Below are 41,774 nucleotides of genomic sequence, written 5' to 3'. Positions count from 1 at the left end.
ACCCCCCCCCGCCGCCCCGGCCCCCGCACCGGCCCCCCCCCCGCCCGCAACCCCCCCGGGCCCGTCTCGTGCTGAGCCTGTCACCGTCACTTCGGACAGGGGCCCTCCGACCCGGTCTTCCCGAGCCCGTCCAGGACGTGGCCCCTCCGGTGCTCCCGCTGCCACCGCCCTTCTCCGCAAGCCGCGCCGCGGCCGCATTGTCACCCGCCCCTGACGGTGCCGCAGCCTGCCCACGACGGCACCGACAACCAACATCTGTCACAGTTCCCGCCGCCGTGCTCCACGGGGCGGCCATGTCGTGCCCCGGAGCCTGCTCCCGATGCCGTCCTGATCGTGACACGCGTACCTGCCGGACGCGTCGGAGCGGGTTCGACGGAAAGGGTCGCACGGCATCGATGACATCCGGGGACCGCCGGGACGCGGCGGGCGCACTCGCGGCCGGTCTTCGGACGACCGGTGGCGGTGCCGGACGGTGCCGGGACCGCCACCGGGGGAGGGCTGTGACAGAGGCCTGGGCGCCGCGGCCTCGGGCGCGGCAGGTCAGATCCGGTCCCGTCCCAGATCCGTGACCGAGGTTCCCCCGCTGTGCGGGAGTGGCTGACCAACTGGTCGGAGCGGGTTGACGTGGTTTCAGGTTCACGTGTTCGGTCGCTGCCTGATCTGCTGTCACCCTTCCCCGCGTCTCGGGGGAACCCCAATGGGAGACGCGCGCGACGGCCGCGAAGCGGCTGACCATGGCGTGGGCCCGCGGGCTGGTCACCGCCCTGGTCGGTCACCCTTGGGAGGTGTTTCGACCCGCGCCTTTCGACTTCGTTCTTCCTTATGAGCGCTGGGGGAAGTCCGCGCTGCGCGAGGCCGCTTCGAAGGCGCGCAGTTCTGCCGCCATGTCCGTCAGCTTCTCCTGGACGGCCGCGTAGCCGTCGGCGCCCAGGACGATACGGCGGGGCGGGGTGGTGCTGTTCATGGCGTCCACGACAGCGCGCACTCCTCGGTGGGGGTCACCGGGCTGCTCACCGTTCTGTTTGATCATGGAGGAGCGGACGGAACGGATCAAGGGCAGGTAGGCGTCGACCGTCTCGCTCACGGCTTCGTCGGCGAACGACGCGTAGGCGTGTGTGCGAAAGGCACCTGGCTCCACGGCCAGGACCTTGATGCCGAACGGGGCTACTTCGTGACGTAGTGCGTCGGTGAGCCCTTCGACGGCGTATTTGGCGGCGCTGTAGTAGCCGAAGCCCGGCACGCTGCGCAGTCCGGCGACGGAGGACATGTTGACGATCCATCCGTTACCGCGCTTCCGCATGCCAGGCAGGACGGCGCGGAGCATCTGCGTGACGGAGAAGAAATTCAGCTCGAAGGAGGCCCTGGCCTCGCTGTCGGGCGTGCCCTCGACGGAGCCGTACCACCCCCGGCCGGCGTTGTTGACCAGGACGTCGATACGGCCGAAACGCTCTTCGGCGGCCCGGACGGCGTCGTGGACCTGCCGTGTGTCGGTGACGTCCAGGGCGTGGATGAGCACCCGGTCGCCGTGGCGGGGGGCCCAGTCGTCGAGCAGGTGGGGGCGGCGGGCGGTGAGGACGACGTTGTCGCCCAGCTCCAGGGCGGCGTCGGCGTAGGCCATGCCGAATCCGCCGGGGGTGCCGCCGGTGATGAACCAGGTCTTCATGCTGTTCGTGCTCCTGCCGGGAATCGGATGTGCAAGGGGTGGCGGGCGGCCGGTCAGGGGGTGATGCTGAGTTCGCCGATCAGTCCGTGGGTCAGGACGAAGTGGCAGCACAGGTCGACTTTCCCGCCGGGGAAGTTCCCTTCGAGGTGCTGGTGGACGGTGTACCGGTTGGGTGCGTCGCGTTCCGCACCGGTGAGCGTGGTCGTGTAGGTGTACTCGGTGTCGGTCTGCCCGAGCCATCGGGCGATGGCCTCGGCTCCCTCGTAGGTGTGTCCGTCGTCCGTAACAGTGGCGTGCGGTGCGAAGGCCGGTGCGGCAGCGGAGGCGTCCTTGGCGACGCGCCCCGTCAGGTAGCGCGTGATCGCTTCGGGCAGGTCGGTGGGGTCGATCGACGTCGGGTTCTGATTCACGGGTTCTTCCTCTGCGCCAGGGCAAGCAGTCACGGGATGCAGCTCTTGCACTGCCCGGCGTGCACACAACACCGCAGAACCCCTCCGACTGCTAAAATAGAAGGTACTGACTTCTATATTAGCAGTAACTTTTGGAGGGTGACATGTCGAGCCGCATACGGCTGGAGGACCGGGAGTGCCCGCTGTCGACGACGGTGCAGCACGTCGGCGAGTGGTGGACTCTGCTGATCCTGCATGACGCCTTCGATGGCTATACACGCTTCGACCAGTTCCAGCAGAATCTGAATATCTCCACCAGCATGCTCACCGCGCGGCTGAAGATGCTGGTCGCGGATGACCTGCTGGAACGGCGGCTCTACCAGGACAAGCCGGCCCGTTACGAGTACGTGCTCACCGAGCGGGGCCGATCCCTTCGGCCAGTGATCGTGGCCCTGGCCGCCTGGGGTAACCGGCACCTGACGCCGCAGGAGCGTTCCATGATCTTGGTGGACGCCGCCAGCGGCGAGGAGGTCGAGCCGGTCCTGGTCGACGCCCGTACAGGAAGGAACCTCGACGACAGTGAGGCGTTCGTCTTCGCCGCCGGTCCGGCCGCGAGCACCGCAATGCGCTCACGGTACACGGAACTGCGGAGCCAGCGGCCGGGCAGGGCCGACGCGCAGTAGGCGTGCCTGCTTTCGCCGCCACCGTCACGCGCAGCGACCCGGCTTCCCCTGGAAGGCTGCTGAAAATCTTGGTTGAGGGGCTGCTCGGCTCTGGGCCGGGCGGCCCCTTCGTGTGCGGTGGCCGGGGTGAGGTGCCGGCTGTCGTCGGCCCGGGCGAGTCCGAGGCCGGTCAGTCGGCGGAGGTTGAGTGCGGCGGCGCGGTGATGGAGCCAGATGTTGTTGGCGATGACGCCTCGGTGCGGAACCCGGCGGTTGCCTTTGGCAGCCGGCCGGGCGATGGCGCGTTCGACGGGTGGCCGCCATCTGCGGTATTCGTCCTGCCAGGCCGTATCGGTGGCCGCCTGGTGACGGGCGGCGGCCAGCAACTCGTGCCGGGGGTGGATGTTGAGGGTGCGTCCGGTCTTGGAGGTGGTGCAGCGTCCGCGCAGGGGGCAGTCGGCGCAGACGCGTTCGAACTGGGCGGTGCGGGCGCCGTCGGCTCTGACCTGTCCGAGGTCGGCGGCATGTCCGGCCGGGCAGGTCGCGGTGCCGGCGGCCGTGTCGGCCGGTGCGGCCCGTGCGGGAGCCGGTGACGAAGCGTCCGGGACCTCGACGCTCCCGCACGGGTGCGTCATGCCCGGTGTGCGATCCGCCGGACCTCGATCAGCGCGAGGCTTTCCGGATGAAGGGTCGGCGCCTGGACGCCGAGCACGGACAGGACGCGGCCCGGCAGTTCGACACCCTCCGGCGTCCACCAGGGAAGCGGGCTGGTGACCGGGCCCCGGAACTCGTTCCCCGGCGGCAGCGGGGTGACGGCGTAGTGCGCGTCCGGCGCCAGGCCGGGCAGGCGCACGCGGCCCGCCGGTACCTGCACGCTCGTCGCCGTCTGCACCACGGCGTAGACGGCACGGGACCGGTCGGGGGCCACGACGCCGTGCACCAGCAACGCGGGGTCGTGATGGTCGGCGTGGACGACCGTCCCGCCGTGCAGCAGCGGGCGGAGGCGCTTGTGGGCCTCGATCCAGTCGGCGAGCCGGCGGCGTTCCCCGGGTGTCGCCCGGGTGAGGTCCCACTCGATGCCCATGTGACCGAAGAACGCGGTGCCGGCGCGGAAGTCGAGACCGTGCGTGCGGCCCGTGGTGTGCGAGACGGGGGCGCCGACGTGCGCGCCCATCAGCTCCGGAGGCAGCAGCAGGCCCGTCCAGCACTGGATCTGCTGCCGTTCCAGGGCGTCGATGCAGTCGCTCGTCCACACCCGGTCGCTGCGTTCGAGGATGCCGAGGTCCACCCGGGCGCCGCCCGAGGAACAGGACTCGATCTCCAGTGCAGGGTGGCGTCGGCGCAGCTCGTCCATCAGCGCGTACACCGCCGTGGTCTGGGCGTGCACCCCGCCCACGCCGTACGGGCCGCTGCCCGCGTCGACGAGGTCACGGTTGTGATCCCACTTGAGGTAGTCGATGGCGTACTCGGTGACCAGGGCGTCCAGCCGGTCGAGCACGTACGCGCACGCCTCCGGGCGGCCCAGATCGAGCACCTGCTGGTGCCGGGCCTCCGGCGGCATGCGCCCGGCCGCGGACAGCATCCACTCCGGGTGGGCCCCGGCCACGTCCGAGTCCGGATTGATCATCTCCGGTTCGACCCAGAGGCCGAACTGCAGCCCCCGGGACCGGACGTGCTCGACCAGCGGGTGCAGCCCCTGCGGCCAGACCTCGGGGTCCACGTACCAGTCGCCCAGCCCGGCCCGGTCGTCGCGGCGTCCGCGGAACCAGCCGTCGTCGAGTACGAACCGCTCGGCGCCGACCTCCGCCGCCGCGTCCGCCAAGGCCGTGAGGGTGTCCAGGTCCTGCCGGAAGTAGACCGCCTCCCAGGTGTTGAGTGTGACGGGCCGCGGCGCGGCGGGGTGATGAGGGCGTTGTCGCAGGTGGGTGTGGAAGCGGGCCGCCATGTCGTCCAGGCCCTGGCCGTAGGAGCCGTACATCCACGGAGTCCCGTACGTGGCGCCGGGCCGCAGACGCACCTCACCCGGCAGGAGCAGCTCACCGCCGCCCAGGAGGGAGACGCCGGAGTTCGTCCGCTCGGCGAACGCGCGGTGGTTGCCGCTCCACGCCACGTGCAGACCCCACACCTCACCGCCGCGGAAGCCGAAACCCCGCTCACCCACGGTGTGGACGAGGGTCGCATCGACGCCGGTGCGGCCGCGACGGTTCTCCCGAAGGTGCGTGCCGAGGGTGAACCCGTGCCGCTGCGGAGAACGTTCCCGCAGGTGGCGGCCGGTCAGGTCGAGCACTTCGGCGGCGTGGGCCGGTACCGGCAGGGCGAGCTGCAGTGCCTCCAGCGTGTAGGGGCCCTCACCCCGGTTGGTGAGGAACGCACGATGGCGGACGAGACCGGAGGAGGTCAGCTCCAGCTCCCAGAGCAGGCCGAGCCGGGCCTGCTCGTCCGTGGCCTCGACCGTCAGCGAGCGGGGGGCCGTCAGCCGCAGCTCCCGGACGGTGAAGGCGCAGGAGAAGTCGGCGCCCTCGCGGTGGCCGGACAGCCCCGGTGTGCCCAGCCAGCCGGCCGACTGTTCGGGCAGCACGCTCACGGGGACCGGGACGTCGGGAACGCTGGTGCCCAGCTCGGCGATGCTCGCCGTGGCGAGGGAGGCGAGGTCGTCCGCGCCGCCCGAGGTGCCGTCCCCCAGGTCTCCGAGGTCGGCTCCCCAGTGCAGCACCCGGGGGAGGCGGGGCCCCGAGCAGTCGAGGACCAGGCTCGTGCCCCCCGCACGGAAATGGAGGAGAGGGGAAGAACGGTCGACGGTCACGTGCGTACGCTTTCGGTAGGTCCGGGATGGGGGTGGGCGGAGGAGGCCGCCCTCTGCGAAAGCCGGGCCGGCTCGACCACGGTCGGTTCACCGACGCCGCGTTCCAGCACCTCGCGGCAGACGTGGTCGTTGTCGTGGTCGCCGCCGTGGGCGGTCCCGCCGGGCCGGTCGGACAGGTGCTTGAGCGCGTCGTTCACGACTTCACCGCTCCCGCCGCGAGACCGGCCTTCCAGTAGCGCTGGAGCACCAGGAAGGTGATGACGATCGGGACGACCGAGACGAGCGACCCGGTGAGGCTGAGGATCTGCAGCGAGGGGTCGCGGCTGACCTGGGACTGCCAGGTGAACAGGCCCAGGGTGACCGGGTAGAGGCGGTCGTCCTGGAGCATCACCAGCGGCAGCAGGAAATTGTTCCAGATGACCACGAACTGGAACAGGAAGATCGTCACCATGGCGGGCGACATCAGCCGGAGCGCCATGGTGAAGAAGGTCCGCAGCTCTCCCGACCCGTCGATGCGGGCGGCCTCCAGGAGTTCGTCGGGCACGGAGGCGGCCGCGAAGATGCGCGAGAGGTAGACGCCGAACGGGCTGACGACGCTCGGCAGGAAGACCGCCCAGAAGGTGTTGGTGGCGCCCACCTCGGCGAAGAGCAGGAACAGCGGCAGCGCGAGCGCCGTGGCCGGGACCAGCACACCGCCGAGCACGACGGAGAACAGGAACTCCCGCCCGCGGAAACGGTACTTGGCCAAGGCGTAGCCGGCCATGGCGGACAGCAGCGTGCCGACGGCCGCACCCGCACCGGCGTAGAGGAGGCTGTTGAGCAGCCAGGGCAGATAGACCCCGTCCTGCTTGGCGAACAGTGCCCGCAGGTTGTCGGTCAGGTGGAAGTCGGAGAACCACAGGCCGAACGAGCCGACCAGGTCGCCCTGGCTCTTGGTGGCCGAGACGACCAGCCAGAACACCGGAAGCAGCATGTAGAGGGCGATCACGGCCAGGAAACCGGTGGCGACGGCCACCGAGAGGCGGCTCTCCCGCGGGCCGCGCGGTGTCCCGGAGGCCTGCGCGGGCGCGTGGGCGCCCGCGGTGTCGGTGAGGAGGCTCATGATTCGCCCTTTCGACCCGTGAGCTTGAGGAATCCGAACGACAGGACGAACGTGGCCAGGGCCAGCGTCACCGACATGGCGGCGGCCTCGCTGTAGTTGTCCGACGAGGCGAGCGAGTAGGCCGCCAGGTTGGGTGTGTAGGTGCTGGTGACGCTGGTGGAGATGGAGCGCAGCACCTGTGGTTCGGTGAACAGCTGCAGGGTCCCGATGATCGAGAAGACGCCCGTCAGGATGAGGGCCGGACGCAGGATGGGGACCTTGATGCGCCGGGCGATCGTCGCCTCGCCCGCTCCGTCCATGCGTGCCGCCTCGTAGACGTCGGACGGAACGGCCTGCAGCGCGGCGTAGATGATCAGCATGTTGTACCCGGTGTAGGTCCAGGTCACGATGTTGCCGATGGACCAGAGCATCATCGACGAGCCGAGGAAGTCCGGCGCGGACCCGGCCCTGTCGAGCAGATCCACGACGGGCGACAGGCGCGGGTCGTACAGGAAGGCCCACATGAGTGCGGCGATCACGCCGGGGATGCCGTACGGCACGAAGTAGGCGATGCGGAAGAAGCGCTTCAGGCGGGCCACCGTGGAGTCCAGCAGCAGCGCGAGCACCAGGGCCAGCAGCAGCATCACCGGGATCTGCACCAGGCCGAAGAGCAGCACCCGGCCGACGCTGCCGAGGAACTCGGCGTCGCCGAACACTTCCCCGTACTGGTCGAGACCGGCGAACACGGTCGTCCTGCGGCCGAAGGTGCCGCCGGTCCGTTCCGTCCTGAGCAGGCTCTGGTAGAAGGCGTAGCCGACCGGCACCAGGGTGAACAGCACGAACGGTATGAAGAACGGCAGGAGAAAGAGGACGGGCGCCCAGTTCCGTCTGCGGCGCGGCGGAGCGGGAGCTGCGGTGTTCTTCGCCGGCGCCGCTGTCACGGCTGTCGAGTCTGTCCGGTCGACGGTCATGTCGTGGTCTCTTCCCAGGCTTCCTCGACGAGGGGGAGAGAACCGGCGGGTGCGGCCCGGTGCACCCGCCGGCCTCCGTGCGTCACTTACTTGGCGACCTCGAGGGACTGCTTCTCCAGGGAATCCACCGTCCTGGCGTCCGTCTGCGCGAGCGCGTCCCCGAGCGTTCCCTTGCCGCCCAGCGCTCCCGCGATGCCGTCGCCCATGAAGCGGTAGGTGTCCGTCATCGTCGGGCCGAAGGTCCAGTCCGTGGTGACGTTCTTGGAGGCGTCCGCGAAGACGTCGAAGACCTTCTGGCCGTCGTAGAAGTCCACCGGCTGCCGCAGGGCCTCCAGTTCGAGTCCCCCGGTGGCCGCGGGGTAGAGACCGCCCTCACGGTTGAGGATCTCCAGCGCCTTCGGGTCCGTGTTCAGCCACAGCGCGAACTTCGCCGCCTCGTGGGGGTGCTCGCTCCTGCCGAGGACGGCCGTGGTCGAACCGCCCCAGTTGCCGGCCGTGTCGTCGCCCGCCGACCACTGCGGCATCGGCGCGACGCCCCACTTGCCGGAGGTCGCCTCGGCGTTGTCACGGATGGTGCTGTAACCCCAGGCGGCGCTGACCCAGGTCGCCACCTCACCGTCGTTCCACGCCTTGTAGAGCGCCGGGGAGAAACCCTGCAGATCGGTCGCGACCAGCTTCTCGTCGATCATCCTCTGCCAGTAGTCCGCCACCTCGCCGGCGGCCGGGCTGTCGACGTCGACCTTCCACGCGTCGCCGTCCTGGGCGAACATGTTCGCGCCCCTCTGCCACAGCAGGCCGCTGAACCAGTTCGGGTCCGTCTGCGAGAAGTGCGTCATGTACGCCTTCGGGTCGGCCTTCTTCAGCTTCTTGGCCGCCTCGTAGTACTCCTCCCAGGTCTCCGGGACGGATATGCCGTGCTTCTCGAACAGGTCCTTGCGGTAGAAGAGGGCCATCGGGCCCGTGTCCTGCGGCACCGCCCAGACCCCGTCCTCGCCGCCGGCTCCGAAGGTCACCTGCGACCAGGTCCACCCGACGAAGCCGTCCTCGGCCTCCTTGACGCCCGCGCACGCGGCGATGTCGGTGAGGCCCTCCTGGAGGCGGAAGCTCGCCAGCGAGTCGTACTCGATCTGGCCGAGGTCGGGGGCGTTGCCCGCCTTCAGGGCGTTGGACATGTTCTGGTACGTGCCCGCGTTGCCGTTCGGGGTCGACTTGACGGACACCTGGATGTCCGGGTTCCGGCGGTTCCACTCGGCGACCGCCTTCTCGACGCCGGGGATCCAGGACCAGTACGTCAGCCCGACCTTGCCCTCGCTCTTCTCGCACGTGCCCCGACCGCCCGAGGCGCTGTCATCGGTGCCGGAGCCGCCGCATGCCGCCGTGGCGAGCAGCGGAAGGGCGGCAAGGGCCGCCAGGGTCCGGCGGAGCACGGGGCGTTGGGTCCGCAGCGACATGACGTCTCCTCAGGTGCATGCCGCCCTGCTCTGTGTCCCAGGGCGTCGGGGTGCGCACACATTGACTGTTAACGACTCGTGAAGTCAACACAGCCAATCGGGAAAAAACGGAACCAAACACAAACCGTTATCGACGTGGCGAGGCCACTGAACAATGGTCTCCACCTGCGGGAGTTGGCTTCGTCGATCATCGGACGAGATTGTCGAACGTTGTCAGAAAACGATTCAGTGAATGTGCGGGAGTGAATGATGCGGCCTGTGAGACGTTCCCCTTGGGCCCCTTGGGCCCCTTGGCGCCGCGAGCGCATTCCCGGCGCCCCCTCGGCGTGCCGCCGCCCGGAAGGGCTCGTTCAACCGGCTGAACGGGGAAGTCGCGCCGCGGAGCCCACCCCCGGATTCGCGGGGTGAACGCCCGGGAGCGTCGCCCCGCGTCGGGTGCGCCGGTGAGCTCGCGCATATGTGCTTCCGTACCGCTGGGCCTGTCGGCCACGGACACGCACTCCACCCTGCGCCCTGCACCCTGCGCCCTGCGCCCTGCGCCCTGCGCCCTGCGCGGCAAGTGGCGTGAACAGGGGTCCCGTCGTTCGCCGTACCCCCGGCCGGCGATGCCGACAGCGACGGCGAATCCGGACGGGGCCTGCTCCTCGTCCGGAAGGGCCGGAGCCCCTGGGGTTACCGAACCGCTCCGGATGTCCCTGCTTCCCGTACTCGGCCACACCGTTGGTCGCATCGTTGGGGCAGGGCGAGATTCACGGAACCGGCTTGACCCTCACGTCGCGTGAGGCTGGAGGGTGGGGTGCATGAGCGACTACTACCACGCGTTTGAGATGAGTCCCGTTCCCGATCCCGGCCCGGACGCGGTTCCGCCGGAGCCGTTCCGTGGCATCTACGGAATGCCCGCGTTCGTGACGATCCCCACGAGCGATCTGGCGGCCTCGGTGGACTTCTGGACTCGTGGGCTCGGGTTCTTCGAACTGTTCGGCATCCCCGGCAGGCTTGTGCATCTGCGCCGGTGGGCGTTCCAGGACGTACTCCTCGTCCCGGCGCCAAGCGTTCCGGAGCAGACCCCAGCGATGAGCCTCAGTTTCGCGTGCGTGCTCGGCCAGGTCGATTCCCTTGTCGAGGCCTGTCGTGCGTTGCGCCCGAACTCGGTCGACGGTCCACGGGACACTCCCTGGAACACCCGCGACGTGGCGGTGACCACCCCCGAGAACGCCCGGATCGTTTTCACCGCGGCGAAGCCCTTTGATCCGGCCAGTCAGGAGGCGCGGAACCTCGAAGCCATCGGGATCACCCCACCGGGCGTCGGCCGCGGCGACAATGAGGAGCATGCCTGATACCACTGACGCCGATGGCCTGACCGTCGGCCAGGTCTCAACACGTCTGGGCGTGACAGTCCGCGCGCTGCACCACTGGGACGAGATAGGTCTGGCGCGACCGTCGCTGCGCACGGCCGCCGGATACCGGCTCTACACCACTGGTGATCTGGAACGCCTGCACCGCATCGTCGTCTACCGTGAGCTCGGTCTCGGCCTGGACAGGATCCGGGCCGTCCTGGACGACTCGACCGCAGACGTGCCCGGCGCATTGCGCGCGCAGCGCACCCAGGTCGCTGAACGGATCGACCGCCTCCAGCAGCTCGGCGCCGGACTGGATCGGATGATCGACGCCCACGAGCGCGGCCTGCTGCTGACCGTCGAGCAGCAGACCGCGATCTTCGGGCCCCGGTGGAACCCGGACTGGCCCGACCAAGCCCGCCGGCGCTACGGAGACACGACGCAATGGCTGCAGTACGCCGAACGCTCGGCCTCTCGCGGTCCGGAGGAATGGCAGGCCATCGCCGACGCCGTCGCCGGCCTCGACCGTGCCCTCGGGGACGCGATGGACGCCGGCGTCACACCGGGCAGCCCGGAAGCGAATCGACTCGTCGAGTGGCACCGCGAGGTTTTTTCTTCGTACTTTCCCCTCACCAGGCAGATGCAGGTCTGCCTCGGCCGCATGTATGAGGCCGATCCGGCATTCGCCGCCCACTACGACGGCATCCGCGCCGGCCTTGCCACGTGGTTCCGTCGAATCATCGACGCCGGCGCGCGCGCCCACAACATCGACCCCGACACCGCGACCTGGCAGTAGAGCGCGGCTCCGGAAGCCTGCACCCGTGGAGGCGTCCGACGTCCTCACGAACCCGGAGGTGTTCCCCTGACTCACGCAAACGCCCGCCTGCGAGGGGCCACGAAGTGTCCGAGCAGGCTGCTGTGAGTCAGGGGATGGGACCGGCGCCCCACGCGTTCCGGAGAGCTGTCCGCGCGTCCTTCCCCAGAACCACGTGCGTCGTCCCGCCCGGCAGGGTGGGAAGCTCTGCCCAGTGGGTCACGGTTTCAGCACTGGTGAGGCCGTAGGGCAGACGGACGACCCCGTCGGAGTCGACGAAGCAGTCTCTGTGCTCCGCCCCGTCCCCACTCCAGTGCAGAGTCGTGAAGTACATCGGCCTCACCAGCCGGAATTCCTCCCCCGACGCCGTATCGGGCCCAGTGACGCTGTCAGCCGGATACCGGCCCGTGATCGCCGCTGCCACCGGCGTACCGCTCCGAGGCAGTCTGTCGCGGGCGTCCACCCACGTCACCACGGTGTTCGGATTCGTCATCTCCACCCTCGCTCAGGCCCTCGGCACGTCGTCCTCTGCCCTGTGCCGACCCGTCGGCAAGGGCACTGCCCCGGCCTCGGCACCAGGCAAGACCGCTCGGCGTCCGCGAAGGTTGCTCGGGACGGAACGAGCACGGCACCGAGCGCTCCGCGACGACCTCCCTTCCCCTTCTCCGGACTCGGCTTGGCGTTTATCGCCTCCGGTCGAAACCGAGGACGGTGTCGGGATGTACAGCTTCCGGCACCACTTCGCCCCGAACGCGCTCGGGAACGGGATACCGATCACCGACGTAGCGGTATGGACGGGGCGCAAGTCCATCGAGGAGGCGTATCGCACCTACCGGCACCTGATGCCTGGGAGCATTACGAAGACGGTTCGCGTTCTGGACGCCGGTTTGTGGGAGCCGGCTTGGTCCGACGTTGAGGTCAGCAGGTGCTTCGTCTGCTGGTGGTACACGCCTTACGTGACGCTGACCCGCGGAAATGGCCTCTTGTGAAGCAGTTGGAGGGGTGCTGACCCGGGAATGGTCCGGATTCTTGGTCCAAGACCCCTGCGGGCCTCTGCCTGCTCGGTGATCGAGGCGGCGTGAAGGAACTGTCACAGGCGGCGGGCGGCCCACGCGGTGACGTCATTCGTGAATGTTTAGGTCACAACGAGAGACGAACGCCGCCGCTGAGGGAAACGAAGCCGCCCCGCCACCAGGGTACCTTTCGGGTAGGTGCGTATCCGCCAGAGGAGGGTCATGGACGTAACCGGCGCCCACACGGGAGATCCCGCTGTGCTCGGCCCCCAGAAGTGGTCCGGCGCCCTGCTTGGTGCAACGCTGGAGGACGTGCAGACGGCTGTCGTTGTCGTCGACGATGACGGATACATCGTCTGGGCCAACGGCGCGGCCCAAAGCGAACTGGGTCGCAGCTTCGAGGAATTCGTGGGGCAGGATTTCCATGACCTGCTGCACCGTGACAGTCATGGACACACCATGCCCCGCGTGCGCTGTCGGATGCGAAACGCGCTGCTCGCCGGGAGGACCGAGCGCGGCGACGCGGAGTGGTTCGCCCGGGGAGACGGCACGCTCGTCCGGTTGTCCTGGTTCGTCGCGCCCTGCTCCGCGGGGTCGGAAGGGGCGGGTGCGCTGGTGCTGCTGCACGGATCGGATCAGGGCGTATCGGACGAGGGTGTCAATGAGGTCCCGGCACCGCTGACGGAGCTGGACCGCCTGGCGCTGCTGGCGGAGACGACCACCCAGCTGACGTCCACCCTGGATGTGGACGAGGCCATGCGCCGGCTGGCGGCCCTGACGGTGCCCCGGCTTGCGGACTGGGCGGTGATCGATCTGCTCACGGAACGAGACGAGGTCCGGCGCGCCTTGGTGATCGAGCACAAGGACGGAGTCCTGGTCGAGCGGGAGGACCTGCAAGGGCCCATGCCCCCCGTGCCGGAGGAGTCCCCGATGCCCCTGTCGCGGGCTCTGCGCGGCGCCGCGTCCTCTCTTGCCGGTCCCGCCACCTATCAGGGCCCGCCCGATTCCGGAATCGCGGTCGAGCAGGGTCGCTTGTTCACCGAAACGGGCATGCAATCCGCTGTCATCGCGCCCATCAGAGGTCTGCGCGACGTGCTCGGAGCCCTGACCCTGGGACGCTCGACACGTGCCGACGCCTTCACCGCGGCCGATCTGCCGCTGCTGGAGGACGTCACCCGACGGGCCGGCCTGGCGCTGGACAACGCGCGTCTCTACCAGCGCCAGCGCAAGGTCGCCGAAACCATGCAGCGCCACCTGCTGCCCCAGCTCCCCACCGTGCCCGGGGTGGACATGACGGCGCGCTACGTACCCGCTCCGCACGCCTCCTCCGTCGGCGGTGACTGGTACGACGCCTTCGCCCTCACCGACAACTCCCACGCCTTGGCCATCGGCGACGTGGTCGGGCACGACCTCGACGCCGCAGCCGGCATGGCGCAGGTCCGCAACATGCTGCGCGCCTTCACGTGGTCCCAGCCCGAGGCCACGCCCAGCGCCGTCGTCACCGAGCTCGACAACGCGGTGAAGCACATAGCCGAGGTCCCCATGGCGACCATGATCCTGGCCACGCTCGCTCTCGGCGACGACGAGGCGTGGCGACTGTGCTGGACGAACGCAGGCCACCCTCCTCCGCTGCTGGTCAGCCACGACGGTCGTGCCCGCTACCTCACCGACGCCCACGGCATCCTGCTCGGGACCGGAATGATCCGGCCCCGCCCCGATGCCTGCACCGTCCTACCGCCCCGCACCATCGTTCTGTTCTACACCGACGGCCTGGTCGAGTCACCGCACCACTCCATCGACCACGGACTGGACCGGTTGCGTCGACACGCGGCCTCTCTCGCCCACCGCCCCCTGGATTCCTTCTGCGACCTGCTGCTGGAACAGGTCCGCCCCGACGACAACGACGACGACGTCGCCATGCTGGCGCTGCGCATGCCCGCTCGTGCATAGACAGTCAGCTCGTGGCGGGGGCAGAGGGGGACGGCCCGAGGGCTACTGCCACCGCCGGCTGCTGGACGCGATCCGCTACCTGTCGCGGGCGGGATCTCGTGGCGGGCGCTGCCCGCGTACTTCCCCGGCCGGGGCCGGGTCTACGCCTTCCTCCGCCGCCGGCGCGAGCACGGGCTGATCACAGAGTTCCACGACCGGCTGCGCGGGAAGGCCCGTGAACGCGAGGGACGCGAGGCCGAGCCCACGGCGGGGATCATCGACGCGCAGTCGGTGCGGGCCGCCGCGTCGGTGCCGGCCGCCTCACGCGGCTACGACGGCGGGAAGAGGGTGCCGGGCCGCGAACGGCACATCGTGACCGACACCCTCGGCATGCTCCTGGCCGTCTGCGTCACCGCCGCGAACATCGGCGGCCGGGACGCCGCGGCGGGCCTGCTGAGACGGCCACGCCGCCTGCACCGCGACATCACCTCCGTCTGGGCCGACGGCGGCCACACCGGCTCCCTCGTCGGATGGTGCCGGGACGAACTCTTCTCTGAACTACCGAGGGTGCCCCGTGCTCAGGTGAGGGGACGATCAGTCCTGAGAGGAGGGACCGGGAGGGGTTGCGAACTGCCAGGGTGTTAGTTTCCTTCCCGTGTTAAGACACCAGGACGACACCAGGGCGGCCTATGACGGGGTCGTCGACCTGTACGCGTCGATGTTCGCTAATCGGCTGGAGACGCAGCCATTCGCGCGGAACATGATCGGCACCTTCGCCGAGCTCGTGCGTGCTTCGGGGAACCTGCGGGCAGCCGACGCCGGGTGCGGCCCCGGTCATCTGACGGCCATGCTGCACGAGTTGGGGCTGGACGCCTTCGGACTCGACCTCTCCCCGGCGATGGTCGCCCACGCCCGGCGAGCCCATCCGGCGCTGCGATTCGACGAAGCGCGAATGGAAGCCCTGCCTGCCGAGGACGGCGCACTCGGCGGAGTGCTGGCCCACTACTCGATGATCCATACCCCACCTGGAGAATTGCCCGCGCTACTCGCCGAGCAGGTGCGTGTCCTGGCACCAGGGGGCCTGCTCCTGGTGTCCTTCTTCGGGACCGAGGGACCGGAGCCGGTCCGCTTCGACCACAAGGTGACGCCCGCCTATAGCTGGCCGGCGGACCAGTTCGCCGAGCTGCTCGCCGAGGCCGGACTCGTCACGTTCGCCCGGCTGCTCCACGACCCAGCGTCCGAGCGGGGCTTCCTCGACACCCATTTGCTGGCCCGCCGCCCGTAGGGCGTGGCTCGTGGCCTGGATCAGGGTGGTGTAGATCATCCGCGTGGATGAGGCTCGACTAACTTGAAGGTCCTCTTGCCGTACTGATTCGTGTCGCGATCTGGCTGAAGCGCGGCATGCCGAGATCGATCACTTGGCGTTGACGGACATGCTCTGCATCGAGCTGGGTGAGCTTCTCCTCTGCGCTGGCGAGGCTGACTTGGAGTCCTTCGATCTCACCGAGCCATCCCTCCTGTTCGGCTTCGGTGATTCGGGCGATCAGGTTGTCGCGAATCTCGACGAGGCGGTGTCTCTGAGCCGGATCCGCTCGGAGCATGGAGCATCGAATACAAGCATGTTCGTGGATGCATGGAGTGCCGAATGCGCGAGCGCAGATCCCGATGGACAGTTTGCGTCGCTCGAAATGCCCGAGGAAGGCGTCCCACTCCTCGTTGGTTGGGGTTCGGTACTCCTCGCTGGGACGCAGCGCTCGGCGCCGCGCGATGAACGCGCGATGCGCCTCGATCGCCTCGCTGGGGTAGATGGCGTTGTACCCCATGGTCGTGTTGATGTTGGTGTGCCCGGCGATGACCTGCGCGATGTGCGGGGGAAGGCCGCTGCGGATGGCGTCGGTGATGAAGATCCGCCGGAAGTCATGGGGCGAGAAATCCAAGGGCTGTCCGGCCGAGTCGGTGAGGTTCGTGGACGCCAGTACTTCTTGGAGCGCTTCGCGCAAGAACTTCGGGGAGAGGCGGGAGCTCTCGCCGCTGCGGCGCCACTGGAAGAGCAGTGGCATCTGCGGGTTCCAGGTCTTCTCAGCCATGTCATAGCTGGAGACGTAGGGGACGGCACCGGTGCGCGGGTCGCGAATACGGGCGATGATCGCGCTCAGTACGTCGGCGAGTTCTGGGCTGACCAGGATGACTCGTTCCTCGTCGGTTTTGGAGGGCGCGATCTGCAGGAGGGGGACGATCTCGCCGGTCGTGGGCAGCCTGTATTGGATCAGGCTGTGATGGCTGGCCTCCAGCATTTCCTCGATGCGGACCCCGGTGTGCTGAAGAAACTCGACCATTGCCCAGGCCCAGAACGCGCGGCTTTCCGCGAGGGCCAGGTCGATGCGCCGGCCGGTGGCCATGTTCACCGCCCAGGTCGTTCCGTCCTTCGCTGCTCGCGCGAAGGTATCGCCCGCGAAGGTGAAATGGTCGCCGGGTGGGGTGTCCATCAGCGCCTGGAGTCGGGCTTTGGCCTCGTTCAGGCATGATGAAGCCGCTCGGGCGACGGCAGGCAGAGCAGGAAGCCGTTCCCGCGTCCGGTGGTCCATCCGAGCTTTGCGCCGCTTGTTGTCCTTCACGACGGCAACATCCGCGTCCTTGATCGGACTCGGCACAGCCCAAGGCCCCCAGCGCGCCGGCTCGTCAATGGCCCACTGGCCAATGTCGAGATAGAACGCCCGCACAGAGATCATGATGCTGGCGACGTTGACGCGCGCGGTCACCACTTCACGCACTGTGCCGTCGGGCTGGCGGCGCCGTTCGATGCGGGTCCGGCATCTCTGCTTCCAGGCCGCGCTCACCTCGGGTGCCAGGTGGAGAGAGTCGATTCCCGGATGATGCTGTTCCAGGTCGCCCCAGAAGTTGCTGGCCAAGTGCCGGGACAAATTGTTCAGGGACGTGTAGTCGAGACCGGGCTGCCGCTCTTTGAGGTAGTCCACCAAAAGATCTCTGATGGGGCGGCAGCGGACGCCGAACCGGTCGATGAGCTGTTCCATCGATACCTGCCCGCTGGTGTTGGCCAGGTAGCGCAGCGAGCTGGGTGCTTCTGCAGGGAGGGTGCCCAACTCCCTCAGCCAGGCATAGAAGAGGGTGTAGCCGCGGGATTTGTCGTTCGCTGCTTTGAGCGCGGCGAGATACTCCACGGCGTCGCCGACGGTGATGTCGGCCAAGGTGCCGCCCTTGGCGGCAACGATCTTGACCAGCGCGTGCAGGGCATGGCGCCCGACGTTGGAGGACCACGTAGCAGGTTCGATCATCGCTTCAAGCTGGGAGAATCCTTCCGGGTCACGGGTAGGGATGAGCCCGATCCGCAGGCTGGTCATGTTGGCGGAGGTTCGCGAAAGCAGCCAGGGGAGGGCTGGCCTGATGACGTCTGCACAGATCAAACTCAGTAGCCCGCCGGACAAGGTCTGCCGTTGCGAGGGGCCCGCGGCGGTTCCGATCCAGCCGGGTGCCAACCGCGCCCAGTCGTTGCCAGGACGTGTGCTGGCGGGGCTGGCGTTCCACCGCTGCTGCCAGGTGGCCCCGGGGAAGGTGTCCAGCCACTGCAAGATTTGGCGAGCCCCGCGGATGCGGGCTCGGTGGTGCCTCACGTCCGCCGGCCGCAAGGGAGGCTGCTGCAGACGAGCCAGGATGTCGGCCTGCGTGCCTGCCGTGGCCGCCCAGTCGTCCTCGGCAGGTCTGGGCGGGAAGCGCAGGGCGACGGCCCTCAATGCTTCTCCGGCCAGGCTCAGGGACGTGGGAGGTGCGACATGCGTCGCGACGGACATCGTCTCTGCAGGTGTCACCAGGCAGTCCCGAAGAGGTTGTTGAGGGATTCAGCGTTGTAACCGGCCGCCGGTGGCGGTGGAACCCGCTCGGCGGACTTGGCCCGTCGGGCATGGTGTGCCCGAACGTGTTCGATCACCTCGTCCCGGTCGGCCGGAAGATAGAGCTGTGTCGTCGACAGGTGTGCATGGCCGAGCACCCACTGCACGTCGGTCAGCGGCATCTTCGGATCTCTCGCCAGCCGATAGGCGGCGGTGTGTCGAAGATCGTGGAGAGTCCAGTTTGTACCGAGCAAGCTGTTGGCCCGGTTGAACATCGCACGGGCCGCCGGATAGTTCAGGGGACGCCATGGGCGGCGTAGCGTCCACCACAGCCCCTCGTTCTGTCCGCGGGGGACCCCAGCCCGCCAGACGCTCTCCTGATAGAGCCGTAGCCAGACGAAAGCGTCTGCTGAGCAGGGAAGTTGTTGATAGGCCCGGCTCCCCTTGCGGACCACCCCCAGGACCTGTTGGCCGGGCAGCGCGTCGCGTTGCCGACTGGTGAGCAGTTCCTCAGCACGAGCCCCGTTGGAAACCCAGAAGGCCAGCAGAGCTCGATCACGGTCGTGCTTCAGCGCGGCGAAGAGCGCGTTGAACATCGCGTCGGGGATCCGCCGAGGCGCTCGCTTGGGGATGGCCGGCCGGTAGCGGCCCTGTCGTTCGTGGCGAAACCGCTCGTCAGGGTTGTGGTGAGCGTGTGCCCTGCCATGGCGCCGGGAGCGATCCAGTGGAAACGGGTTCAGGATCGGGCCGGTTCCCTCGGAGAGGTGGAAGTCGTAGAAGGCCCGCAGGACGGTCTCGCAGTGCGCTCGCGTTGTCGGCGCGTATCTCGGCCCTGGGGACGACTTCCCTGTGATCGGATTAGGGGCTCCGGGCGGCAGATGCTCTCGTACTGGCTTTGGTGTTGTCTCCGTCTGGATGGCCCGTCGATGGCGCCAGTACAGCGGTGCGGACTTGTTCGCGATCTGCATCCAGCGGGCGAAGTCCCGAGCGTCCGACCGGGCTGCACGATCCCAGGCAATCCCCCAGCCCCACAGGAAGCGCCACCAACGCAGCAGATCCATTCCGTATGACCGGATCGTGGCTGCTGACTTGTCACAAGCCAGCAGCTCCGCGAAGAAGGCGGCCACGGGTTCGATCTCGACACCGTCCGCGTCCAGGAGGACAAACGGTCTCCATCGATCTCCTGTCTCCGCCAGCTGTCCGGCCTCGGGCAGCACGAAGCTTGCTAACTCCCTCTCGGGTTCACGTCCAAGCATCCACGGAAGCTAGCAGAAAGGCTATCTGACCTGCGAAAATGTTGGAGTTAGTTCAGTCAACGGTTCGCCCCGACCCTGCAGATCGTCAAACGCACCGACGACATGACGGGGTTCGTGGTGCTGCCGAGGCGGTGGGTGGCAGAGCGCACGTTCGCATGGCTGATGAACTCCCGCCGTCCGGCCCGGGACTACGAGACCCTGCCCGCCACCAGCGAGACGATGATCCGGTGGCCGATGATCACGCGGATGAGCCGGCGTCCGGCGGGTGAGCTGGTCAGTCTTCGGAGAGCACGTCCTCGACCGTCTCGTGCAGTGGCAGGACGGACGTGAGACGGGTGAGTTCGAGGATGCGTCTGACCTCCGGTTGGACACCGGTCAACGCGAATCGGTGCCCGGCGTCCGAACGGCGGCGGTGGATGTCGACGAAGGCTCCCAGCGCGCTGGAGTCGCAGAAGTCCACGTGGGTGAGGTCCAGGATCAGCAGTGGGACGTTCTGCATCTCCGCGGTGGTGAGATGTCCCAGCAACTGGGGCGCGGTGTGGTAGTCGATGGGACCGTCCACGGCGACGACCGCGTGTCGTGGGCCGCGGTGTGATGCGAGGGTCAGTGTCGGGCCGGTGGGGAGAAGACTGTTGGCGTCGACCGGTGGTGAGTTGTCGGTGGGCATGTGCGCCTCGGGGTCGGGGGAAGGAGTCATCGGGGGCGGCTCTCCTGTATCCGGGGGGAACGGGTGGGCTGGTTGTCCTGATGCCGGTCGAGGAGCCGACCGGGGTACGTGGTCATGAGGTCTTGACCTCCGCCCACACGACTTTTCCTCCGTCGATCCAGCGGGTGCCCCATCGTGTCGCGATGGCGTCGACCAGGAATATGCCCCGGTGCCCGAACTCCCCGGGATGGGAAACGATGAGACGAGGCTCCTCGGCACTGCTGTCCGTCACCTCCAGGACGACGCGTTCGCCGGCTCGCCGCAGCTCGACGCGTAGCGGTGTCCTGGCGTGGCGGACGGCGTTGGCGACCATCTCGTCCGCGATCAACATCATGTCGTTCACCAGATGCCGCAGGCCCCACTCGCGCATGACCTTGGAGACCAGGTCGCGCGCGTCGGGGACCGCGCTGGAGACCGGGGCGTAGTCACGCGCGACCGCCACCACCTGGTGCGAGGCGTCCTCGGGCCGGTGCAGGTACAGCATGGCGATGTCGTCGTCGTGCTGACCTCCGGCCAGGGCATCCAGCCAGGAGTCGCAGTCCGCCTCGATCTCGCCCACAGGTCCGGCCAGCAGCTCCCGCAGGTGCCGCAGTCCGTCGTCGATGGGGCGGCCGCGGCGTTCGACCAGGCCGTCGGTGAACAGCAGCAGCCGCGATCCGGGCGGCAGAGAGACCTCCTGCTCCGCATAACGGCGCCTGCCCACTCCCAACGGCGGCCCCACCTCCTCGTCCAGGAACCTCACATTGCCTCCCGGGTCGCGCCGGGCCGGTGGCAAGTGCCCGGCGACGGCCGTGCGCAGCCGGTCCCGACGAGGGTCGAGCACGGCGTACACGCAGGTGGTGACGGAGCCGGGAGCGATGTCGTCCACCAGGACGGTCAGCTGTTCCAGCACGTCGGCGGGGGCGAGACCGAGCTGTGCGTAGGCCCGACAGGCGGTGCGGATCTGGCCCATGACCGCTGCTGCCCTGACGCCCTTGCCCATCACGTCACCGACGACCAGCGCCACTTCACCGTCCGGGAGTGGTATGAGGTCCACCCAGTCACCGCCGGCGCCGCGATCCCGTGCGGCGGGCAGGTACCGTGACGTGCTGGCGATCCCGTCGACGTGCGGCAGGGCCGGCAGCAGGTGGCGTTGCAGCTCGGTGGCCGCTTCCCGCTCCTGGCGGTACGTCTGCGCGTTCTGCAGCGCCACGGCGGTCTGCGCGGCTACACCGGTGACCAGGCGTTCGTGTCGCTCCGTGAAGATGCCCCGCTCGGGATGCCCGAAGAAGAACCCGCCGAGCACCGTCCCCCGGGACATCACCGGAACGGCCAGATAGCTCCGCACCGGCAGGTGCCCTTCCGGCATACCGTGGTGAGGCGCGTTGTGACCGTAGCGCGGATCCGTGGTGATGTCGTCGGACCGCATCACACCAAGGCCCCGGAAGGTCTGCTCGAACACCTGGGTGTTGCGCGGCATGGGGAACTTGTCGAAGGCCGACCGGTCGACACCGGAGATCACGTAAAGCAGGTACGACTCTCCGGTCTCGCCCAGGACGTTGTAGAAGAAGGCGCCGAACGCCGCCCCGGCGAGGCGGGTGGCGGCGTCGACCGCGTGCTGGACCAGCGCGTCGAGGTCGAGTTCCGCGGCCAGGACGCTGCCGACTTCCTGCAGCAGCTCGACGATCGCCGCCTCCTCGCGCAGTTCCCGCTCCCGCTGCTCCAGCTCCTTCTGCGACCGGCGCAGTTCCGTCGAGGCGGAGCGCAGCTGAGCCACCACCGTCTGCAGGTGCGCGGCCTGCCGGCCCACCACACTTTCCATGCTCTCCAGGAGGGTGTGAGCCGCGTCGGCCTCCACGGTGGGCGACGGCCGGCCGGTGGACAGCAGCGCCAGGCGCGTGCTGCCGGTAACGGTGCGGAAGAGCGTGACGACCTCGGCGGACAGCGGAACGCCGGAGAACAGCACCACCACGAACCGCTCGCCCGGCGACAGGGTTCCCCCGAAGGCCAGGGCGGAACGGACGCCCTGCCCCGGGAGGAGTTCCTCCAGTCTGTCCACCTGGCTGCCGCACAGGTGCACGACCTCGACGTCGTCTTCCGGTGGCACAGCGCCGTCCGCGTCCCCGGTCGTGACTCCCAGGCCCTCGAGCAGCCGGTGCACCGACGGTGTCTCGCGGGCGGCGCCGGACGACGGCAGCGGCAGGTGCACCGGACCGGAACCCTCCGCGCCGGGCCAGCGGACGTACGGGCCACGGAATCCAGCCAGGATCAGACGCCGCGCGTGCTCAGGCGCCGCGGTGACGGCGTCCCACGGCCCGGCGAGGAAGACGCTCACCGCGCGGCAGGCGCGTCCGTCCTGCCCGTCGACCAGGCTGTCGTAGAAGAAGTCGGCGACCGTCTGTGCCGCCGCGTCCGGTGACGGCGCACCGCTGACGGCCTTCCGCAACCGGGCACTGCATCGGGCTGTTTCACTGAGACCGAAAGCCGACAGGTCGAACCGAACCTCCTGCACGCTGTGTCACACCTCGAATAACTGAAGAGGGGGTAGGCCATGGATGACAGCAGGACCATGGACACCACAGATTAACCCCCAGCCGATTCTGGTTCGTCCCGATCCGTGCTCCCGCCCCAGTGTCCGGCCGCTTCGGATGCGGTGCGGGCCGCTCTCAGTAGCGCGGCGAGGGCGTCGTCGACAGACATCGCCGATGAAGAGCCCCAGCGGTCGTCGTCCAGCGGGAACAGGTCGCACACCTCGCCGCCGGCATTGTTCTTCCATGACCAGTGCCGCCGGGTCCCGCAGCGCGTCGAGCTGCTCGTCGGCGGGCCGGCTTCAGTCGGCCGCTCTGCGCTCAGCGGCCGGTTGTGGCCGCCTTGCCGCTGTCGGGTATGCGGGACAGTCGGCCGCCGGACATGGCGATTTCCAGGATCTGCTGGTGGACGGGGCGTTGCCGGCTCGGCCTGCGGCGTCACTCTGCGGGCAGGGCAAGCGCCACCTTGCCCGTGGCGCGGCCGTCGAGAAGGTGTCGGACGGCAGCGGCGGTCTCCGCGAGTGGGTAGACGCGGTCCACGACGGGGCTGAGCGTGCCCTTGTCGATGAGAACGGTCAGGTCGCGCAGCCCATCGGCGTGCTCGGAGGAAATAAAGGTGCCCAGGTGCTGGCCGGTGAACGGGGACAGCATCTGGGCGCGGAGCTGCCGGTCGGTGCCGCCGAGCCAGGGGCCGTTCGTCTCGCCGCCGGTGATGACCAGCCTGCCGCGGGGCGTGAGGGCGCGGCGCAGATCCCGCAGACCGCGGTTGCCCGCGATGTCGATGATGGCGTCGTAGCGTCGCGGGCCGGCAAGGAAGTCGTCGCGCGTGTAGTCGATCACGTGGTCGGCGCCCAGCGCTCGTACGGCGTCGAGCTTGGGGGTGCTCGCGACGGCCGTGACCCGGGCGCCGAAAGCGTGGGCGAGTTGGACGGCGAAGGTGCCCACGCCGCCGGCGGCCCCAGTGATCAGGACCTGCTGGCCCTCCTGGACCTTGGCCCTGTCGCGAACCGCCTGGAGTGCGGTGAGCGCGCTCACGGGTACCGTCGCCGCCTCCTCGAAGGTGAGTCCGGGCGGCTTGGGAGCGATCCTGCCGGGACGGGTGGCGGCGTACTCGGCGAACGCGGCCACGGCCGTGCCGTAGACCTCATCGCCGGGCGTGAAGCCGGTCACTTCGGGGCCGACCGCCTCGACGACACCGGCGATGTTGCGGCCGGGGTTGGGGAGCTTCGGCCTGCGCATCCCGCTCACGGGCCGGATCGCGTACGGCAGACCGGCCATCATGTGCCAGGTGCCCCGGTCCACGCTGGAGGCGCGCACACGTACCAGTATTTCGGTCGGCCCGATGCCGGGCCGGGTGAGCCGCGCCGTGCGCAGTACGGCTTCCGGCTCGGCGCCGTATCGCTCCTGTACGACGGCCGCCATCGTCTTGGTCCCGCCGGTGGTTGCGATCGGCTCGCTCGTGTTCCGCATCGTCGTTGCTCCCGTTCCGTCTCCCGCATGCTTACGGCGTAAGCAAGACTTACGCCGTAAGTACAGCACTTACGGCGTAAGCTCGTCAATGCTCGGAGACCAGGAGGGGAAGGGATGTCCACCGTGACCCGACGTACCGTCCGGCAGCCGGCCCGCGAGACGCTCACCCGGCGGCGGGTGCTGCTCGCCGCCGTCGAACTCGCCGACGCCGGCGGCATGGAGACGCTCAGCATGCGCAAGCTCGGCGAGGCCGTCGGAGTCGAGGCGATGTCCTTGTACAACCACGTGGCCAACAAGGAGGACCTGATCGACGGCATGGTTGACCTGGTGTTCGGTGAGGTCGAACTGTCCACTCCAGGTGCCGACTGGCGACAGGCGATGCGGCACCGGGCAATCTCCATGCGCCTCGCGCTGTCCCGCCACCGCTGGGCCATCGGGCTGATGGAGTCACGGTCCACCCCGGGACCGGCCACTCTGCGTCACCACGACACCGTTCTCGGCTGCCTGCGTCAGGGCGGGTTCTCCCTCACCCTGACTGCCCACGCCGTCTCGGTCCTCGACAGCTACGTCTACGGGTTCGCCCTGCAGGAGAAGACCCTGCCCTTTGACTCCCCGGAGGAGACCGCCGAACTGGCGGATTCCATCATGAGCGGTTTCGGCGATGGTGAGTACCCGTACCTGACCGAGATGGCGACCGCTCACGTCATGCGTCCCGGGTACTCCTACGGCGACGAGTTCGAATTTGGACTGGACCTCGTCCTCGACGGCCTTCAGCGAGCGGCGGGCTGACGAGCCAGCGGCGTACCCGCCGCATCCGCTTCGCAATCCTGTCGAACTGGTGCGACCGGATGAGCCGGGGCCACCCCGCGGCCGGGTGCCCGACCCGGGCCGAGCGGATCACGTGATGGCCAACTGTGACGCCCACATGGCCAACTGAAGTGCTCAGCTCAGTCACAAACGGCGAGGAAACCAGCACCAGTTGCGCTGATCTTCCTCGCCGTGCTGTCGGCGTCCTCTACGCGTACCGGTCGACCGGCCCGGCAGCGCAGGTGCCGTCGTGGAGCAGGACGGCGGTCAGCTCGAACCGCTCCCTGCCGCCGTCACGGGCAGTGTGACCGGAGTGCCGGTGGGACGCGTTGACAGGTGTTGCGCCGGGCTGCCGTCGACACCGACGGCGCCCAGCAGGGTGCAGCGGCGGGCCTCAGGGCGTCGGCGCGACAATCAGCCGCCACTCTTACGCCGAAACGACCGCTGGCTCGCGGCCGGACCGTGCGTGCCGCGGATCTTCGACGCGTCCGCGTGCGCGGCACCCTGCACCTGCTCGCCGCGCTTACGCTCCAGAGCCTCACGGAACTTGCGCTTGAGGTCGTCGTTGCCCTCCTCCTCGGGTGTGAGAGGAGAGCTCTCGGACTCGACCGGCTCCGGACCTGCGTGCGATGAAGACTCGCCAGTCATGATGACCTCCTGGGATCGGACAGTAAGAAGGCACAGCCTGCCACGCCAACACCCCGAACCCGAATCAACGCCGTGATCGCCGACAGCGGTGTGCGGTCACCCACCGCGCGATTTCGCGCTGAACGTCCGTTACGAGAACCATGTCAGGGCGGACGCGGTGCACACCCCGCCCGGGCTCATCGCCAACCGTGCGCCCTGACTGGGCGTCCGGTACGCCCGTTGACCGAGCGGCCCGGCCAAGTGATCCACGGGCGGCTGGATCCGCTCAGAGCCCGGCGACCTTGGCGCTCGCCGACAGCTCGTAGACCAGCGTGACCGTGCGCCTGCCGCCGGGCGGAAGGGGAATGTCCCAGCGGACGATGCCTTCGGCGTCGACCACGTCGGGCGGCGGGGAGCATGCCTCCTCGCGCAGCCGTACCTCCACCGCCGAGATCTCGGAGACCGGGATCCGCTCCCGCAGGACGACCATCCGTCGGTCCTGTTCCCCGGGGGCGGAGAACCGGGACAGGTGCAGGTGAACCGTGCGGGTGACCACGGTCCGCTGGGCGATCCCGGTGGTGTCGCGGGACTCCTCGGCCTGCCGCACCACCCGGTAGTCGTCGCAGCTGCCGAAGGCGAGTCGGAGGGGGGCGCCGGGTGCGGTGAAGTCCAGTGTGCCGCGGCCGCTGAATCCCCTGTCGCGGACCAGGTCCACGGGCCCGGCGAGCAGTGCGTGACCGGACGCGTTGTCGCACCGCACCACCTGCGTGACCAAGGGGGACAGTTCGGGTGAGCAGGCGTACTCACTGCTCACGGCCGTGCTGAAGACGGACAGCGGCACCCGGTGGGCGCGGCCGTCCGACGGCAGGGAGACGGACGCGGACGCGTGCAGCACGCGCGCCTCGCCGCCGTCGTCCACGCCGGGGAGGCCGAGCACCGGGGCCGGGCCGAGCTCTGCGACGTCCTGCTCGCGCATCTCGACGTCGACAGCGCGCCGCTCGGCCGCGGAGCGCTCCTTCAGCGTCAGCCGGTCCTCCCGCAGCCGCGGCGGCTCGGTGGCCATCGCCGACCTGGCCGTCGAGAACGTCAGTCGTACGTCCGACCAGTCCTCGCCGGTGCGCTGCCAGACCATCACATCGGTCTCCAGCGTCAGCGAGTCCCCGTCGAGCACGGCCCGGTAGGCGGGCCGCCACAACGCACACGGGGTGAGGTGGGTCAGCCGCAGCCCGACCGGCCCGGCGGCTTCGGACCGCACGGTCAGCTCGATGTGGCCGACCAGCTCGGCAGGCTCTTCCACGGAGAAGCCCAGGGCTCGCTCGGCTTCCCCGAGCGCGACGGCGAGGACGGCCAACCGGGCCTCCACGGTGTGCAGTTGCTCACCGTACGAGTCCCGCTCGCCATCCACCCGGTCCAGCTCGCGGGCCCAGCGGGACCTGTCCGTCTCCCCGAAGCCGGCGCCTTCGCCGATCTCCCGAAGCAGGTCGGCGGCGAGACGGCCGAGCAGGTCGAGACGGGCGTGCAGCCGGTCGCGCCGCTGCTCCAGGGCGAACCGCTCCTCTTCGAGTGCGTGCAGGCGCAGGCGCAGGGGTGAGTCGTCGGTGGACGGCCGTGGCCCGCGCGGCGTCCAGCTGCGGACGATCCGCACGTCGAGCACGGTCGCGGGGTGACTGGCGGTCAGCTCGGCGTGGAGGGTACGGTCGACGGCCAGCCCACTGACCGGCCCGAGACGCAGCCGCTGGACTCCGGCTGTCAGGTCCAGCACGGTGGCGCGCTCGATGTGGGCGCGGTCCTCCAGACAGGTGACAGCGGTGACGGGGAGGGGAATCGGCTTCAACGCCGTGGACATGGTGTGTCAGCTCCTGCGGTTGCCGCCGACCAGGGCCTTGCCGGCCGGGATGCGGATCTCGTAGCCGCCGTGGAGGGCGGCGCGCCCGCCGGCGGACAGGCTCACCCGCCAGACGCGGGTGCCCGGGGCATGGTGATCGCGCCCCGCGTCCTCCTCGGGTGCCGTCCAGTCGGCCCGTTCCTCGATCCGGACGTCCGGATCGGAGGTGACCGGTACCTGCTCGCGGACCTCGACGGTGACGGGCTTCGCGAGCCGGTTGGCCAGTTCCACCTGGACGCGGTGGTCGAGCACGGTGGTGTTGTTGCGCAGGCCGGAGGTCGACTCGCGCAGATTCGTGCGGCGGATGACCTGGACGCCCTCGGCCGGCCCGAGCCCCACCCGTCGGACGCCTCCGGGGGCGAGGGTGGGCAGCGCGGCGGTCAGCAGGTAGTCGCCGTCGACGGTGATCTCCACCGGGCCGGCCAGCAGCGCCTGGTCGGTGGCGTTGGACAGCAGCAATGTCGCGTACACGGTCTGCTCCACGGACGGCACACAGAGGTACTCGGTGTGCAGCTCCACCGGGATCTCGGTCACGGTGACGGTGTGCCAGGTACCGTCCGAGGGGATGTCGGCGCGGGCGACGGCATCGAAACGGTGGTCGAAGGAACCTGCCGACTCGCGGGGCCGCACGGCGTATGGGGGCAGGGGCAGCCCGGCCACTGATTCGGCGCGGCGACGGTATTCGGCCGCCACCGGGTCGAAGGGAGCCTCCGGGAACAACCGTCCGCGGCGATCACCCTGCTCGTCGGGGCCGGTCAGGACGAGAGCGGCGTAGTCGAGTTCGGCGCCGCTCGGCTGTGGCGGACCGGCCACCGGTCCCGGGCGTGGAGGCGGTGGCGGCGCACCGGCCGCCGCCGGGGCAGACGCAGGACCGGCCATCGGTGGCGCAGGCGGTGGCGGCACGGCCGCGCCCGGAGCCGCAGGCGCCATGACGGCGGGCGCCGGGGGGAACCCACCGCCCGCACGCGGCCTACTGCCGGTCCGCGACTGGGCCGGCTGGGCCGGGTCGTGCATCCCGCCGTCGAAGGCCTGGGGGACCTGGGGGACCTGGAGGACCTGGGGGAAAGCGCCGCCCGCGCCGCCAGAGCCCTCGGGCGCGGCAGGCGGCCCGCCGTGGCTCTGCGGTGCCGGCGGCGCCACGATGGGACCGGACGGCAGCCCGCCCACGGCAGCGACGGCAACGGGCGTACCCGTGCGGGCCGAGGCGGGGCGGGGGCCCGCCGCGTCGTACCCGGTGAAGAGGCCGGCGAGCCCCGCCGGGGGCTCACGCCAGCCAGAGGGAGCCGGGGCGGCTTGACGGCGCCCGATCCGTACCGAGCGGAGCTTCGGCAGGTCGGTATGGCGCCACAGGTCGGCGGTGGCCAGGGCGATGCGTACGCCGTTCCAGTCCTCACCGGTGCGCTGCGCGACCGAGGCGCGCAGCACCAGGCGACCGTCGAGTTCGCCCTGCCGGTGGGTGAGACGGTAGGCCGGCACCCAGACGGCGCCCGGCACCATGTACTCGAGCTCCACCACTGCCTCACCGGTGCCGTCCAGGGTCAGCACCGCGTTGACCGACGTCCGTACGTGCGTTGAGGGCGTGTCGGTGGAGGCGCGGGTCAACTTGTCTGTTACTACCGTCAGTTCGTGTTCGGCCAGACGCAGCGCCTCCTCCAGCTCGACGAGACGGGCGTGCAGTCCCGTCAGCCGTTCGTCGACGAAGTCAGCGAGTTCGAGCCACGCGTCGGCCGGGGTGACGCGGTGCGGATCCCCGCGCCTGCGGGCCGGCGGGGCCGGGTGCAGAACCGTGACCTCCTTGATCAGGCTCAGCTGCCGGTCCCGGCGTCCCTTCGCCTTTGCGCACTCGTCACGCAGCCGCTCCGCCTCGCGCTGCAACTCGTCGGCCGTGCCCGTGCCGAGCGGCTCGGCGTCGATCTCCACCCGGACCTCGGTGCTCCGCACCCCGGAGGCGCCGATGACGCGGGCCCGCACCGAGCCCGGATCCATCGCGCGAGGCAGTCCTGTCACCCGTACCCGGCCGCTCGGCGGCACGGTGCCCCGGGCCACGCGGCTGCAGAGCGCACCCTGCGCGTACACCATGACCGCGTCGAGGGTCGATGCCCAACGCGGCGTCGTCTCGGCCTTCATGTGATCCGTCCCCGTGTCCGTGCGAACCCGAAGCCTACGCCGGAGCAGTTGGGCACGGCACGCGACGTCGCGGGGACATCATGACCGACTCCCGGTCCTTCGCGCCGCTGTCGGCGGAGTACGGGGATCAGGCGAGCGTCGCGAAGGCCGCCGACACCGCCAGGTGGAATTACGACCAGGTGAAGCGCGCCGGGTCCTCGCGGATTCCGCAGAGCCGGACGATCTCCGGTACCAGCGCTCCCACGCCAACCAGCGCGAAGGCGATGGGAGAGTGCATTTCGGTCATACCGGCCATGGTTTGTTTGCGGCTGGGGGGACACTCCGGTAGCACACCGCCACGCTTCACCGCGTGTCCGTAGCCCCGAGTGCCTGGGTCCGCTCTCCCAGGTCACCTGCTGGCGTTCAGAGGGGACGCTGGTCCCGGATTGGAAGGCGACTAGGGTCGTGCTGCTCGCCGCGCTGGAGGCGGTGGGGAAGGCGACGGCACCGTCCTCCTCCTATTATCGGAAGGCACGCAGACCATGAGCAGCCAACGCGACCGCTGGGCGCAACTGACAGGCGGACAAGCCGGAGAGGACTACGCCCGACGGTTTGCGCGGCTCGCTGAATCAGGCCACGACATCCACGGCGAGGCCGCCTTCTGCGACGCGCTGCTGAAACCTGCCGCCCGGGTACTCGATGCCGGCTGCGGCACCGGGCGGATCGCGATCCGACTCGCCGAGCTGGGTCACCTCTGCACGGGCGTGGACGTCGATCCCTCCATGCTCGCCGTCGCCCGCCGAGACGCCCCCACGCAAGAGTGGTTCCACGGTGACTTGGCACACCTGGACAGCCTCGGTCTGAAACCCGGCTTCGACCTGGCGCTCGCCGCGGGAAACGTCATCCCCCTGCTGGCTCCTGGTACCGAACCAGCTGTTGTGCGGCAGCTCGCCGCCGCATTGCGCGCCGGCGGACTGCTGATCACCGGCATGGGACTGGACGCGGAACACCTGCCGCTGCCGGAACCGACAGTGACGCTGACGGATTTCGACCACTGGTGCACGGAGGCCGGACTGACGCTGCAACAGCGCTTCGCCACCTGGGCCGGCGACCCCTACCGTCCGGGCGGCGGCTATGCCGTCAGCGTGCATTCCCGTCCCACCGCCTGAGCGCCGTCCCACCGCCTGAGCGCCGTCCCACCGCCTGAGCGCCGTACCGCCGTCGCCCGGACCACCACTCGAAGCTGCAGATCACTTGGTTCGACGATCTTCCCTGGCGGATCACGCCGACGGACGGTCCGTTCCAGCAGCCCGCGAGGCCCCCGATCGACCCGTGTTCACGCTGCGGTGAGGAGGCGGTCGTGCCCGGCGTTGTCACCGCAGCGGCGCCGGACCACCCCATCACCCTCTGCTTCGACCGCGGTGTCGCCCTTCCCGTCGAGGAGGGACAGGAGCAGGACAACCAGAGGCAGCCGAGGGGAGGAGGATGAGCACCGAGCCGGTAGGACGTCGACGTCGGCGAGGCCGAACTCGTCGAGGATGGCGATGCCCCTGCCGGCGGCGCGGTCGAGGAGTGCGACCCGGTGGCGCGTCCTGGCCGCGCTGGAGACGAAGGCTGCCGAGGACCTGTACGGGGGGCCCGGCCGCACAAGACGAAGACCGGGTCCGCCCGGGACCGGGCGCTGTGTGCGGGGGAGCTCCACGCCTGGCTGGCCGAGCGGACCGGTGGGCTCCTGCCGCTCAGTGCCGAACGCTGTGCGGCCCGGGAGGTCTTCCACCTGGTCAGACAGTCACAGTCAGGACCCCGCTCATAGGGGCTGTTGTGATAGCGGATGATACAGCGAGGCCGCCGGAAACCGCTCCGACGGGGACCTCCGCGCGGAGCCGTGAGACGCCGAAGCCGCACCGAAGCGCTCCGGCGCGGCTTCGGCGTGAGATCGGTTGCGCGCGCACGAGTGGTTCCCGGGAGCGGTGCAGGAACGCCTGCCCGAGCAGCCGACCCGCCGCAGGAAGGCACTCCCCGGTGCGAAATACTCTCCCGATGAGTTCACGCACTTCCCCGGTCAGCCGGCCGATCACGATACGGAGGGCCGTCGCGCGGGATGCCAAACGGCTCACGCGGCTCGTGCGTGGCTCAGGCGCCTACGAGGGCAAGTACGCAGCCGCAGTGGCGGGCTACCGGGTCGGTCCTGATTACATCGAAGCCCACCGCGCCTTTGTGGCCGTCGGCGCCGACGAGCATGGAGGCCGGGTCATCGGGTTCTACTCGCTCGTCCTCGCTCCACCGGAGCTCGACCTGCTGTTCGTCGCCGACGAAGCGCAAGGACGTGGTATCGGACGGCTGCTCGTTGCGCACATGCAGTCCGAGGCCCGTGCCGCCGGGCTCGACCGTGTCAAGGTCGTGTCGCATCTTCCCGCCGAGGACTTCTACCACCGTGTTGGCGCAGTGCGGACCGGGACCGCGCTCGCGAACCCGCCCGCCGTGCCGTGGGACCGTCCCGAATTCGAGTTCCGCATTCCTTCGGAATGACGCGGTGCGCCGGTTCGCAGGGCGCCGGCTTCGCCTGCATGGTGGCCGGCATGCAGGAGCCGCTGGACGCCGCGCGCTCCGTGTGTGCCGTCGTCTCTGCCCTGGCGGGGGGATCGCCTGCGTCGGCGGCCTCTCCCGGCGACTCCCTCGCCTCCGGCACTCCCAGGGCCATCGAAATCGCGTACACCTCGGCTCGCTCCACACACGATCGAGGTCGGCCGCGTAAATACGCAGTTCACACAATCCTGATCTGCGAGACGATGTGGCCACAGTCCACCGTCAGCGCTGTAGGGGGTGATGCCTTGCCAGTGCGGCCATCAGCGCAAGTGGAAGCAGCCACAGCCCTTGCCCCGTGGAGCTTGGCCGACCGGCGTCGGTGCGGCCCGCGGTGGAGCGGATCGGCGGGAGGCTCCGGACAGGGGCATCAGAGCCTGACTGCCGTGGGTGTTGGCCAGGTCCGACTCGGCGTTCGGGTCGTCGTAGGCGTCGACGATGGCGATGGTCCTGCCGGAGCCGCTGGCGGAGGCGGCGGAGGTCGGGCCGTAGGCCGACTGCAGGTCGCTGGGGCAGTAGCCGGTGGGGGAGTCCGCGGCGGCGTTCGGCCGGACGGTCTGGGGTGCGATGCCCTTCCTCGCCGCCTGCTCTTCCTGGAAGGCGGTGGTGCCGCTGGTGACGCGCAGGGCGTTGCAGGATGCGCAGCCCTTCTTCGGGGTGCCGGCGCACTGCGGCATCTGCAGGCGGAACCGCCGGCCCGCCCAGCGCTACGGCGTGGGGGGCCGCTGCGGGGAGCGGAGTACGAGCAGGGTGATCTCGCTCGGGGCGAAGACGCGGAAGGGCGGGCCCCAGAAGCCGGTGCCACGGCTGGTGTAGAGGAGGGTGCGGGTGCCGTGGCGGCTGAGGCCGGCGAGGGCGGGCTGGTCGATGCGGACCAGGTGGTGGAAGGGCCAGATCTGGCCGCCGTGGGTGTGGCCGGAGAGCTGGAGGTCGACGCCGCCGGCTGCCGCCCGGTCGACGAACTTGGGCTGGTGGGCCAGGAGCAGGACGGGGTGGCCGGGGTCGGCGCCGCGCAGGGCTCCGGCGAGGTGGGCGCCGTGGCCGGCGAGGCCGGAGGACTCGGCCGTGACGTCATCCACGCCGGCGACCACGAGGGTGTCGCCACCGCGTTCGAGCAGCAGATGGCGGTTGCGCAGCGGCTCCCAGCCCAGCTCGTCCATCAGGTCGACCCAGCCCTGGGCCTCGCTGTAGTACTCGTGGTTGCCGGTGACGTAGACCCGGGCCCGGGTGGCCTGCACGGTGCCGAGTGGGGCGGCCTGGGCGCGGCGGCGTTCGGCCGTGCCGTCCGCGATGTCTCCGGTGTGGCAGACCAAGTCGGCCTTCAGCGTGTTGACCGTCTCGCAGACCCGCGCCGACCAGCGGGCGCGGTCGAGTGGACCGTAGTGGGTGTCGGTGATGAGTACGACGCGCGTGCCGTCCAACCCGGCTCCCAGGCGCGGAAGTTGCACGTCCAGGCGGCGTACCCTTGGTACCCGGCGGGCCTCGGCGTACCCCCAGGTGAGCAGCATGGTGGCTGCGCCGAGGACCGCCCAGGTGACGATCCGGGCCCGGTCCTGGCCGTCGCCGACGCCGACGCCGGTCAGGGCGAGCCGCAGCGGGACGCCGAGCACGACGGACCAGGTGAACAGGATCCAGATGGTGCCCAGCAGGGTGTCTCCGACGACCGCCGCCCAGTCCTGCTGGCGTCGGCCGTGGCCGCGCACCATCGCGAGCGGCATACCGATCAGGCCGAGGGCGAACAGGGCGGTGCCGGCGAGCGTGACAGGGAGCGGCCAGTGCTGGCCGGTGTGCAGCAGCAGCCAGCAGGGCACGGTCCACAGCAGGACGGGGGCGATCAGGGGGAGGTAGCGCATCAGGCGGTGCAGTCGGCTCTGCTGAGTCGAGTGCGCCGCACTGTCGGCGGATCGGGTTTCGCTGGTGTCGGTCACGCTTCCCCTCCTTGAGTAACCAGGCTGCCGTCGCGCGCACTGTATCCGGCCGTCCCGGGCCGGTCGGACGGGGTGCTCATGGTGGGCAGCGCCATGTGGCGAGGCGGCCTCCGAGTTCGCCCCCGGCCCACGCGGTTGGTGACTCTGCTCCTGACCGGGGCCACGGCGGCTTCGAACGGTGAGGCGTAGAAGCTCCGGAAGCAGTGGAGAATACAGCCCATCGTCGTGGGCCGGGTGAGATCCACATGCCGGTGCCTGTAATGCTCAGTATTTCTGGGTGGGGATGCCGTGACGGGCGGGAGGACAGGTGGGTGCTGTCCCGGGCCTGCGGTCTGACTCCTGATATTCCTGACCGAAGTGTCCCGATCACGCAGTGTCGGTCGTTGGCCGGGGATGGTGCGTTGTCGGTGCCGGGCCGGCGGGGTGTGTCCCGATAGGGGCCTGCCGATCGTTGTGGCGTCCTCACGATTCCGACCGCCCGCCGCGGCCCGGTACCGGCAACACGACGCGCCATCGTCCCGGAAAGGGCAACGGGCATGCCCAGTTCGACCATCTCCAGTACGCCGCCTGCCCCGCAGCCCCGTCGTCGTCGCTTTGCGGGGGAGGTGGTTTTGGGAGGGACACGCACCGGGATACCGCGATCCGCTGAAGCGGGCCTGGAAATCGGGAGCCGTGAGGCGGCCCGAGAGGTCTTCCACCTGCTCGGACGGCTACAGCCAGGACCCCGCTCATAGGGGCTGTGCGACAGCTGGCACCCACCCCTGCAGCAGTCCCAGCCTTCTTCCCAGAGTGATTCGATGTTCCTCACGACCTTCGAGTCCGACGCGTGCCCGTGTGGAGTGAAGACCGCCCTTGACCTGCAGAAAGCCGGCAGGGAGCCGTCTTCCAGGAGTCCAAAATGCTGCGCACCATGTTCAAGTCCAAGATCTAGCGTTTCGGTGTTTTTGCAGGTCAGAGGCTTGATGGCCCGGCTCGGGTCAGCAAGCGGTCAGCATCGGGCGCGGGAGCGTCCCGGCTTGCTTGACCAGGTGGCCGCCATGACGGGGGACCTGGACACAGGTGCCTGGCTCCCGCTTGGGAGGTTCGCTGCGTTACTCGACAGCACGTCCGCGGCACGGGTCCTGAGTGAGTGGGCCGTCGGGGCCGAAGCGGCGTGCTTTATGGATGCCGCCTGCCCCCTCCGGCCGCTACCGCGACCTCGGCCGCCCCGGTGTCCTTCTCGTCCCTTGCGCCGGCGCCATGGGCCTCGGCTTCGGCGCCGTCGTCATTTCCGAGACCGAAGCCGCAGTCGACTCCACCGCGGCGGCCCTCCGCGTGACCTGCTGTGTCATGATCACCCGCGCCCGCGAGCGGGGCCGGTCCCAGGTCGGCAGGGCAGCCGGTTGCCGCGCCACCTGGTGGCTGCACGGGTGGACCATGATGCGCTGAGCGCCCGCTGGGGGAGATGTCCGAGGGAAGGCCGGGCGGCCGCCCGGCCCGTATGTACGACAGGGGACCCCCGTATCCGCCATGCCGCCGCCTCCCAGCAGCGATACTGGATGTATGGACACGACGATCACCGCCCCCCGCGCCGAGGTGCTGCGGGACCGCTACCGCAGCCGACTGCCCGAGCGCTTGCAGGTGCTGGCCGGCCCTGTCGAGGGCGAAGTGGACCTGCCGCTCCACATCGTCTGGTCCGGGCGGACCAGCTACAGCCTGGACCGTCCGAAGTCCCGTATGACGCTCTACCGGACCGTCCTCGCCGAAGGACTGAGTGAGGACCTGGTGGCCCTCCTGCACCACCGATTGCTCACCGAGCAGTGGCCCGTGCTGCGGCGCTTGATCAGTCCCTACATCCGCGAGGTCTGGGAGGACGCCTTCCCCGAGCTGCTCCGCACCGCTCTCGCCGACCCGACCGCCGCGTGAAGCTCACTCCGCTCCACGAGCGTCTCCTCGCCGACATCCTCGACCTCGGCTCCCCCTACCCTCTGGTCCTCACCGGCGGATACGCCGTGCAGGCCCACGGTCTGGTCGACCGCTTCAGCCGTGACCTCGACGTCGCCACCGAGAATCCCGCTCCCATGCAGGAGATCGTCGCCTCACTCACAGCAGGCCTCAGCGCGCGCGGATGGCGGACCACACACGTCCAGACCGATCCGCTCAGCGGCCGGTTCCTGGTCACCGAGCCGGACACCGGCGAGGAGTGCGAGGTCGACGTTCTCAAGGAGGCGTTCTGGGCTCCGCCTGCCCAAACCCCCTACGGCCCTGTTCTTTCCCTCGACGACGTGATCGGCACCAAGGTCCGTGCCCTCGCCGACCGCGGCACCGTCCGCGACCTCATCGACGTCCAGGCTGCCTCCCGCCACCGCTCCACCGCCGACCTCGAATCCCTGGGCCGCCGTCGCGCCCACGACGAGTTCAGCCTCGAGGACCTCCGGGACCGGCTCGTCGGCGCGGACTGGTACGAGGATGAGGACTACACCGCGTACGGGCTCACCTCCCGGCAGATCGAAGAACTCAAGGCGTGGGCGCTGGAGTGGGCGGAGGATCTGGGTGCGCGGATTCATGACGAGAACGCCTGAGAGGCGGTCACGCGTCCATTCCCTCTACCGCCGTTGCAACGAGAGGATGCGGTGTAGCCAGCAGGTTCCAACCCGGAGCCGCCCACGGTGGGTGGCTGCCCCGCACAGCGGATGTGCAGGGCAGCCGAGCGATACGCCGCAGTGGACTCACAGCGAAACCGGGCTGCGGTAACGGTCGAACACTGCATCCCGCTCCCACTCCCAGGTCCAGTCAGGGTCTCGACGGTGGAACTCGGTAACGGCCAGCTCGAAGAATTGGTCGGAAGGCTTCCGGGCGCCAGGTCAGCCGCCGCACAGCGTCGACGATCTGCCCAGGTTGGCTCCACGGCTCATTTGCCGAGTGTCCGTCCGCACGCGGCGCCAGTACGCCCGCCCGCCCGGACCGTAGGTGCAGTTTCATGGCGGTTCAGGGCCCATCGTCGGTGGACATCCTCTCCGTCTCGCTCCGTAAGAAGTTCGCTCTCGCCTGCAAGTCGGGATCGAATCGCCTCAGGGCTGCTCGATTGCAGCGGGAACTCGAAATGACTGATGAGGTGTCAGGTAAGTCGGCATTTACTCAGCATCAGGCCCGTATGGTTCCTCACGCGCGCGCCCGGCCGGTGACTTCACGGCAGCCTGCATGCACAGAAATGCGCAGGCGGTAAGCCTGGTCGCAGGCAACGCGCGATTCTCCTGAAGGTCTTCGAGCTGAAGGCGTGTCGATGTACAGTGAAGACCGCCCTTGACCTGCAAAAAGCAGGCAGGGAGCCGTCCTCCAGGAGTCCAAAGTGCTGCGTACTCTGTTCAAGTCCAAGATCCACCGCGCCACCGTCACCCAGGCCGACCTGCACTACGTGGGATCCGTGACGATCGACGCCGATCTGCTCGACGCCGCCGACCTGCTGCCCGGTGAGCTCGTGCACATCGTCGATGTCACCAACGGGGCCCGGCTGGAGACGTACGTCATCGAGGGGGAGCGCGGCTCCGGTGTCGTCGGGATCAACGGGGCCGCCGCGCATCTCGTCCACCCCGGGGACCTGGTGATCATCATCAGTTACGCTCAGGTGACCGACGCCGAGGCGCGGGCGCTGGAACCCCGGGTGGTCCACGTGGACCGCGACAACCGCATCGTCGCCCTGGGAGCCGACCCGTCCGCACCGGTGCCGGGGTCGGACCAGCAGCGCAGCCCGCAGGCCGTCACGGCCTGAGAGGTATGGCCGGCGCGGATGGCGCGGACGGTGGCAACCGTGACGGACAGCGGCAGGAGCGTGATGTGTTCATGAGTGACATCGAGATCCGTGACGACCGGGCGGCGGGCCGTCTGGAAGCGGCGGCGGGCGACGGCGAGGTCGTCGGCCGGATCGAGTACTTCGTCCTCGAATCCCCCGAGCGCGCACTCGTGCCGGTGCACACCGTCGTCGAGCCCGCCCACGAGGGCAAGGGGATCGCGGGCTCTCTGGCGAGCGAGCTGTACGCCACCGCCGCCCGCGAGGGTGTCGTGGTCGCCCCGCTCTGCCCGTACGTCACCCAGTGGGCCGCACGCCACCCCGACGCGGCCCCGGCCGCCTCCCCGGATCTGATCCGGGCGGCGGAGCAGTGGCTGGCGGCGCACCCCGAGCGCTTCTGAGTCGTTGGACGCCCCCGTGCTCGCCCTCCTGCACACCTCGCCCGTCCATGTCCCCGTCTTCGACGCCCTGCGCGACGACGCCCATCCGAAGCTGGAACTGCGACACCTCGTGGACGAGGAGCTGTTGGACCGGGCTCGCGCGGCGGGCCCCGAGGCCGTGGCCCACGACGTACGGGCGAGGCTGCGGGAGGCCGTCGCCGCGGGTGCCCGGGCAGTGCTGTGCACGTGTTCGACCATCGGCTCGGTCGCGGAGGCGGCGGCCGACCGGGCCGGTGTGCCGGTGCTGCGGGTCGACCGGCCGATGGCGGGGGCGGCGGTGACCGCCGGGCCGCGTGTGGTCGTCCTCGCCGCCCTGGCGAGCACGCTCGGTCCGACGGCGGCCCTGGTCGAGGAGGAGGCACGCCGCGCCGGCCGCCTCGCCGAGGTGCGTACCCTGCTGGTCGAGGGCGCCTGGGCCCGCTTCGAGGCGGGCGATCCGGAGGCATACGTACGTCAGGTCGCCGCTGCGGCCGACGCCGTCACCGGCGCCGACGTGATCATGCTCGCCCAGGCCTCGATGGCCCCGGCGGAGCGTCTCACCACGACCGCCGTCCCCGTGCTGTCCAGTCCGCGGGCAGGGCTCGCGGCGGGCGCGGCGGCGGTGGGGTGCCGGTAGCGCCACCCGGGTCTCTTCGCTTCGGGCGGGCGGGTGACTGGGAACGCGGCCCTCGGGTAGGCGGGGGAGTAGTCCAGAGCCGACGCCGACCGACCGGCCGGAGGAGACACCGCCATGACGCAACCACACCCGGACCCCGCTCCGCCCGGCCCCGCACCGGACCCGGTACCGCCGGGACCCGCACCGGGCCCGGACCCTCAGCCCTACCCCGACCCGGTCCCGCCCCCGGAGCCGCCCCCGGGCCCGGCACCGACGCCCCCGCCGCCGACTCCGGGCCCGCCCGCCCCGGGGCCACCCGTTCCCGGACCGCCGCCCACGCCGGGGCCACCGCCCGGACCGTCCCCCTCGCCGATTCCGCCGGGCCCGGAACCCGCGCCGAGCCCGGAACCGGGCCCGCCGCTCACCTGACGGCCGGCACGGCACGCGGGCGTCCGCCGATCATGTCGGCGGGCGCCCGTCAGAGATCCTCCGCTTACGCAGGGACCTCGCTGCGGTCGTCGCCCCACAGCGTGTGGAACGACCCGTCGCGGTCCGTGCGCCGGTAGGTGTGCGCGCCGAAGTAGTCCCGCTGCCCCTGGGTGAGCGCGGCCGGCAGGCGCTCCGCGCGCAGGGCGTCGTAGTAGGCGAGAGCCGCGGCGAAACCGGGGGTCGGCACGCCCTGGCGGGTCGCGGCGATCAGCACCTCGCGCCAGTCGTCCTGCGCCTCGGCGATCTCCCGCGCGAACGTCTCGTCCGACAGGAGGCTGGGCAGATCGGCATGGGTGTCGTACGCGGCGCGGATACGGTCCAGGAAGGCCGCGCGGATGATGCACCCGCCGCGCCAGAGCGCGGAGACCGCGCCGAGGTCGATGTCCCAGCCGTACTCCTCACTGCCCGCGGCGATCTCGTGGAAGCCCTGCGTGTACGACACGATCTTCGACGCGTACAGCGCCTGCTCCACCCGGTCCGCGAACGCCGCGGCCTCCGCCTCGCCGAGCGGCGCGGCCGTCGGGCCCGCCAGCCCGCGCGAGGCCTCGCGCAGCGCCGCGTGCCCCGACAGCGAACGCGCGAACACCGCCTCCGCGATCCCCGACACCGGCACGCCCAGGTCGAGCGCGATCTGCACGGTCCAGCGCCCCGTGCCCTTCTGCTCCGCCTGGTCGACGACCACGTCGACGAACGGCTTGCCCGTGGCCGCGTCCACGTGGGAGAGCACCTCGGCCGTGATCTCGATCAGGTACGAGTCCAGCCGGCCGGTGTTCCAGGTGCGGAAGACGTCCGCGATCTGCGCAGGCGTGTACCCGGCGACGTCGCGCAGCAACTGGTACGCCTCGCCGATCAGCTGCATGTCGGCGTACTCGATGCCGTTGTGCACCATCTTCACGAAGTGCCCGGCACCGTCGGGGCCGACATGGGTCACGCAGGGCGCGCCGTCGGCCGCCTTCGCCGAGATCTTCTCCAGCATCGGGCCCAGCGACTCGTACGACTCCTTCGAGCCACCCGGCATGATGCTCGGCCCGTTCAGCGCGCCCTCCTCGCCACCGGAGACACCGGTACCGACGAAGTGGATGCCCTGCTCCCGCAGCGCGCGCTCGCGGCGCCGGGTGTCGGCGAAGTGGGCGTTGCCACCGTCGATGATCATGTCACCGGGTTCCAGCAGCGGCGCGAACTCCTCGATCACCGCGTCCGTCGGCTCACCGGCCTTCACCATGACGACCAGCCGCCGCGGACGCTCCAGCGCCGCCACGAACTCCTTCGCCGTCTCGGCCGCCACGAAGCCGCCCTCGTGCCCGAACTCCTCCACCAGGGCGTGCGTACGCGCCGCCGTCCGGTTGTGCACCGCGACCGTGTAGCCGTTGCGGGCGAAGTTGCGCGCGAGGTTGCGGCCCATGACCGCGAGACCCGTGACGCCGATCTGCGCTGAACTGCTCATTGGGTTGGCTCCTAGTGACCTTGGTACCGGTACTGCCGGGATGTCGGTGCTGCCGGGGCGTCGGTGCCGCCGGTCGCTGCCCGCCAGTCCCGCCGTCGACCATTCCGACCATCCTGACGTGCCGCTACCGCGTCCGCACGCGCGGGTCGTACGACAATCCCGCCGCCCCATACGGGCGGGAACCCCCTCCGTACTCATCCGCGCCCGTATACGCACGCTCCGGGCCCGACCGGGCCCGACCGGGCCCGACCGGCACCCGCGTACGCGCCGGCGTACGCGCCGCGCCCGGCCGGGAGCATGCCGAGCGACGGCGCCAGGAGGGCGCAACGGATGAAAAGTACCGGCCACTTGGCGCATACGCGCGGCTGATAGCCGTCTTGTCACGGCCAGTTCGCAACGCTTACTTTGGCCACTTCTGACGCATTGTCGAGGGGGACTCCATGGCCGTGCGCGGTCGGCATCGCCGGTATCAGCCGAACAGGATCAACCGGGCCTCGCTCACCGTCACCGCGGGTGGCGCCGGAATGGCGCTTCCCCTGCTGGGGACCGGGGTCGCCGAGGCGGCCGACGTGGACACGTGGGACAAGGTCGCCGCGTGCGAGTCCAGCGACGACTGGGACATCAACACGGGCAACGGCTACTACGGCGGCCTCCAGTTCACCCAGTCCACCTGGGAGGCCTTCGGCGGCACCCGGTACGCGCCGCGCGCGGACCTGGCCACCAAGGACCAGCAGATCGCCATCGCCGAGAAGGTCCTGGACGGCCAGGGCCCCGGCGCCTGGCCGGTGTGCTCGCAGCGGGCCGGACTCACCCGGGGCGGCGACGCCCCCGACATCCGCCCGTCCGCCGGCCGCACCGACGCGAAGAGCGACGCCAAGTCCGACGCGAAGGCCGGCGGCAAGAGCGGCACGGGCGCCGCCACCACCGTCGAGGACGTCAAGCCGCAGAACACACCCCAGTCCCGCGCGGGCCGCGCCGAGATGTACACCGTGGTCCACGGCGACACCCTCTTCGGCATCGCGGAGGAGGAGCGGGTCCGTGGCGGCTGGCGCGGGCTGTACGACGCGAACAGCACGACCGTCGGCACCGACCCCGACCTGATCCTGCCCGGCCAGCGGCTCACCCTGCCCAGCGGGAAGGCCGCACCGGCCCGCCCCGTCCCGAAACCCGCGGACACGGCCGGCAAGAACAAGGAACCCAAGAACAA

General features: G+C 69.9%; 37 protein-coding genes and 1 pseudogene (1 of these 38 only partly in view). 18 read left to right on the top strand and 20 right to left on the bottom strand.

The features are described from left to right. Positions 1-820: 820 nt before the first annotated feature. On the bottom strand, positions 821-1,663 hold the full coding sequence (locus tag ACFWVE_RS06140) for an SDR family NAD(P)-dependent oxidoreductase (RefSeq protein WP_384008709.1): 843 nt from the start codon (positions 1,661-1,663) through the stop codon (positions 821-823). Positions 1,664-1,716: 53 nt separating this feature from the next. Next, complete coding sequence (locus ACFWVE_RS06135) at positions 1,717-2,073, bottom strand: nuclear transport factor 2 family protein (protein WP_384008707.1); 357 nt, start codon at positions 2,071-2,073, stop codon at positions 1,717-1,719. A gap of 143 nt (positions 2,074-2,216) precedes the next feature. On the opposite strand from ACFWVE_RS06135, the gene ACFWVE_RS06130 reads away from it, so the two are divergent. After that, entirely contained in the window at positions 2,217-2,735 is a 519-nt protein-coding gene (locus ACFWVE_RS06130) for a winged helix-turn-helix transcriptional regulator (protein ID WP_384008705.1), read from the top strand. Between the two features lie 182 nt (positions 2,736-2,917). Here the strand turns inward: ACFWVE_RS06130 and ACFWVE_RS06125 are convergent. The 6 genes and pseudogenes from ACFWVE_RS06125 to ACFWVE_RS06100 all read right to left on the bottom strand — a co-directional run. Beyond that, positions 2,918-3,349, bottom strand: a pseudogene (locus tag ACFWVE_RS06125) (transposase); the annotation flags it as partial. Next, on the bottom strand, positions 3,346-5,517 hold the full coding sequence (locus tag ACFWVE_RS06120; RefSeq protein WP_384008703.1) for an alpha-galactosidase: 2,172 nt from the start codon (positions 5,515-5,517) through the stop codon (positions 3,346-3,348). The pseudogene ACFWVE_RS06125 and the gene ACFWVE_RS06120, both read right to left, overlap by 4 nt. Next, positions 5,514-5,714 (bottom strand): hypothetical protein, encoded by a 201-nt coding sequence (locus ACFWVE_RS06115; RefSeq protein ID WP_384008702.1) that lies wholly within the window; start codon positions 5,712-5,714, stop codon positions 5,514-5,516. Before ACFWVE_RS06115 ends, ACFWVE_RS06120 begins: the two co-directional genes overlap by 4 nt. Next, complete coding sequence (locus ACFWVE_RS06110; protein ID WP_384008700.1) at positions 5,711-6,619, bottom strand: carbohydrate ABC transporter permease; 909 nt, start codon at positions 6,617-6,619, stop codon at positions 5,711-5,713. The genes ACFWVE_RS06115 and ACFWVE_RS06110 overlap by 4 nt, the downstream gene beginning before the upstream one ends. Next, complete coding sequence (locus tag ACFWVE_RS06105) at positions 6,616-7,569, bottom strand: carbohydrate ABC transporter permease (RefSeq protein ID WP_384008698.1); 954 nt, start codon at positions 7,567-7,569, stop codon at positions 6,616-6,618. The genes ACFWVE_RS06110 and ACFWVE_RS06105 overlap by 4 nt, the downstream gene beginning before the upstream one ends. A gap of 86 nt (positions 7,570-7,655) precedes the next feature. Then, a complete protein-coding gene (locus ACFWVE_RS06100) occupies positions 7,656-9,020 on the bottom strand; it encodes an ABC transporter substrate-binding protein (RefSeq protein ID WP_384008696.1) in 1,365 nt (454 codons plus the stop codon). 800 nt (positions 9,021-9,820) lie between these two features. Between ACFWVE_RS06100 and ACFWVE_RS06095 the strand changes: the two genes are divergently transcribed. Together ACFWVE_RS06095 and ACFWVE_RS06090 are read left to right on the top strand one after the other, a co-directional pair. Further along, the gene (locus ACFWVE_RS06095) at positions 9,821-10,357 is read left to right on the top strand and encodes a VOC family protein (RefSeq protein WP_384008695.1); all 537 of its coding nucleotides are present in this window, start codon (positions 9,821-9,823) and stop codon (positions 10,355-10,357) included. After that, positions 10,350-11,153, top strand: coding sequence for a MerR family transcriptional regulator (locus tag ACFWVE_RS06090; protein WP_384008693.1), 804 nt, complete (start codon positions 10,350-10,352; stop codon positions 11,151-11,153). Before ACFWVE_RS06095 ends, ACFWVE_RS06090 begins: the two co-directional genes overlap by 8 nt. Positions 11,154-11,280: 127 nt before the next feature. Here the strand turns inward: ACFWVE_RS06090 and ACFWVE_RS06085 are convergent, their stop codons facing one another. Continuing rightward, positions 11,281-11,664, bottom strand: a complete 384-nt coding sequence (locus ACFWVE_RS06085) for an AQJ64_40280 family protein (RefSeq protein ID WP_384008691.1) — start codon at positions 11,662-11,664, stop codon at positions 11,281-11,283. A 742-nt stretch (positions 11,665-12,406) separates the two neighbouring features. Between ACFWVE_RS06085 and ACFWVE_RS06080 the strand changes: the two genes are divergently transcribed. The 3 genes from ACFWVE_RS06080 (at position 12,407) to ACFWVE_RS06070 (ending at position 15,398) form a co-directional block, all read left to right on the top strand. Further along, positions 12,407-14,134 (top strand): SpoIIE family protein phosphatase, encoded by a 1,728-nt coding sequence (locus ACFWVE_RS06080; RefSeq protein WP_384008689.1) that lies wholly within the window; start codon positions 12,407-12,409, stop codon positions 14,132-14,134. Positions 14,135-14,404: 270 nt separating this feature from the next. After that, the gene (locus ACFWVE_RS06075; protein WP_384008687.1) at positions 14,405-14,758 is read left to right on the top strand and encodes a transposase; all 354 of its coding nucleotides are present in this window, start codon (positions 14,405-14,407) and stop codon (positions 14,756-14,758) included. A 10-nt stretch (positions 14,759-14,768) separates the two neighbouring features. Beyond that, positions 14,769-15,398, top strand: coding sequence for a class I SAM-dependent methyltransferase (locus ACFWVE_RS06070; protein ID WP_384008685.1), 630 nt, complete (start codon positions 14,769-14,771; stop codon positions 15,396-15,398). 58 nt (positions 15,399-15,456) lie between these two features. Here the strand turns inward: ACFWVE_RS06070 and ACFWVE_RS06065 are convergent, their stop codons facing one another. Beyond that, a complete protein-coding gene (locus ACFWVE_RS06065) occupies positions 15,457-17,472 on the bottom strand; it encodes a tyrosine-type recombinase/integrase (protein ID WP_384008683.1) in 2,016 nt (671 codons plus the stop codon). Positions 17,473-17,933: 461 nt separating this feature from the next. Beyond that, positions 17,934-19,214 carry a tyrosine-type recombinase/integrase gene (locus ACFWVE_RS06060; protein WP_384008681.1) on the bottom strand — a complete coding sequence of 427 codons (1,281 nt, stop codon included), beginning with the start codon at positions 19,212-19,214 and terminating at the stop codon, positions 17,934-17,936. Between the two features lie 102 nt (positions 19,215-19,316). Between ACFWVE_RS06060 and ACFWVE_RS06055 the strand changes: the two genes are divergently transcribed. After that, positions 19,317-19,544 (top strand): hypothetical protein, encoded by a 228-nt coding sequence (locus ACFWVE_RS06055; protein WP_384008679.1) that lies wholly within the window; start codon positions 19,317-19,319, stop codon positions 19,542-19,544. Here the strand turns inward: ACFWVE_RS06055 and ACFWVE_RS06050 are convergent. The 3 genes from ACFWVE_RS06050 to ACFWVE_RS06040 all read right to left on the bottom strand — a co-directional run bounded on the left by ACFWVE_RS06050 (position 19,489) and on the right by ACFWVE_RS06040 (position 23,897). Then, positions 19,489-19,911, bottom strand: a complete 423-nt coding sequence (locus tag ACFWVE_RS06050) for an STAS domain-containing protein (RefSeq protein ID WP_384008677.1) — start codon at positions 19,909-19,911, stop codon at positions 19,489-19,491. The genes ACFWVE_RS06055 and ACFWVE_RS06050 overlap by 56 nt on opposite strands. Before the next feature lie 82 nt (positions 19,912-19,993). Next, entirely contained in the window at positions 19,994-22,345 is a 2,352-nt protein-coding gene (locus ACFWVE_RS06045; RefSeq protein WP_384008675.1) for a SpoIIE family protein phosphatase, read from the bottom strand. Positions 22,346-22,865: 520 nt separating this feature from the next. Next, a complete protein-coding gene (locus ACFWVE_RS06040) occupies positions 22,866-23,897 on the bottom strand; it encodes an NAD(P)-dependent alcohol dehydrogenase (RefSeq protein ID WP_384008674.1) in 1,032 nt (343 codons plus the stop codon). Between the two features lie 114 nt (positions 23,898-24,011). On the opposite strand from ACFWVE_RS06040, the gene ACFWVE_RS06035 reads away from it, so the two are divergent. After that, positions 24,012-24,686 carry a TetR/AcrR family transcriptional regulator gene (locus tag ACFWVE_RS06035; RefSeq protein WP_384008672.1) on the top strand — a complete coding sequence of 225 codons (675 nt, stop codon included), beginning with the start codon at positions 24,012-24,014 and terminating at the stop codon, positions 24,684-24,686. A 432-nt stretch (positions 24,687-25,118) separates the two neighbouring features. On the opposite strand, the gene ACFWVE_RS06030 is transcribed toward ACFWVE_RS06035, so the two are convergent. The 3 genes from ACFWVE_RS06030 to ACFWVE_RS06020 form a co-directional block, all read right to left on the bottom strand. Continuing rightward, positions 25,119-25,352, bottom strand: a complete 234-nt coding sequence (locus ACFWVE_RS06030; RefSeq protein ID WP_384008670.1) for a DUF5302 domain-containing protein — start codon at positions 25,350-25,352, stop codon at positions 25,119-25,121. Between the two features lie 265 nt (positions 25,353-25,617). Further along, positions 25,618-27,177: a mucoidy inhibitor MuiA family protein gene (locus tag ACFWVE_RS06025; RefSeq protein WP_384008668.1), complete on the bottom strand. Its 1,560-nt coding sequence runs from the start codon at positions 27,175-27,177 to the stop codon at positions 25,618-25,620. Positions 27,178-27,183: 6 nt separating this feature from the next. After that, positions 27,184-29,343, bottom strand: coding sequence for a DUF4139 domain-containing protein (locus ACFWVE_RS06020; protein ID WP_384008666.1), 2,160 nt, complete (start codon positions 29,341-29,343; stop codon positions 27,184-27,186). A 521-nt stretch (positions 29,344-29,864) separates the two neighbouring features. Here ACFWVE_RS06020 and ACFWVE_RS06015 point away from each other — a divergent pair. The 3 genes from ACFWVE_RS06015 (at position 29,865) to ACFWVE_RS06005 (ending at position 31,851) form a co-directional block, all read left to right on the top strand. Further along, on the top strand, positions 29,865-30,491 hold the full coding sequence (locus ACFWVE_RS06015; protein WP_384008664.1) for a class I SAM-dependent methyltransferase: 627 nt from the start codon (positions 29,865-29,867) through the stop codon (positions 30,489-30,491). 191 nt (positions 30,492-30,682) lie between these two features. Then, positions 30,683-30,811, top strand: a complete 129-nt coding sequence (locus tag ACFWVE_RS06010; RefSeq protein WP_384008662.1) for a hypothetical protein — start codon at positions 30,683-30,685, stop codon at positions 30,809-30,811. Between the two features lie 551 nt (positions 30,812-31,362). Next, entirely contained in the window at positions 31,363-31,851 is a 489-nt protein-coding gene (locus ACFWVE_RS06005; RefSeq protein ID WP_384008660.1) for a GNAT family N-acetyltransferase, read from the top strand. A 317-nt stretch (positions 31,852-32,168) separates the two neighbouring features. Here the strand turns inward: ACFWVE_RS06005 and ACFWVE_RS06000 are convergent, their stop codons facing one another. Together ACFWVE_RS06000 and ACFWVE_RS05995 are read right to left on the bottom strand one after the other, a co-directional pair. Continuing rightward, entirely contained in the window at positions 32,169-32,582 is a 414-nt protein-coding gene (locus tag ACFWVE_RS06000) for a hypothetical protein (protein WP_384008658.1), read from the bottom strand. A gap of 30 nt (positions 32,583-32,612) precedes the next feature. Continuing rightward, positions 32,613-33,833 carry a metallophosphoesterase gene (locus ACFWVE_RS05995; RefSeq protein WP_384008656.1) on the bottom strand — a complete coding sequence of 407 codons (1,221 nt, stop codon included), beginning with the start codon at positions 33,831-33,833 and terminating at the stop codon, positions 32,613-32,615. Positions 33,834-34,997: 1,164 nt separating this feature from the next. Between ACFWVE_RS05995 and ACFWVE_RS05990 the strand changes: the two genes are divergently transcribed. The 6 genes from ACFWVE_RS05990 to ACFWVE_RS05965 all read left to right on the top strand — a co-directional run bounded on the left by ACFWVE_RS05990 (position 34,998) and on the right by ACFWVE_RS05965 (position 38,655). Then, entirely contained in the window at positions 34,998-35,261 is a 264-nt protein-coding gene (locus ACFWVE_RS05990; RefSeq protein WP_384008655.1) for a hypothetical protein, read from the top strand. A 114-nt stretch (positions 35,262-35,375) separates the two neighbouring features. Then, positions 35,376-35,738 (top strand): hypothetical protein, encoded by a 363-nt coding sequence (locus ACFWVE_RS05985; protein WP_384008653.1) that lies wholly within the window; start codon positions 35,376-35,378, stop codon positions 35,736-35,738. Next, the gene (locus ACFWVE_RS05980; protein WP_384008651.1) at positions 35,735-36,394 is read left to right on the top strand and encodes a nucleotidyl transferase AbiEii/AbiGii toxin family protein; all 660 of its coding nucleotides are present in this window, start codon (positions 35,735-35,737) and stop codon (positions 36,392-36,394) included. Before ACFWVE_RS05985 ends, ACFWVE_RS05980 begins: the two co-directional genes overlap by 4 nt. A 767-nt stretch (positions 36,395-37,161) precedes the next feature. Further along, entirely contained in the window at positions 37,162-37,581 is a 420-nt protein-coding gene (gene panD, locus ACFWVE_RS05975) for an aspartate 1-decarboxylase (RefSeq protein WP_384008649.1), read from the top strand. Between the two features lie 71 nt (positions 37,582-37,652). Beyond that, entirely contained in the window at positions 37,653-38,000 is a 348-nt protein-coding gene (locus ACFWVE_RS05970; RefSeq protein WP_384008648.1) for a GNAT family N-acetyltransferase, read from the top strand. A 16-nt stretch (positions 38,001-38,016) separates the two neighbouring features. Further along, positions 38,017-38,655 carry an aspartate/glutamate racemase family protein gene (locus tag ACFWVE_RS05965; protein WP_384008715.1) on the top strand — a complete coding sequence of 213 codons (639 nt, stop codon included), beginning with the start codon at positions 38,017-38,019 and terminating at the stop codon, positions 38,653-38,655. A gap of 472 nt (positions 38,656-39,127) precedes the next feature. Here ACFWVE_RS05965 and gndA read toward each other — a convergent pair whose 3' ends face one another. Further along, complete coding sequence (gene gndA, locus ACFWVE_RS05960; protein WP_384008646.1) at positions 39,128-40,567, bottom strand: NADP-dependent phosphogluconate dehydrogenase; 1,440 nt, start codon at positions 40,565-40,567, stop codon at positions 39,128-39,130. A gap of 440 nt (positions 40,568-41,007) precedes the next feature. Here gndA and ACFWVE_RS05955 point away from each other — a divergent pair, with 440 nt between their 5' ends. Further along, positions 41,008-41,774, top strand: the 5' portion of a protein-coding gene (locus ACFWVE_RS05955) for a transglycosylase family protein (protein WP_384008644.1). The gene runs 547 nt beyond the window's last position; the window shows 767 of its 1,314 coding nt (coding positions 1-767); it begins with the start codon at positions 41,008-41,010; its stop codon lies off the right edge, out of view.

The sequence above is a fragment of the Streptomyces sp. NPDC058632 genome, assembly GCF_042717095.1.
Classification (GTDB): Bacteria; Actinomycetota; Actinomycetes; order Streptomycetales; family Streptomycetaceae; genus Streptomyces.
The sequence above is the reverse complement of the archived record's forward strand: the minus strand, read 5'-3'. Positions and strand labels throughout refer to the sequence as shown.

Coding starts and splice junctions, on each gene's coding strand:
- ACFWVE_RS05985 (WP_384008653.1), top strand. CDS start 35,376: ATGGACACGACGATCACCGCCCCCCGCGCCGAGGTGCTGCGGGACCGC.
- ACFWVE_RS06085 (WP_384008691.1), bottom strand. CDS start 11,664: ATGACGAATCCGAACACCGTGGTGACGTGGGTGGACGCCCGCGACAGA.
- ACFWVE_RS06000 (WP_384008658.1), bottom strand. CDS start 32,582: ATGCCGCAGTGCGCCGGCACCCCGAAGAAGGGCTGCGCATCCTGCAAC.
- ACFWVE_RS06040 (WP_384008674.1), bottom strand. CDS start 23,897: ATGCGGAACACGAGCGAGCCGATCGCAACCACCGGCGGGACCAAGACG.
- ACFWVE_RS06095 (WP_384008695.1), top strand. CDS start 9,821: ATGAGCGACTACTACCACGCGTTTGAGATGAGTCCCGTTCCCGATCCC.
- ACFWVE_RS06100 (WP_384008696.1), bottom strand. CDS start 9,020: ATGTCGCTGCGGACCCAACGCCCCGTGCTCCGCCGGACCCTGGCGGCC.
- ACFWVE_RS06005 (WP_384008660.1), top strand. CDS start 31,363: ATGAGTTCACGCACTTCCCCGGTCAGCCGGCCGATCACGATACGGAGG.
- ACFWVE_RS06035 (WP_384008672.1), top strand. CDS start 24,012: ATGTCCACCGTGACCCGACGTACCGTCCGGCAGCCGGCCCGCGAGACG.
- ACFWVE_RS06130 (WP_384008705.1), top strand. CDS start 2,217: ATGTCGAGCCGCATACGGCTGGAGGACCGGGAGTGCCCGCTGTCGACG.
- ACFWVE_RS05970 (WP_384008648.1), top strand. CDS start 37,653: ATGAGTGACATCGAGATCCGTGACGACCGGGCGGCGGGCCGTCTGGAA.
- ACFWVE_RS06025 (WP_384008668.1), bottom strand. CDS start 27,177: ATGTCCACGGCGTTGAAGCCGATTCCCCTCCCCGTCACCGCTGTCACC.
- ACFWVE_RS05990 (WP_384008655.1), top strand. CDS start 34,998: ATGCCGCCTGCCCCCTCCGGCCGCTACCGCGACCTCGGCCGCCCCGGT.
- ACFWVE_RS06050 (WP_384008677.1), bottom strand. CDS start 19,911: ATGACTCCTTCCCCCGACCCCGAGGCGCACATGCCCACCGACAACTCA.
- ACFWVE_RS06030 (WP_384008670.1), bottom strand. CDS start 25,352: ATGACTGGCGAGTCTTCATCGCACGCAGGTCCGGAGCCGGTCGAGTCC.
- ACFWVE_RS06060 (WP_384008681.1), bottom strand. CDS start 19,214: ATGCTTGGACGTGAACCCGAGAGGGAGTTAGCAAGCTTCGTGCTGCCC.
- ACFWVE_RS06015 (WP_384008664.1), top strand. CDS start 29,865: ATGAGCAGCCAACGCGACCGCTGGGCGCAACTGACAGGCGGACAAGCC.
- ACFWVE_RS06090 (WP_384008693.1), top strand. CDS start 10,350: ATGCCTGATACCACTGACGCCGATGGCCTGACCGTCGGCCAGGTCTCA.
- gndA (WP_384008646.1), bottom strand. CDS start 40,567: ATGAGCAGTTCAGCGCAGATCGGCGTCACGGGTCTCGCGGTCATGGGC.
- ACFWVE_RS06020 (WP_384008666.1), bottom strand. CDS start 29,343: ATGAAGGCCGAGACGACGCCGCGTTGGGCATCGACCCTCGACGCGGTC.
- ACFWVE_RS06055 (WP_384008679.1), top strand. CDS start 19,317: ATGACGGGGTTCGTGGTGCTGCCGAGGCGGTGGGTGGCAGAGCGCACG.
- ACFWVE_RS06110 (WP_384008700.1), bottom strand. CDS start 6,619: ATGAGCCTCCTCACCGACACCGCGGGCGCCCACGCGCCCGCGCAGGCC.
- ACFWVE_RS06065 (WP_384008683.1), bottom strand. CDS start 17,472: ATGACCAGCCTGCGGATCGGGCTCATCCCTACCCGTGACCCGGAAGGA.
- ACFWVE_RS06105 (WP_384008698.1), bottom strand. CDS start 7,569: ATGACCGTCGACCGGACAGACTCGACAGCCGTGACAGCGGCGCCGGCG.
- ACFWVE_RS06140 (WP_384008709.1), bottom strand. CDS start 1,663: ATGAAGACCTGGTTCATCACCGGCGGCACCCCCGGCGGATTCGGCATG.
- ACFWVE_RS06080 (WP_384008689.1), top strand. CDS start 12,407: ATGGACGTAACCGGCGCCCACACGGGAGATCCCGCTGTGCTCGGCCCC.